Origin of the sequence: Novipirellula herctigrandis (assembly GCA_007859835.1) — a bacterium.
GTDB classification, from domain to species: Bacteria; Planctomycetota; Planctomycetia; order Pirellulales; family Pirellulaceae; genus Novipirellula_A; species Novipirellula_A herctigrandis.
This window is the reverse complement of the sequence record SJPJ01000001.1, coordinates 2,470,270-2,525,217: the sequence shown is the minus strand read 5'-3', so window position 1 is coordinate 2,525,217 and position 54,948 is coordinate 2,470,270. Positions and strand designations below refer to the sequence as shown.

66 protein-coding genes and 1 other RNA gene (2 of these 67 cut by a window edge) are annotated in these 54,948 nt (G+C 56.3%); 24 read left to right on the top strand and 43 right to left on the bottom strand.

Translation table 11 applies throughout. From position 1 onward, the window contains the following. Window positions 1–843 carry the 3' portion of a plasmid partitioning protein RepB C-terminal domain-containing protein gene (locus CA13_RS09410; RefSeq protein WP_146395798.1) on the top strand. The gene continues 57 nt to the left of window position 1, outside the view, so 843 of the gene's 900 nt are visible here — the last part of the coding sequence; the start codon falls outside the window, past its left edge; its stop codon occupies window positions 841–843. Between the two features lie 16 nt (window positions 844–859). On the opposite strand, the gene CA13_RS09405 is transcribed toward CA13_RS09410, so the two are convergent. The 8 genes from CA13_RS09405 to CA13_RS09370 form a co-directional block, all read right to left on the bottom strand. Then, window positions 860–1,105 (bottom strand): hypothetical protein, encoded by a 246-nt coding sequence (locus CA13_RS09405; RefSeq protein ID WP_146395796.1) that lies wholly within the window; start codon window positions 1,103–1,105, stop codon window positions 860–862. A gap of 147 nt (window positions 1,106–1,252) precedes the next feature. Then, window positions 1,253–1,705: a hypothetical protein gene (locus CA13_RS09400; RefSeq protein WP_146395794.1), complete on the bottom strand. Its 453-nt coding sequence runs from the start codon at window positions 1,703–1,705 to the stop codon at window positions 1,253–1,255. Next, window positions 1,702–2,511, bottom strand: coding sequence for a radical SAM protein (locus tag CA13_RS09395; RefSeq protein ID WP_146395792.1), 810 nt, complete (start codon window positions 2,509–2,511; stop codon window positions 1,702–1,704). Before CA13_RS09395 ends, CA13_RS09400 begins: the two co-directional genes overlap by 4 nt. Next, entirely contained in the window at window positions 2,483–3,502 is a 1,020-nt protein-coding gene (locus CA13_RS09390) for a hypothetical protein (RefSeq protein WP_419194121.1), read from the bottom strand. The genes CA13_RS09395 and CA13_RS09390 overlap by 29 nt, the downstream gene beginning before the upstream one ends. Next, entirely contained in the window at window positions 3,499–4,212 is a 714-nt protein-coding gene (locus CA13_RS09385; RefSeq protein ID WP_146395788.1) for a glycosyltransferase family 2 protein, read from the bottom strand. Before CA13_RS09385 ends, CA13_RS09390 begins: the two co-directional genes overlap by 4 nt. Then, complete coding sequence (locus CA13_RS09380; RefSeq protein WP_419194120.1) at window positions 4,205–4,960, bottom strand: glycosyltransferase family 2 protein; 756 nt, start codon at window positions 4,958–4,960, stop codon at window positions 4,205–4,207. Before CA13_RS09380 ends, CA13_RS09385 begins: the two co-directional genes overlap by 8 nt. 5 nt (window positions 4,961–4,965) lie before the next feature. Then, window positions 4,966–6,300: a glycosyltransferase family 25 protein gene (locus CA13_RS09375; protein WP_146395784.1), complete on the bottom strand. Its 1,335-nt coding sequence runs from the start codon at window positions 6,298–6,300 to the stop codon at window positions 4,966–4,968. Between the two features lie 13 nt (window positions 6,301–6,313). After that, window positions 6,314–6,886 (bottom strand): hypothetical protein, encoded by a 573-nt coding sequence (locus CA13_RS09370; protein WP_146395782.1) that lies wholly within the window; start codon window positions 6,884–6,886, stop codon window positions 6,314–6,316. Here CA13_RS09370 and CA13_RS09365 point away from each other — a divergent pair. The 5 genes from CA13_RS09365 (at window position 6,878) to CA13_RS09345 (ending at window position 9,624) form a co-directional block, all read left to right on the top strand. Further along, entirely contained in the window at window positions 6,878–7,171 is a 294-nt protein-coding gene (locus CA13_RS09365) for a hypothetical protein (RefSeq protein ID WP_146395780.1), read from the top strand. The two genes, CA13_RS09370 and CA13_RS09365, sit on opposite strands and share 9 nt — an antisense overlap. After that, window positions 7,172–7,477 (top strand): hypothetical protein, encoded by a 306-nt coding sequence (locus CA13_RS09360; RefSeq protein ID WP_146395778.1) that lies wholly within the window; start codon window positions 7,172–7,174, stop codon window positions 7,475–7,477. A 78-nt stretch (window positions 7,478–7,555) separates the two neighbouring features. After that, on the top strand, window positions 7,556–8,278 hold the full coding sequence (locus CA13_RS09355) for a hypothetical protein (RefSeq protein WP_146395776.1): 723 nt from the start codon (window positions 7,556–7,558) through the stop codon (window positions 8,276–8,278). A 27-nt stretch (window positions 8,279–8,305) separates the two neighbouring features. After that, window positions 8,306–8,830: a hypothetical protein gene (locus tag CA13_RS09350; protein ID WP_146395775.1), complete on the top strand. Its 525-nt coding sequence runs from the start codon at window positions 8,306–8,308 to the stop codon at window positions 8,828–8,830. Between the two features lie 263 nt (window positions 8,831–9,093). Continuing rightward, window positions 9,094–9,624, top strand: a complete 531-nt coding sequence (locus CA13_RS09345) for a hypothetical protein (protein ID WP_146395773.1) — start codon at window positions 9,094–9,096, stop codon at window positions 9,622–9,624. Between the two features lie 176 nt (window positions 9,625–9,800). On the opposite strand, the gene CA13_RS09340 is transcribed toward CA13_RS09345, so the two are convergent. Beyond that, window positions 9,801–10,592: a hypothetical protein gene (locus CA13_RS09340; RefSeq protein WP_146395771.1), complete on the bottom strand. Its 792-nt coding sequence runs from the start codon at window positions 10,590–10,592 to the stop codon at window positions 9,801–9,803. Continuing rightward, window positions 10,592–14,125 carry a phage tail tape measure protein gene (locus tag CA13_RS09335; protein WP_146395769.1) on the bottom strand — a complete coding sequence of 1,178 codons (3,534 nt, stop codon included), beginning with the start codon at window positions 14,123–14,125 and terminating at the stop codon, window positions 10,592–10,594. The genes CA13_RS09340 and CA13_RS09335 overlap by 1 nt, the downstream gene beginning before the upstream one ends. Before the next feature lie 41 nt (window positions 14,126–14,166). On the opposite strand from CA13_RS09335, the gene CA13_RS09330 reads away from it, so the two are divergent. Continuing rightward, window positions 14,167–14,367, top strand: a complete 201-nt coding sequence (locus CA13_RS09330) for a hypothetical protein (RefSeq protein WP_146395766.1) — start codon at window positions 14,167–14,169, stop codon at window positions 14,365–14,367. Here CA13_RS09330 and CA13_RS09325 read toward each other — a convergent pair. Further along, on the bottom strand, window positions 14,364–14,864 hold the full coding sequence (locus CA13_RS09325; protein WP_146395764.1) for a hypothetical protein: 501 nt from the start codon (window positions 14,862–14,864) through the stop codon (window positions 14,364–14,366). The two genes, CA13_RS09330 and CA13_RS09325, sit on opposite strands and share 4 nt — an antisense overlap. Before the next feature lie 111 nt (window positions 14,865–14,975). Between CA13_RS09325 and CA13_RS09320 the strand changes: the two genes are divergently transcribed. The 3 genes from CA13_RS09320 to CA13_RS09310 all read left to right on the top strand — a co-directional run bounded on the left by CA13_RS09320 (window position 14,976) and on the right by CA13_RS09310 (window position 16,183). Then, window positions 14,976–15,428, top strand: a complete 453-nt coding sequence (locus tag CA13_RS09320; protein WP_146395762.1) for a hypothetical protein — start codon at window positions 14,976–14,978, stop codon at window positions 15,426–15,428. An 88-nt stretch (window positions 15,429–15,516) separates the two neighbouring features. Then, on the top strand, window positions 15,517–15,870 hold the full coding sequence (locus tag CA13_RS09315) for a hypothetical protein (RefSeq protein WP_146395760.1): 354 nt from the start codon (window positions 15,517–15,519) through the stop codon (window positions 15,868–15,870). 55 nt (window positions 15,871–15,925) lie between these two features. Continuing rightward, on the top strand, window positions 15,926–16,183 hold the full coding sequence (locus CA13_RS09310) for a hypothetical protein (protein WP_146395758.1): 258 nt from the start codon (window positions 15,926–15,928) through the stop codon (window positions 16,181–16,183). Between the two features lie 33 nt (window positions 16,184–16,216). Here the strand turns inward: CA13_RS09310 and CA13_RS09305 are convergent, their stop codons facing one another. The 14 genes from CA13_RS09305 to CA13_RS09240 all read right to left on the bottom strand — a co-directional run bounded on the left by CA13_RS09305 (window position 16,217) and on the right by CA13_RS09240 (window position 26,966). After that, the gene (locus CA13_RS09305) at window positions 16,217–16,627 is read right to left on the bottom strand and encodes a hypothetical protein (protein ID WP_146395756.1); all 411 of its coding nucleotides are present in this window, start codon (window positions 16,625–16,627) and stop codon (window positions 16,217–16,219) included. A 27-nt stretch (window positions 16,628–16,654) separates the two neighbouring features. Then, the gene (locus tag CA13_RS09300; protein WP_146395754.1) at window positions 16,655–17,212 is read right to left on the bottom strand and encodes a hypothetical protein; all 558 of its coding nucleotides are present in this window, start codon (window positions 17,210–17,212) and stop codon (window positions 16,655–16,657) included. Further along, window positions 17,209–17,652, bottom strand: coding sequence for a hypothetical protein (locus CA13_RS09295; RefSeq protein ID WP_146395752.1), 444 nt, complete (start codon window positions 17,650–17,652; stop codon window positions 17,209–17,211). The genes CA13_RS09300 and CA13_RS09295 overlap by 4 nt, the downstream gene beginning before the upstream one ends. After that, window positions 17,649–18,020 (bottom strand): hypothetical protein, encoded by a 372-nt coding sequence (locus tag CA13_RS09290; protein WP_473087507.1) that lies wholly within the window; start codon window positions 18,018–18,020, stop codon window positions 17,649–17,651. Before CA13_RS09290 ends, CA13_RS09295 begins: the two co-directional genes overlap by 4 nt. A gap of 5 nt (window positions 18,021–18,025) precedes the next feature. Further along, the gene (locus tag CA13_RS09285; protein ID WP_146395748.1) at window positions 18,026–18,313 is read right to left on the bottom strand and encodes a hypothetical protein; all 288 of its coding nucleotides are present in this window, start codon (window positions 18,311–18,313) and stop codon (window positions 18,026–18,028) included. Next, window positions 18,310–19,305 carry a hypothetical protein gene (locus CA13_RS09280; protein ID WP_146395747.1) on the bottom strand — a complete coding sequence of 332 codons (996 nt, stop codon included), beginning with the start codon at window positions 19,303–19,305 and terminating at the stop codon, window positions 18,310–18,312. The genes CA13_RS09285 and CA13_RS09280 overlap by 4 nt, the downstream gene beginning before the upstream one ends. Beyond that, complete coding sequence (locus CA13_RS09275) at window positions 19,295–19,906, bottom strand: hypothetical protein (protein ID WP_146395746.1); 612 nt, start codon at window positions 19,904–19,906, stop codon at window positions 19,295–19,297. The genes CA13_RS09280 and CA13_RS09275 overlap by 11 nt, the downstream gene beginning before the upstream one ends. Window positions 19,907–19,930: 24 nt before the next feature. Beyond that, window positions 19,931–20,281, bottom strand: coding sequence for a DUF2190 family protein (locus tag CA13_RS09270; protein ID WP_146395745.1), 351 nt, complete (start codon window positions 20,279–20,281; stop codon window positions 19,931–19,933). A gap of 9 nt (window positions 20,282–20,290) precedes the next feature. Next, entirely contained in the window at window positions 20,291–20,620 is a 330-nt protein-coding gene (locus CA13_RS09265; RefSeq protein WP_146395744.1) for a DUF2190 family protein, read from the bottom strand. 53 nt (window positions 20,621–20,673) lie between these two features. Further along, a complete protein-coding gene (locus CA13_RS09260; RefSeq protein ID WP_146395743.1) occupies window positions 20,674–22,686 on the bottom strand; it encodes a phage major capsid protein in 2,013 nt (670 codons plus the stop codon). Next, complete coding sequence (locus CA13_RS09255) at window positions 22,658–24,151, bottom strand: phage portal protein (RefSeq protein ID WP_146395742.1); 1,494 nt, start codon at window positions 24,149–24,151, stop codon at window positions 22,658–22,660. Before CA13_RS09255 ends, CA13_RS09260 begins: the two co-directional genes overlap by 29 nt. 62 nt (window positions 24,152–24,213) lie before the next feature. Beyond that, window positions 24,214–24,411: a hypothetical protein gene (locus CA13_RS09250; protein ID WP_146395740.1), complete on the bottom strand. Its 198-nt coding sequence runs from the start codon at window positions 24,409–24,411 to the stop codon at window positions 24,214–24,216. A 91-nt stretch (window positions 24,412–24,502) separates the two neighbouring features. Beyond that, complete coding sequence (locus tag CA13_RS09245) at window positions 24,503–26,770, bottom strand: terminase gpA endonuclease subunit (protein ID WP_146395739.1); 2,268 nt, start codon at window positions 26,768–26,770, stop codon at window positions 24,503–24,505. Beyond that, on the bottom strand, window positions 26,760–26,966 hold the full coding sequence (locus tag CA13_RS09240; protein ID WP_146395737.1) for a hypothetical protein: 207 nt from the start codon (window positions 26,964–26,966) through the stop codon (window positions 26,760–26,762). Before CA13_RS09240 ends, CA13_RS09245 begins: the two co-directional genes overlap by 11 nt. Window positions 26,967–27,213: 247 nt before the next feature. On the opposite strand from CA13_RS09240, the gene CA13_RS09235 reads away from it, so the two are divergent. From CA13_RS09235 to CA13_RS09185, 11 genes are all read left to right on the top strand, one after another. Further along, window positions 27,214–28,071, top strand: a complete 858-nt coding sequence (locus CA13_RS09235) for an amidoligase family protein (RefSeq protein WP_419194119.1) — start codon at window positions 27,214–27,216, stop codon at window positions 28,069–28,071. A gap of 288 nt (window positions 28,072–28,359) precedes the next feature. Next, window positions 28,360–28,635 (top strand): hypothetical protein, encoded by a 276-nt coding sequence (locus tag CA13_RS09230; protein ID WP_146395733.1) that lies wholly within the window; start codon window positions 28,360–28,362, stop codon window positions 28,633–28,635. A gap of 132 nt (window positions 28,636–28,767) precedes the next feature. Beyond that, a complete protein-coding gene (locus tag CA13_RS09225) occupies window positions 28,768–28,977 on the top strand; it encodes a hypothetical protein (protein ID WP_146395731.1) in 210 nt (69 codons plus the stop codon). A 282-nt stretch (window positions 28,978–29,259) separates the two neighbouring features. Continuing rightward, window positions 29,260–29,511 carry a hypothetical protein gene (locus CA13_RS09220; RefSeq protein WP_146395730.1) on the top strand — a complete coding sequence of 84 codons (252 nt, stop codon included), beginning with the start codon at window positions 29,260–29,262 and terminating at the stop codon, window positions 29,509–29,511. A gap of 59 nt (window positions 29,512–29,570) precedes the next feature. Continuing rightward, an RNA gene (locus tag CA13_RS09215) (hammerhead ribozyme type II) lies at window positions 29,571–29,632 on the top strand. A gap of 29 nt (window positions 29,633–29,661) precedes the next feature. Next, window positions 29,662–30,156 carry a winged helix-turn-helix domain-containing protein gene (locus CA13_RS09210; RefSeq protein WP_419194118.1) on the top strand — a complete coding sequence of 165 codons (495 nt, stop codon included), beginning with the start codon at window positions 29,662–29,664 and terminating at the stop codon, window positions 30,154–30,156. 9 nt (window positions 30,157–30,165) lie between these two features. After that, complete coding sequence (locus tag CA13_RS09205) at window positions 30,166–30,399, top strand: hypothetical protein (protein WP_146395726.1); 234 nt, start codon at window positions 30,166–30,168, stop codon at window positions 30,397–30,399. A gap of 241 nt (window positions 30,400–30,640) precedes the next feature. Beyond that, window positions 30,641–30,826, top strand: a complete 186-nt coding sequence (locus CA13_RS09200; RefSeq protein WP_146395724.1) for a hypothetical protein — start codon at window positions 30,641–30,643, stop codon at window positions 30,824–30,826. Continuing rightward, the gene (locus tag CA13_RS09195; protein WP_146395723.1) at window positions 30,823–31,056 is read left to right on the top strand and encodes a hypothetical protein; all 234 of its coding nucleotides are present in this window, start codon (window positions 30,823–30,825) and stop codon (window positions 31,054–31,056) included. The genes CA13_RS09200 and CA13_RS09195 overlap by 4 nt, the downstream gene beginning before the upstream one ends. 11 nt (window positions 31,057–31,067) lie before the next feature. Further along, a complete protein-coding gene (locus tag CA13_RS09190; protein WP_146395721.1) occupies window positions 31,068–31,283 on the top strand; it encodes a DUF4314 domain-containing protein in 216 nt (71 codons plus the stop codon). Window positions 31,284–31,295: 12 nt separating this feature from the next. Then, window positions 31,296–31,616: a hypothetical protein gene (locus CA13_RS09185; RefSeq protein WP_146395719.1), complete on the top strand. Its 321-nt coding sequence runs from the start codon at window positions 31,296–31,298 to the stop codon at window positions 31,614–31,616. On the opposite strand, the gene CA13_RS09180 is transcribed toward CA13_RS09185, so the two are convergent. From CA13_RS09180 to CA13_RS09120, 13 genes are all read right to left on the bottom strand, one after another. Further along, window positions 31,617–32,927 carry a DNA modification methylase gene (locus CA13_RS09180; protein WP_146395718.1) on the bottom strand — a complete coding sequence of 437 codons (1,311 nt, stop codon included), beginning with the start codon at window positions 32,925–32,927 and terminating at the stop codon, window positions 31,617–31,619. It abuts the gene before it with no gap. A gap of 189 nt (window positions 32,928–33,116) precedes the next feature. After that, entirely contained in the window at window positions 33,117–33,458 is a 342-nt protein-coding gene (locus CA13_RS09175; RefSeq protein ID WP_146395716.1) for a hypothetical protein, read from the bottom strand. 179 nt (window positions 33,459–33,637) lie between these two features. Beyond that, window positions 33,638–35,905, bottom strand: coding sequence for a bifunctional DNA primase/polymerase (locus tag CA13_RS09170; protein ID WP_146395715.1), 2,268 nt, complete (start codon window positions 35,903–35,905; stop codon window positions 33,638–33,640). Further along, entirely contained in the window at window positions 35,905–37,566 is a 1,662-nt protein-coding gene (locus CA13_RS09165) for a DEAD/DEAH box helicase (RefSeq protein WP_146395713.1), read from the bottom strand. Before CA13_RS09165 ends, CA13_RS09170 begins: the two co-directional genes overlap by 1 nt. After that, on the bottom strand, window positions 37,566–38,084 hold the full coding sequence (locus CA13_RS09160) for a RusA family crossover junction endodeoxyribonuclease (RefSeq protein ID WP_146395712.1): 519 nt from the start codon (window positions 38,082–38,084) through the stop codon (window positions 37,566–37,568). The genes CA13_RS09165 and CA13_RS09160 overlap by 1 nt, the downstream gene beginning before the upstream one ends. A gap of 93 nt (window positions 38,085–38,177) precedes the next feature. After that, a complete protein-coding gene (locus tag CA13_RS09155) occupies window positions 38,178–38,651 on the bottom strand; it encodes a DUF669 domain-containing protein (protein WP_146395710.1) in 474 nt (157 codons plus the stop codon). Between the two features lie 56 nt (window positions 38,652–38,707). Further along, the gene (locus CA13_RS09150) at window positions 38,708–39,466 is read right to left on the bottom strand and encodes an ATP-binding protein (RefSeq protein ID WP_146395708.1); all 759 of its coding nucleotides are present in this window, start codon (window positions 39,464–39,466) and stop codon (window positions 38,708–38,710) included. A 42-nt stretch (window positions 39,467–39,508) separates the two neighbouring features. Next, complete coding sequence (locus CA13_RS09145) at window positions 39,509–39,742, bottom strand: hypothetical protein (protein ID WP_146395707.1); 234 nt, start codon at window positions 39,740–39,742, stop codon at window positions 39,509–39,511. A 95-nt stretch (window positions 39,743–39,837) separates the two neighbouring features. Then, complete coding sequence (locus CA13_RS09140; protein ID WP_146395705.1) at window positions 39,838–40,452, bottom strand: sigma factor; 615 nt, start codon at window positions 40,450–40,452, stop codon at window positions 39,838–39,840. 200 nt (window positions 40,453–40,652) lie between these two features. Continuing rightward, window positions 40,653–41,822, bottom strand: a complete 1,170-nt coding sequence (locus CA13_RS09135; protein ID WP_146395703.1) for a hypothetical protein — start codon at window positions 41,820–41,822, stop codon at window positions 40,653–40,655. Further along, window positions 41,785–42,999, bottom strand: coding sequence for a hypothetical protein (locus tag CA13_RS09130; protein WP_146395702.1), 1,215 nt, complete (start codon window positions 42,997–42,999; stop codon window positions 41,785–41,787). The genes CA13_RS09135 and CA13_RS09130 overlap by 38 nt, the downstream gene beginning before the upstream one ends. A 122-nt stretch (window positions 43,000–43,121) precedes the next feature. Then, a complete protein-coding gene (locus CA13_RS09125; protein WP_146395700.1) occupies window positions 43,122–43,877 on the bottom strand; it encodes an ImmA/IrrE family metallo-endopeptidase in 756 nt (251 codons plus the stop codon). 2 nt (window positions 43,878–43,879) lie between these two features. Next, window positions 43,880–44,284 (bottom strand): helix-turn-helix domain-containing protein, encoded by a 405-nt coding sequence (locus CA13_RS09120; RefSeq protein WP_419195100.1) that lies wholly within the window; start codon window positions 44,282–44,284, stop codon window positions 43,880–43,882. Window positions 44,285–44,645: 361 nt separating this feature from the next. On the opposite strand from CA13_RS09120, the gene CA13_RS09115 reads away from it, so the two are divergent. The 3 genes from CA13_RS09115 to CA13_RS34955 all read left to right on the top strand — a co-directional run bounded on the left by CA13_RS09115 (window position 44,646) and on the right by CA13_RS34955 (window position 51,404). Continuing rightward, a complete protein-coding gene (locus tag CA13_RS09115) occupies window positions 44,646–47,558 on the top strand; it encodes a DEAD/DEAH box helicase (protein WP_146395698.1) in 2,913 nt (970 codons plus the stop codon). A gap of 24 nt (window positions 47,559–47,582) precedes the next feature. Then, window positions 47,583–48,587 carry a hypothetical protein gene (locus tag CA13_RS09110; RefSeq protein ID WP_146395696.1) on the top strand — a complete coding sequence of 335 codons (1,005 nt, stop codon included), beginning with the start codon at window positions 47,583–47,585 and terminating at the stop codon, window positions 48,585–48,587. Between the two features lie 201 nt (window positions 48,588–48,788). Further along, window positions 48,789–51,404, top strand: a complete 2,616-nt coding sequence (locus CA13_RS34955) for a patatin-like phospholipase domain-containing protein (protein ID WP_419194117.1) — start codon at window positions 48,789–48,791, stop codon at window positions 51,402–51,404. 18 nt (window positions 51,405–51,422) lie between these two features. Here the strand turns inward: CA13_RS34955 and CA13_RS09100 are convergent, their stop codons facing one another. From CA13_RS09100 to CA13_RS09080, 5 genes are all read right to left on the bottom strand, one after another. Further along, on the bottom strand, window positions 51,423–51,827 hold the full coding sequence (locus tag CA13_RS09100; protein ID WP_419194116.1) for a hypothetical protein: 405 nt from the start codon (window positions 51,825–51,827) through the stop codon (window positions 51,423–51,425). Further along, window positions 51,824–53,404 carry a recombinase family protein gene (locus CA13_RS09095; RefSeq protein ID WP_146395695.1) on the bottom strand — a complete coding sequence of 527 codons (1,581 nt, stop codon included), beginning with the start codon at window positions 53,402–53,404 and terminating at the stop codon, window positions 51,824–51,826. Before CA13_RS09095 ends, CA13_RS09100 begins: the two co-directional genes overlap by 4 nt. Continuing rightward, window positions 53,401–53,892: a DUF2924 domain-containing protein gene (locus tag CA13_RS09090; protein WP_146395693.1), complete on the bottom strand. Its 492-nt coding sequence runs from the start codon at window positions 53,890–53,892 to the stop codon at window positions 53,401–53,403. The genes CA13_RS09095 and CA13_RS09090 overlap by 4 nt, the downstream gene beginning before the upstream one ends. Next, the gene (locus CA13_RS09085) at window positions 53,889–54,068 is read right to left on the bottom strand and encodes a hypothetical protein (protein WP_146395691.1); all 180 of its coding nucleotides are present in this window, start codon (window positions 54,066–54,068) and stop codon (window positions 53,889–53,891) included. Before CA13_RS09085 ends, CA13_RS09090 begins: the two co-directional genes overlap by 4 nt. 781 nt (window positions 54,069–54,849) lie before the next feature. Then, on the bottom strand, window positions 54,850–54,948 hold the end of the coding sequence (locus tag CA13_RS09080; RefSeq protein WP_146395690.1) for a recombinase family protein. Its footprint extends 1,203 nt past the window's final position; 99 of the gene's 1,302 nt are visible here — the last part of the coding sequence; the start codon falls outside the window, past its right edge; it ends in the stop codon at window positions 54,850–54,852.

The following is a 54,948-nucleotide window of genomic DNA, read 5'->3' as shown; positions in this document are numbered from 1 at the left end:
GATATTCTTCCAATGCGGAAGATTGCAAAGAACACCAAGAACACGGTGAAGTATCGACAGATCGTTGCGTCAATCAAACAGATTGGGCTAATCGAACCGCTGGTTGTTCATCGCGAGAAAGGAAACCGTGGACAGTTCATGCTCCTGGACGGAAACGTTCGATACGAAGTGCTGATGGAGCTAAAGATCGAATCCGTCAAATGCTTGGTCGCACTCGACGACGAAGCTTTCACCTACAACCACAAGGTAAACCGTCTCTCTGCAATCCAAGAACACTTTATGATCATGAAGGCAGTCAAGAGCGGGGTTTCGGAAAGCCAGATTGCCGACGTGCTTGACATCGACGTCGCGTTGATCCGAAAGAAAAGAGACCTCCTGGTTGGGATCTGTCCGGAGGCTGTCGAGCTGTTGAAGGGCAAGAAAGCAACGAGTGCAACCTTCGTTCAGATGCGTAAGGTCATTCCGATGCGACAAATCGAGATGGCCGAGTTGATGTGCGCTACGAGCAACTTTTCGGACAGCTACTCGAAATGCTTGATTGCCGCGACGCCTGCCGAACTGTTGGTTGACAAGGATAGCTCCCGCGAAGTCGATGGCCTTTCGTCGATCGACATGGCACGCATGGAACGAGAAATGGACGCATTGGCCAAGGACTTCAAGCAAATCGACGAAGTCCACGGAAAGAACGTTCTTAACCTCGTCATCGCGGTCGGCTACCTGAAGTCGCTTCTCGATAACGCTCGCGTGGTTCGATATCTGGCCAACGCTTATCCAGAGATTCTGACTGAGTTGCAAAAAGTTGCCGAGTCTCGAATGCTCGAAGGAGCTAAGGAGCCAGAGTGATCAAGACGAACACCGCTTACCGCCGCCGAGTACCTGCGCGCTTCAGGCCTTTGGCGACGAAGTCGAACGCATCGGCCGGTTTGTAGTCTTCGAGCACGTCGAAAAAGCATGCAAGCACTCGCTTGGTCTCAGCGACATTGATTTTCACACCTTGCGTGTCAGCTTTTCTGGCAACCTGATCGTAGATGTCATTGAGCGTTGATGCTTTCTTCTTGGCAGGCGTTTTCTTGACGGCTGCTTTTGTTGCTTTCTTCTTGGCCACTTCGCGTCTCCATGTTGAAACGAAACGTTTTGTTACGAAGTGCTAGTTGTACATTCCCTTCAACAAATGGAATACCGGCGATGCAAAACGACACAAGCCAGCGTGATGCTGGCTTGTGTGTAATAAGGTTTTGCGTGACTACGAATTTCAATCGTCGTACAAGCCTGGATAGCTCGGCCAATCATCTCCCCAATCGCCGGGATGGACGACGGGATAATCCGGCATGCCAGGATAGGCTTCGCCGGGGTGACCTGGCGGCAAGTTGTCAGGAGCCGAGTAGCCGGGCGGGACGTGATAGGGATGGTCCGGCGGCAGTCGCGGCCAAACGTGAATCGGCGGCGGTGACTCGATCACAACCGGTTCTTCGGGTGGAGGCGGCCAAGGGTAGTCGTCGGGCCACCACGGCGGACGTGGGCCGGGATCGGGCGTCCCAGGCGGATAGTCGTCGGGCCACACCGGCGGTGGCGGCAACGGCAGCGGTGTAAGGACGATTGGACCGTCGTCGTCTTCGGGATCGTAGGGCGGTTCGCTTCCGGGCGGATCGAACGGCGGCACGAAAGGATACGGCGGCATTTTGGGATAGTCGGAAGGATACGTCATTGCAGGGCACTCCGTTGCAAAGGATCGGGATGGGAGAATGCGGTGCGTTTGCTGGGGCACAAGCCGCACTGCAGAATGGATTTGGTTTCGAGGAAGGTTTGCAATTCAGCGTCAGTGGCTTCGTGCGAACACGCTTGGTAGTCGCGGAACAGTTGCCACTGCGGCAAGTCCTGCAAACGCAGTTTGGATTCGAGCTTGGCGTAGTAGGCCAGTGCGGGACATTTCCAAAGCCTGCCTTCATAGAGCTGCGTGCAAGTCTTCTGCATGCAGACTTTGAATGCGGCATCCGGCCGTGAGCTGAACGGCATTGGTTTTCCGTTGACCACCTTGTATTGCCGCATCCAGCCGCGATGTGACTGTCGTATTTTGATGCAGATGCCGGGAAACTGTTCTCGCCAGCGCCAAACGAGGTGTTTGACGTCGCGGAATCGTTTGACGTATTCGTCGTGCGTTCCGTGCTGGCTGACTTCGAGTCGGCATCTCGTTTCGACGAGTACTTTCGGCAGCTCGGGAAACCGATGCAGGAAGAATCCGTTGGATACCAGCATCAAGTCGCTGTCCCAATGTTGCCTAGCGAGCTTGATATGTTCGAGAATCGCAGAGTTCAGCAATGGCTCGCCACCGAGCAACGCGAACCGAGTCGGATTCAGGCGATGCGACCACTTCTGATAGTCGGCATCGGCTTGCTCGATCGTTGGCATCGCGCCCGGCAAACGATGGTCGCTGTAGTGGCTGCATTGCTGGCACGACAAATTGCAACCGTGTGCCAAGTGGTATTCAAGTGCCGGCAAGTTGAAGCGTTGCATCAGCGTCCTCCTTGACGCGAAGGCGGAAACGTCGGGCGTTAATACCAAGCTGCAGCAGAAAGCGAGTTAGCACCAAGTGCGACGAACCGGTCTCGGTATGACTGAGCATGCGTCGATCCAATCGGTCTGGATCGTCGGACCATTGACCAGTGACAATCAATTCTGGATAGATGGCCAGAAGATTTGCGGCGAGCTGTGGTGTAAAAATCGGGCCGATGTCGTATTCGGCCGGCGGGCCGTCGCACCATTGCTGAGTTAGTTCTTGCGCCGGAGCGTTACCAGGAAACGGCAACTCCAGTGGATCCCGCCGTTGCCAGCGACAGGCGTCAAGGTGAGCCTTCGACCGACCGACGAAATGATAGATATAGGATTGCATGACGGGATTGATTGCCCATGCGGGTGAGTAGATCATGCTGACGTTGAAATCGGGCGGCAAGAATTTGATGTAGCCAGGATGGTCGTTGTAGAGCTGGTTGATAATTAGCGATTCGTCGGTGGCTTGGTCGCTGGCACCCCAAGTTGGAATCAAATGTCGGATGATGCGAGCGAACATCGGTCCATACATGTCGGTGCCATACAGATAGAGTCCTCCGTTGGGATGCAGCCAAGTGAGTGCTGGCCGCACGCCGCATCGTCGAGCCCAAATCTCGTGAGCCCGCTGTTGCCAACCGCCATTGTCGATGCGATTGTTCGCAGCCTGACGCTCGGCCACCAATCCAAACTGGTTCGCTGTCAGCAAATCAAATGGCGAAGGGCAGTCCGATCGAATCAGCATGTCGTTGTCGAGTTGCAGCACGTGTGCCGGCCCGACTTTTCGATGCACGTGATCGCAGACAAACATCTTCTGCCAGAACGGATGCACAGGTTGCAGGTGCTCTCCAATCCAAAGCAGCTCCCCACCCCATCGTTTCGCGGCAGCCTCATAGCTTTCTCGCACGTTCGGTGATGCTCGACGTGGTGGCAAGTCGAGGACTGCAATGATTCGTTTCATTTCCATACAACTTTCTCCAATCCGTGTGTGTCCAATCCGGCTTTCAAGTACTCCGGTCGTCGGCGCTGATAGCCGGGCGGGTCGACGTGTTCGTGTTTGAACGAGTGATTCAGATCGACCGCGACGTTCATACCTGCGATCTTGGCTCGCCAGAAGAAATCCCAGTGTTCTTCGACCTTGAGAGATTCATCCCAGCGGATCGCTTGCAGGATGTCGCGATAAGCAACAAAGCAATTGCCGACATAATGACACCAGCGAACTGAACGATGCTGTCTGTAGCTGCCGAATGCGATCCGCAGAGTTCTCCCGTCGACTCGTATCATTCGCGGACGCTCCTCGTTGTTACTGAGTGTGGCGAGTAAATCGAGATCGTGATGCTTGTTGAGCGTCGCGATCAAATCGGGCAATCGCGTTTGATTCGTAACGAGATGATCGTCATCGGCGAAGATGACGATCGGTGTGTCGCCAGCATCGAGCAGCCGATTGCGACCAGCGGATAGTCCGACGTCGTACTCGGTTTCAATCAGTCGATCGACCATTGCAGCTTCGTCGGGGCACACGGCCGAGAATCGCAACTCTAGTTTTCCGTCATCGAGGACGTGGATCAGCGGACGGTTTTCGCCATAGTGATCGTGAATACTGCGAACGAGTGCGGCACAGCAATGCGGGCGATGAATCGTCTTGATGCAGAAAGTGGCTTGATTACGCACGGACGATTTGACCTCCTGGATAACGCAAAGAATGGAAACCGTGTTTGCGAAGCCCCATCGCTCGGAACTTCGATCTTCCCCGCAGGTCGCGGTAGCCAGTGCCGGCAACGTGGGCATGGACGACGGAACAATCGGTCGCGACCGCAATTTGCAATTTCGAGAGATGACTCGCTCGATAGAAGAACTCCCAATGCTCGTAAGTTTTCAGGGCTTCGTCCCAACGCAGCGTCGCGATCGTTTCCTTGCGAGCGAGAAACGCGTTGCCGACCATGTCGCACCACGCGACGGTGCCAATGCGTTTCTTTTCACCGCGATGCATCCAGATGCGTTTTCCGTTCATCAGTGGCGAAAGCATCGTGGGGCGACCGCCTCCGCCTTGGCGGACGGCGAGAATGTCGAGTTCGTGCGTGGCGAAGTACTCGCAAACCCGGTCGATGTGAAAGTCCTCGGTGACCACGTGATCGTCGTCGAGCAAAAAGATGTACTCGGTCTGCGTTGCGTCGATCGCGGCGTTGCGTCCGACTCCAACACCCACGTCGTGCCGATCTAGGTTTATGACCGTGCAATGCTTGGCGGTTTCCGGATACTTCTCGCTGAAACGTAGTTCCGGTCGTCCGTCATCGACGACGACGATCGTTGGGTTAGCAATGTGCTCACGCAGCGATTCGACCAGACGATGGCAGGACCAAGGTCGGTGTATCGTCTTGATGCAGAACGTAATGTCTGATGTTGAAATACTTTTCGCCATGATGCTCACCCAAACTTCCGGAGATCAGGATTGACGTGTTCGATCGCCGACTGGATTTCCTCCTGTGTCGGCGTGATGCCCAGGAACTCGACCAAGTTGCCGATCACTTCCTCGGGATACGTCAACAACTCGGCAAACTCGATCCGAAATACCGGCACGTCGGGATGTTCCGCGATGAAGTTGTCTCGGTGGTCGCGGAGACTGCGCTGCAGAACTTCGCACTCCTCGTCGTTTGCCGCGAACCATTGGCCACGATGTTTCTCGCTACGGTTCTGAAGCGAGCGAATCGACGCTTCGATGTCTCGTTCGACGGAGACGATTCGCAGCGAATCACCCAGCCCGGCGTGAAGATGATTCACGAACCGACACAGGTGCGGATACTTCGCCCCAGCGACCGTTCTGTCGCGGTTTGCTTCCGATTTGCGGCTGACGATCCACGACTTGAGCATTTGAGTAAGTTGTTCGTCGCTGACATTCGGGTCCGTTGCCGGGAATCGCATCACCTTTTCACAAAGCTGTGCCAGTCCGACTGCCTCGCCGCCTCCGGTCGCTTCGTAGCCACCGAGTTGATTGCCCATGTGTACGCCGAGATGGTGCATGACCATCGCGACGCACGACGTACCCGCGCGGTGCGGGCCGAGGACTGCAAAGAACGGTGCGTCCGAGTGGTCCGCGTTCTTGGCGTCATTGAAGAACCGTGTTTGACTCCACTTTCGACCGCAGATGTTGGACTTCGTCGGAAGTTGTCCGACGAGCCAACGATCGGGTGTGTAAACCGCGATGGATTCCTTTTGGACGTTATTGCCTTGAACGAGTGCCTGGTAGCGACGCTGGATCAATCGACCAAGGTGATGGTCGATGTGATGCTTGGAATGCCAATCGTTCCAAGTCAAATGTCGATAGAGAGTCTTCATTGCATCACGTCCGCGCACCATGAACGCATGCGTGCGATTCACGTTGTACGGACGATAGACGTGTTCGCTGACCTTATGAGGTGGGTTCTTGCCAGCGTACAAGTGTTGGCCACCGAGATACGCCATACCCCAGTCGGCCGGCAGTTCCGCGATGAATTGTTGCAGCCGTTCGCAGAAGTCGTCGCCGAATCCCGCGTCGTCTTCAAACACAACGTAGGAGTTGATGTGTTCGAGCAGGCACTTTTCGAGAATCAGCAAGTGTGAGCGGTAGCACCCCCACGCACCGTTGCCAGCACGCCACTGCGGGGGCGTCGCGACTCGACGGCCCTCAATCGCGGCGAATCGTTCGGGTTCGGGGAACGGCCACGGCTCGGGAAGCTGACGCATCCATTCTTGCAGCCGATCATCGCGCCGATCGAGGTTCATTAGGAAGCAGCGTTCAACGATCGAATTCGTCCTCCGGATCGTCTTGGTCTGGTTCGGGTGCCCCTTCGGGGAATTTTCGCTCGTACTTGCGGATGGCAGTGCTGACGAGACTGCGGGCGACTTTTGCTGTAAACCTTCCATGGGGGAGTCCTCTTGCTTGGGCTTCTTCGAGTAGCCAATCGACGATGGTGTCAATGTTTCGGCGGCAACCTTCGGCACCCCAGTCGTTCATCGTGTCGACACGGGTTTCGCAGTTGCACGTTTCGCTGGGCTTTGCAAACCAAGCGATCATCTTCTTGAGTTCGTTGCCGGGGCCGGGCCGGTAGCTGCTCATCTTCAGCGTTGCCGGCATCAGGGCGTTGTCCGGCATGTAGTTGCGAAGCAGTGCTTCCAACTCGGTAACGTCTTGTTTGCGGCGTTTCTTGTTGACCAATGCCATGCCGATCGTGACGACGTTAATCGCGCATGGGTTGTCGTTGGTCTGGCACGCGTTGCAGGCGACTGGCGTGGTTTGCACGCGACAACCGGCGAGTTGGCAGGCAACTTCGCATTGGTTGTCGGGCGTTAAATGAGGGCAATGCATCATGCTGTCATCCCCGCTACTGCTCCATCGAATGAACCGGACGAACTGGGTGGGTCACCGGGGTCTTCACAATCGCTGTCAACCAATTCCCAGCCACACGACCAAATCCAGGTGCTGTTGCACGGTTCACTTGATCCGCTGCTGTCTTCGGAAGGCTCCTCGGTTGAATCGCTTTCGCTCGGCCGATCGGAGCCGTCGCTGCTATCGGATGCACTTTCGCTAGGACGATCAGAACCGTCGCTGGGTGGATCTGATTCGGATGTCGAGTCGTTGCTTCCGGATGGTTGATTGCTGTCGCTGCCAGATGAATCGTCGACGCTCGGATCATCGCTAGTGCTGGGGCGATCGCTGCTGGATCCTTCCGATCCCGAGTCGTTTGTCGACCGAGATGCTGAATCGGAACCCGAACCACTTGATGAAATGGGCACGCTGGTGGAGTCATCGCTTCGCGAATCGCTACCAGAATCTGAAGTGCTTGTTGATCGTGAATCCGAAGCCGATCCGCTGCCGCTATCAGATGCGGAAGCACTTACGCTGCCTGATCCTGAACCGCTGCCTGAGTCCGCTCCGCTGCCTGATGTAGAAGCACTTTGACTTCCGCTGACAGAGGCACTGTCGGAATACGATGCTGAGGCACTCGCTGAGTAGCTTTGCGAGTCCGAACTGCGGTCGATGCTTGATTCGCTTTGGGAATCGCTTCCCGACTCACTGGCCGACGGCGATGTTGATTCAGAGTGCGACTGGGATTCCGATTCAGACTCACTCGATTCAGAGTCGCTTTCGCTGCTCGCTGACGAATTCCAACTGTACGAAGGCACGCTCTCCGAGCCTGACTCACTGCGTGATTCACTTGCCGACGTGCTTGATTCGGACTGGCTCGATTCCGATGTTGATGATTCGCTGGTGGACGACTCACTCGCGGATGCGGACGATTGCAAACTGCTGATGGATGGCGTACTGGTTGATTTGCTCGATTGCGAGGCAGATGAATCGCTCGACGAACCGGAGTCGCTTGATTGCGAATCGCTCGATGACGAATCACTCGCCGTTGAACTGGACCCTGACACGCTTGGCAGACTGATCGACGCACTGGAATCACTTGATTCGCTTGTCGATGAGTCGCTGGACTGGGAATCGGACGAACTATCTGATGAATCACTCGATGCGGACGACGATCCCTCGGAGCTTGATGAACCGCTGATGCTCGGAAGACTGGTCGATGTGCTCGAGTCACTCGAATCGCTGTTGGATGAATCGCTCGATTGCGAATCCGATGAACTGCCTGACGAACCGCTCGATGCCGACGAGGAACCGTCTGAACTGGACGAACTGCTCACGCTTGGCAGGCTCGTCGATGTACTCGAATCGCTGCTGACCGACGAATCGCTCGATTGACTACTGCTGTCGCTGCTTGATGAGGACTTGGAACTATCGCTTGAATCGCTGCTACTGGATGCGGACGAACTCAGGGAGGAATCGCTGCTGTCGGATGACGACGAGTTTGACGATGAATCGCTACTCGATGAGGACTTTGATGAAGAGGACGAACTGTCGGAACTGCTGCTTGATGACGAACCACTGCTCGACGAGGAGGACGGACTGCCGGACGACGATGAAGACGATCCGCTACTCGACGAACTAGATCCAGACGAACTGCTGCTGGATGACGACAGGGAACTGCTGGAACTCGCCGACATGCTCGACGAGCTTGAACTGCTCATGCTCGAACTACTCAACAAGCCACTGCTGCTCGATGAACTTCCCGATGACGAGGATGAAGATGATGATGAGGGCGACGACGAAGAACTGCTGGATGATGAATCGCTGCTAGAGCTACTGCTGGAGCTTGAACTCGACGAACTGCTGGAGCTTGATGAACTGCTCGAACTGCTGCTTCCGTCGCAGCAACGGCACCCGATCGTCAAGTATGCCGACGTGTCTTCATGAAAGTGGCAGACGATCTGTTGGCTCGCCAGCAACGCGTAGTCGCAAACGTTGTAAACCGAGACGGCAGGGCCAATCGGTTTCCATCCGCCATCAAACCGTAGCTCGCGAGCCGTTCCCCATGACTTTGCCTTGATACGTTTCGTCGGTTTACATAGAAGCGTTTGTTTCGGCGGGTCGATCACCCAAGATCGCTGACCATCGAACTGCACTTCCAAGTATTGTTTCGGTGAATCCGCGATCGGTCCGCGAATACGCTGCGCCGAGTGATTTCGAGCGGTGATTCGTACTGTGTCGCCAGCCGCATCCGTGACCGCTTCGATCTCGCCATTTTTGTCGAGTTGGTAGAGGTCGCAATCTGCACTGCCCGTCCGCATCCCTCGACGGCCGGCGATACCTCCAATCGGAACCTCAACAAGGTAAACCGGATCCGCAGGTCGGCCGACCCGAACGACTGCCCATTGGTCGTCGAGTTGGTTGAGGTCTCGTCGCCACAGGATCTGTGCCGAGCCATCTGGCTTCGATTGCAGAATGTCACCGGCCGATTCGCCAACATCCGCAAACTTGTGCCAAGTTTTGACGACGTTGACTCGCGCCGCCACTACGCCATCGAACACCACGCGGCCGACCTTGTCTTCCGCGATCGGTTCGATGGCGACCCCAACGCGACCTGTATGTTCGTCTTCCGTCGGACGCACACACTCAATCGTCGCGTCGCGAACGAAGCGGGCCAGTTCCATCGGGCCAACGGTCGGATCAGTCAGCGGCGACTCGAAGCCGACGATTCCGCCAATTAGGACCGTCGTTGCCGACAGGTTGTGAACGCGAACGGTTGCGGCGTTTCGCAAATGCGTCCGAGGACCACCTCCGCCTGGCAGTCGATTGCGATGCGAGGCTTCCGCAGCAACGAGCAGCCGGTTGTATTCAGCGGCGGTTATCGCGAATTGATCGCCTGGTTTCACGCGTCGGGTCATCAGTTGATCCCCAACACGTTGAAGTTTCCTCCGTGATAGACCTGTTCAACGTACGCTGCCTCAGGAACCTGCAGCACACGATCACCGACCACTTTCTCGCCGTGTTTGACCCACAAGTAGTCCCAACCCTGCTTGGAGATTCCGGTGATGTTTCCAACCGTCATCGCGAACTCGTTCGGTCGAGCGGCGAAGTGGTAAGTCACGTCGACCCAGTTCTGTTCGTCTTCGCCCCCTTCCCCGCCGAGAAACAACGCTTCGCCAGGGGAGAAGATTGACCAAGGTGTCGAGTTCACTCGCCCGGTCATCGCCACCATGGCGAGCAGATATCCCGTCGAAACGAACTCAAACTTCTTGCGAACGGAGAATTCAAACGCAGGGACAGTGATGTCAACGCCGGCGACGCCAGAATCGCTGACGCCGATCGCACCGTGATAAACGGGGGCTGCGATCCCAGGCGCGGAGTAGATGCCACGAGTTTGCAGCGATTGATTCAGATGGGTTGTCGCTCCGGTCGTACTGAACGAAACCGGATCGAGCTTGGTCTTGTTGATCGTGACGCTGACCAAAGCGTGCTTCTGGTTGATGAACTCCGAGTCGATTTGCAGATACTTGATCAGTTCTTTGTGATTCGCTTTGTAGTACTGATACAAAGCACTCGCAGCGGCGGCCGGATCGACAGCCCCGCCGTTCGTTGCGACGTAGGAAGTGAAATCGGAGTGCGATTTCCCGCGGGACGCCTTTTCGGAAAGCGCCGAAACCTCGAAGTTGTATCCACCGGTGGAGAGTGACATCAGCTAAATACCAACCCTCCCGACTGTGAACGTTCAACAAGGCGTCGAGTGTTCTCAGCGGTTTGGATGATTGCCCGCTTCATGTCCTCGCTGAATTCGCCGCCAGACATCGCGGGCAGTTGCAATTGCGACGTGCTGTTTGCGATTGCAGAGTCAAACGCCGCGAGTGAACGGCCGACGGAAGCGAATGCTTCGGTAATCGCAGCGATGTCGAGTGTGGGCGAGGTTTCGAGGTCTGACGGACTGTTTGAATCCAACGTCTCGGGCTGACCGTTAGCTTCTCGCAAGTCGACCTTCACATCGCTTACCTGATCGACTGGCGTCTCGACCGATTGCGAATCGGTTTGCACCAAGACACTCGGCGGAGTTTGCGACGGCAGATTGATATTGTTGGGTTGTTGGCTGATCGCGACCGAAGGCGCATTGACCTCCGGAACGGCGATCTGGGGCGCGGTGACATCGGGAGTGCCCAACGCTGGCACGTTGACGTCGGGTGTCTGAACATCGGGCGAAGCGACAGCCGGATCACTCGCATTCACGACGACATTCAGCGCGGGCACCACGGGTGCCTCCCCCGCGATCAATTCGACGTTTGGTGCATTGACAGATTTGTCGGCGACGTCGTTGCCTGGATCGCCGATCGGCTTTGGTTCGTCACCTTGCTCGGGTTCCAACTTCAACTGCGGCGCGACGATGACTTCAACGAGATCATTCTCTGCCGCAATCGGATCGAGCTTCTTGAGTGGCTCAGGGGCCTGTTGCGGAATCGTCGACGCAACACCGCCAAGTCCCAGACCTCTCGCATCAAAATTGCCAGCAACTTCGGTGCGGTCGGTTTCCGGACCGTTTGCGAACTGGTCCATCGCCGCCTGAGCATCTGGATTCAGGTCGAGACGGAGGTCTTTCGCATTGGGTGGTTGCAGCTCGGGATCGTCGATGCCGGGCAGATCGACGCCGGGAATTTCGACTGCGCCGGGCTCAGGCATCTTGGGCGGAGCGACCGGAGGTTCCGAGGGAGCACCGTCGTCTGGCTTTGATTCAGTGTCGGAAGGGGCCGTTGAGTTGTTGGCTCGTTCCACCGCAGCATCGAACTCGGCCTGTGCGGTTGCGATTTGCTCGTCGCTTTCTTTGCTGCGATCTTCAGTCGTGGGTCGACCTGCTTCGCGTGCGGCTTTCGCTTCAGCTCGCATTTGATCGAGCGTGCGTTGCACCCCGACCGTTGTGTCGTCGATGATTTGTTGGCGATTGGACTGAGCCGCATCGTTCTCGCGGAACTGTTGTTCCTTAGAATGGTCGACGATCGCGTTCATCGCATTGGTCTCTTCGTCGATCGCTCGCATGTCAGCGTCGATATCCTGACCCTCACGAGCCTTGCGACGGGCTTCGAGTTGTGCGGCGATGCCTTTCTGTATCTCAACCCGGTTGGTCTCGACCTGCTCCTTTCGTTTCGATCGCCGGCGCTGACGCTCGATGATCGCTTGCTGGCGTTGTTGCTCTTCCGCAGCATCGGCCGCTCGAGTGTCAGCGTCAATTTTCGCCATTTCGACATCGACGTTGATGTCGTCGTCGAAGAGGCCTTTGAGTTTGATCCACGCTTTCTTGAGGAATCCGACTGTCGAATTCCACATCGACTTCACTTGACCGACGAACACGGTCCATGTGTCAGCAAGGTAATCAACGGTTTCGACCCACGCGTTCTCAACGCCAGCCAATGCATTGATGAGCACTCCGCCAATCTGCACCGATACGTCGCCCGCGATGTCAACGAGTTCGTGGAGTTTGAGAAATCCCTTCTTGAGGAACCCGATCGTGTTGTTCCAGCCTTTTTGAACGGCCGAGGTGAGGATCGTCCAACCATCAGCCATGAAACCGAGCGTGCTGTTCCACACGCCGGCGAGCCCGGACAAGGCACCAATCAAAACATCCCCGATCGCATAGGCGGAATCAGCCCACACGTCAGAGATATATTGAGTGAAGTCGGCCCAGAGGCCTTTGATGTAGGTCGTCCCTTTGACCCACTGGAGTTTCAAGTACGTCCACAACACATCGGTCGCGGCAGTGATTTCACCAGCGGCGAGTGCATTGGCGATCGCACCAAATGCGGCGAGAGTATCCGCTTTGAGTGTTTCAAAGACGCCCTTCAGGTATTCGACTGCCTGGCCGGCGATCCCGGTCGAATAGAGAAAGTAGCCACCGAGCGCGGCGACGGCTGCAACAACGAGGCCCAGCGGCGTGAAGAGAAGTCCGACGGCAGAGACGATCACGCCTATCGACGCACCAATGAATGAAAAGATCGACGCGAGTCCGCCGACTGCGAACGATGCTACAGCAGCGAACGAACCAAGAGCGAACAATGCTGCGCCGATCGTGAAGATGGCTACGGCGCTCGCAGCAGCAATCTTGACGATCTTTTGGTTCTTGTTGATCCACTCGATCACCCCCGACGCCGCCCGACTGAAGGCTTGCACCATCATCGTGACGCTGCCTTCGAGTGATTCACCGATGGCGATCGCGACTCCCTCGATGGATGATTTCAGGATTCGGAACGCTCCGCCGAGTCCGCCTTCCATTTCTTCAGCCGTCTTGCCGGCGATCCCGCCTGCCTTTTGCAATTCGGAATACAACTCGCGGGTATCGGCAACGCTCTTGCCGATCGAACTGGCCGCGGTGATGCCGAGCAGTCCGAAAACTTCGTTCAGCTTTTCGGCTTTCTCTGCCGTGCCCATCTTTGCGGTCGCTGCAGCGACTTCGCCAAGAATGTCGACAAGCGATCGAGCGTTGCCCTTTGCGTCCTTGGTCGTGACACCGAACGTGGTTTTGAACTTCTCGGATTCGGCGGCACTGATCGTCAACAGGCGACGCATCGCATTACCGGCTGACGATCCCTGAATGCCCATGTTTCCGAGTGTGCCGAGGATCGCGAGCGTCTCTTCGAGACTCATGTTCGCGTCAGCAGCGACGGGGCCGGCGTAGCTGAGTGCCTCGCTGAGAGACTCCACCGTATTGAACGACTTGTTCGCCGCGGCTGTCAGTCCGTCAGCAACTCGAGTCGCTTCGCCGGCTTCCATACCAAACTGGCGGATTGTCGCTGCCATGATTCCCGAGGCTTGCGTGGCATCGGTGCCTGTTGCGCGGGCCATGTTCATCACGGCGGCCGTCATCTTTTCGATCTGCTCGGGTTTGAAGCCGGCGCGACCGAGTTCGGTCATCAGAGACGCGACTTCACTGGCCGAGTAACTTGTAGTTGCTCCGAGTTTCTTCGCAGTCGCTCGGAGCGACTCGAGTTGCGAGCCCGTCGATTGCGTGATCGCGGCGACGCCGCGCATGGCGTCGTCGAAGTTGGAGAAGATGGCGACGCTGCCGGCCAGTGGTGCTGCAGCGGCCGCGCCGAGTCCCATCAGTTTGGTGCCAAGCAACCGCGTCGACGCACCGAACGATTCCAATCGCTTCTGAGCCGATCGCAGACCCTTTACGAACGCTGCATCCTTGGTCAGCAGTTCGACGTAGGCGAATCCGGCTCGGACTTGGGACATGGAGAATCGTTCTCACGGGGTTGGAATCGTGTGCCAAGCAGATGGGCGACTTGTTCAACAGTGGCTTTCACCGGAACGGACCGCGTGACCGTGTAGGGATTGAAGTCGTCAGGCTTGAACGGTTTCCGGCGACGCTTGCGATCACGGTTGATTTCGGCGGTCAGTGCCATCACGCTGCTGGCGATGTGCCAATCGTGCTGGCGTTTCGCTTCCGCCATTTGGACGAGTTGACGGAGTGTTAGTGGTCCGGGGTCGACTCCGATGATGCCGGCGAGTCGGATGATGAGTCGCTCAATGTCGGCACCGCGAGTTTGCGTTCTAGGTCCTCCACAATCCGGTCCACCAGATTCGGATCGTCCAGCCGTTTCTCGATCGCCGCCAAGCCGCGCGTCTCGATCATCTTCTGTTTGTCGGCCGCCTTCCGCAGAAGACGGCGGCGGGACTCCGGGAAGTACGCGACCAACGCATCGACCAATGCCTTGCATGCTTCGTCAATCGAGTCGCCGGCCAGCCCCTCGGCAAACGACTCGTCGTCAACGTCCTGCTGGTCGGCTTGCGGCTTGCAAATCGCGAACAACACATCGCCCAGCAACAATGGGTCGCTCGACAACCGAGTGACCAAATCGCCGTCGATCGCGTCCAGCAATCGCACGTCGGTGAGTGCCTTCACGCGGCGAAGCGTGGTGTTGTCGATGTCAACGATCCAAACGCGACCCCGACGATCAATGAATTTCTGCATGGGAATTTTATCCTCGAATGGTGACGAGATACAATTTGTCCTGGGCCACTGCGGCTATCACCGTTTTCTCGCAGAATCGCTTGTTTCTGCTCGATATTGGATTGAAGTGACTTGATATACATCAACGGACTGCTCGTTCCGAAACTTCTGATTGAACTGATCGCTCAGGGACGCTGGCGGCATCCTGGTGACGACGTGCTACGAAAAGTTGTTCCACCCCTCTATGAACCGACTTACGATCCGGTGGACTTTCTTTCTTTGGATCGCATGGAACAGGACTCTCGTGCAAACGCTTTCGACCAACAGATGATGGAAACTTTTAAAGAGCGAGCTGGTTCCGTTGAAGATGCGCCAGACTTGCCATGGATTGACATTGAGAAACGCATCTTTATCGCTGTGTGCGCCGTCCCTGGGGCCGATGTTGGAATTGCACTGGACTATCGACCGTCTTTGGATTCGCCGCGAGTCGTCGCTCTTTGCTATTCTGGAGACCCAGGCGGTGAGTTTTACTGGACTCTGGTTTGCAATTCGTTTGGCACATTCGCCCAGGATTGCGGACTCTAGAATTTCGATGCATTAATGGTTCAGGCATCAACCACGTTTCGGGGCTGGAGAAAAGGATCGTTCTATTGATCGTTCATCTAGGAAAAGCATGACTACATCGCCAATTCAGTGCTTTCAAATCGGCTCAGAAATGAGCGTCGAGATTTTTGTTTTCGTTGTGCTAGGCACCTACTCCGGCACCGTTGAGAATTCCGGAGCGTCCATTAATCATGGTCTTGGTCACAAAGCGTTAGATGGAGATCTATGCGTAGAAGACAATGACGGGACGATGATCTCGTATCGCATCCCAGACATGTCGGGGACTCTTGGTACTTTCGTACTCGGTGAAAAATCGTTCCGATTAGATGACGGCAAGTGCTTCGTCTTAACCCCTGACTATGAAGCAGAACAGCTGCCATTTCATACGAGAGAAGAGGCGTTGGCTTACCTTTTGAACCGCTAGCCGCAGACTCTCAAACCAAACTTGTTCGGCGTACTATCAAATCCAAAGTTGCAACATGACTGAGCGGTTCGACGTAACTGAATATGCATTTTGCAAGTTCCTTGCGCGGGTTCGCACTGGACGGTTCGATGCCGATGATTGGCAGACATTCGCAGAAACGGAGTATGTGGGCTATCCCCACATCGAATCGGCGAGGAAACGTCTAGTTCAGACTGCAGGATGGATGGGCCAATCGAAAGAGTGTTTGGTTCCGCCTGGGTTGCCTGAGGCAGCACAAGAAATTTTGGTGTCGTTGGATCCAAACTATGGGTAAAACTGACAATTTGGGTCAGGGAGTTTCCTCTGGTTAAGCCCCGCTTCCCACATTCATGCCACCGCCGGACGACGACTGGGTTGGTTTGAGCGTGACGTCGGCCGAGACGACTTCTTCGAGGTTTTGATTGACATTGAAGTTCATGACTTCGCACGTCAGCGTCAGCGAACCACCAGCATCTGAAATGCCAACGTCCGTCGGCGTTCCGCTGCTCCAAAGTCCCTGCAGCATCCCGAACGAGGTGTCGCCGTTCTTATTGAGCACCGTGAACTCGATTGAGGCATCTTTCAGAGTTCCGACTGTGGCTCGCCATCCGTTGTTGTCACGAGTCGATGCGTCGGCTTCGGCCTTTTCGAGATTGACCGTCAAGTCCTTGACGTTCTTGATCTCGGCCCCGTCGATGGTCAGGACGGCATCGAGACCGAGTTTCACTTCTGCTGACATGTTTCGATTCCATCCTGGGTCGAGAGACTATTTCACCGAGTCGCGCCAGAACTTTGGCAGGCGAGCTTGGTTGGCGATGAGGGCTGGTTTCATGAACGGGCGAGCGGGATAGCGTCGCGGCTTGCTGGCTCCACGTCGTTCGTTTTCTTCTTCGATCAGTCGTGTGGCTCGGTTGGCTTGAGCGACGGTCAGCAACTTGATGCGGGCAAATTTGCCCGGCTGTTTCGCACGGATCGGCCCGTGCTCGCCAACGCGGAACCTATGTCGTTTCAGTTTGCGTCGCTTGGTAACAACGCCACCGAATTCGTGCAGGTTCCACAACCGGCCAGCAATTTCGTTCACTGGACCGATGACGGTTTGTTCGCGTTCGCGGTCCACTTCATAGCGGAGCACGCGACGCAGCATTCCGGTCGGCGAACTGGGCGCAGATCCGGGGTTGGATGGTTTCTTGCGTTTGCGGATGGATCGTTTTGCGGTCGTCCGGATGGTGCCGGCAGCATGATTCATGCTTTTGAAAGTCGCTTGGTTGACCTTCTTTTTCAGTTGGCCCGGCGTGAAATGCACGCGAGCCCGAATGTGCATCATTTCGCTAGCTCAAACGTCAACGAAAGCAGGCTCGTGAATTGATTGAACTGGGTCCAATGCTCCGAGGAGTACAGGACGGAGTTTTCGACTTTGATACAGCGGGCTGCCACGAACGAATTGAGTCGTTTGAGCCGGAAGTAGTCGGCCAGTTCTTCGACAAAGAACACCAGCGGGTCGATCTCTTTCGCATCGCCCTTGCTGAACTTCTTCTGGACCGCGACGTCGATTGTCGCGTGATACTTGTTCGACGCACGATCGAGCGGCAGGTATTCAACCTCGCGAGGTACCACGGTGACTCGCAGTTCCTTCATGTCTTCGAGATCGAAGTTGGGGACGTAGAGTCGCTGCGCGGAGAGATTCGTCTTGCTGAAGTCGCCTGCGTTGATTTCCGCGACGATGCTTTCGGCAATTTGAATGACGGTTGCAGGCGTTGCTGTCATGTGATCGTGTCAACCAGTTTGGTGTGGATGCGGAGTTTGACGCGGAAAGGGTCGCTGTAACGCCATGGAGGCTCATTCCCGATCGACATCAGCTCGTAAACGAAGGTCGTGTCGCCGTCCGTTTCGAGAATGCGATCGCCGCGGCGGGGCCAGGTGCCGATATCCGATGTCAGTAGATCTTTGGTATTGATCAGGAAGTCACGGACTTGGGCACGCGTGATGACACCTTCGCCGTCATCCTGTTCGTATTCCGACTTACCGATTGTGGCCGGCAGTTCAACCGAGAGTTCATCACGCTGGTAGATGACCGCCCGCGAGGCGAACTGGGTCAGCTTGGCGGAAAGCCACGACTGACCTCGTTGCAACATGTCGCTCACGATTTGCGTGGCTTCGGTGCTGATGTCGTTTTCGACTGAAACAGGGCGGTCGCCTTCTCGCCAAGCTCTTCACGCCAGGCTTCGTCGGCTCGCCGTTGATATTCGTCAGCGATCGCTTCCGCTTCTTCGCTGAGTTGTTGTTGCCGAAAGTTCGCCGGCCGCGTAAACGACTGCACGAAGTTCGGGTTGGATGAGTCACGGTCTCGCTTCTTCGCCGGCAGAATGGCGACGGCAACCAGGACCAGGACGACGACAGTTGCAATTCCAAGAATCATAAGTTTCACAGGCCTCGTTTAATGAGAATGAATCCGAGCAACAGAACCGCAACGAAGATCAACGCGAGGGTGGCCATCTCACCAGCCCCCGCCCAAATCAACGCGTTGCGCCCACCAGAGTCTCGGTCGAAGAGTCGATCGCGATCTCCGTCATGATCCCGATCGAAAGGCCGCCATCTATTGTCGGCTGGTTCAATCGGGCAATAACCATCGGGGCAATCCTCGGACGAGAGCTGCAGCGTTGGTGAGATCGCAGCGTCCCAGGAATACCCTCGCGTCTTTAGTGCACCAGTCTTCTGGGCTTGGCGTGTTTGTTGATAGAGCTCGTAGCCGTGTCGCAGGTCGTCGTAGAGTTCACGAGCAGTTGATGGCAACATGGTGTGACCCGCCGCGTGGACATGCCCGCCGGTTGAGTCCTGGAAAAGCACGACAGGGAATTGGTCTGCCGGCACGATGTCTGCGTATCGTGTTCGGTAAAGCGCGTTTGATTCGGTGTAAACTTGAAATGCGCACTTTGCTTTCAACTTCACCAGATTTGGGTCCGTATTGAACCAATCAAGCAAACGTTGGCTAATGGCGTCGCTGCCGACAAACAATGCAATTTGATAACGCTTCTTTGCTTGTTCGGCTGGCGTTGCCGGTCGCGTGCTGCTCGTCGACGCGGGAGTGACGATTATCGGTGCTGGAATTGTTGGGCCTGTAGGCACGATACGATACGGCTGCACCGTTGGAATCGCATTCGGTGGACACGGCGGACAGTAGCCAGACTGTTGTTTCAGTTCGCCTTGTGCTTCCAAATTGACGTGCGAGGGTTGCGGTAGTTGTTGGATTCGCGTTCCAACCTCGTTGATGGGTCTTGCCGCCGGCAATCGCCAAGATTCGTTCGTGTCGGCTGCGGGAGTTCGGTGCAAGGCCGTGAACACTGCTCCGAGCATCACTGCATGTAGTACAGCGACCACAATTAGACCGACGCTAAGCCGGATCCGGATTTCATCTTTCATCAATGACCTCATAACTTCGATAGGGCAAGGAACTGGCCGGGTCTTCCATCACCGTCAGGGCGAACCCGCCGTAGCCAGCCCAGAGACGCACGAATTGTTCGCGTGGCGTGAGTTCAAACCGGCCGGGATAGTTGTTGTCGAGAATCGCTGCGTATTGCCGACCGTCGCGATTCACCCAGCCGACAAAAGTGCAACAATGGGCCGGCTTCCACCACAGGATTGCACCGCGCCGAGTCGCCGTCGCCCAATCCAGAAATCGCGGGTCGGCTTTGGTCGTATAGCTGTAGTCGATGTCAGCCGCGTCGAGTCGGTTTCGCAAACGAGAGTCCCACTCGCCATCGCTGTAGGTCGCACGCCAACGTTCGCCGAGTTCAAACTCGTTGAGCCAACGCAGGTGATTCACAAGCGAGGCATGAACACAGCTGCCTTGATTGAGACGTCCCGTCCAATTTCGTTGATGTAACGGGGTGGGAAGATTGGCGATCGGTTGTTCGGGCGGTGGTGCCGGCAGCGAGCGGACTTGAACGTCGCCCTCCGGCAAACAGCCCGTGCAAATCAGTAGCAAGCATGCGACGCCAAGCGTGCGCAGTTTCGCTTTCATGCGAGGACCTTGTGTTAGGTGTGATTACTGAGTCAGTTTGACTTTGACGGTCAGCGAACTCGGTGGCGCGTCCTCCACCGCGATGCCGATCAACGAGTGCTGGTACTGGTTCTTGATGACGTGGTGACTGATCTTGGACCAGTAAAGAATGGTGCCAGCAGGAATGTTGGTCGTTGGGTCTTTGACAACGTCGAAGACGCCGGCGACGGTGATGCTGCCGCGAGACTTGGGACAGATGCCGAACTTGGCAACGCCAACCAGCTTGCCGAGAACAACGACGCTGCCGGCGGTGATTTCATAGTCGGTGACGATCGGAATGGTCACACCCTCGTGGACGTGGACCGCACCGACGGCCGCGATAATGGGGTTGTTCACGGTGGGTCATCACTGGCTCAAGCGAACGCGAACGAAGTTGTCGGTCGGTTCGGCATCGGAGACAACTTTTCCGAGGTAGACCGAACCGTCGGGCACTTCGGTGACGATGCCGTCGACGGTCGCGTACACCATCTGGCCGGCGGTGTAGGTTTCCGCGTCCGCGGGGTCTTTGGGAATATCGAACACTCCCTCGACCGCGATCGAACCGAGCGCGTCGGCCTTCAAGTCGCGTTTGGTGATGCCGACCAGGTCGCCTTGGATGACGATCGAGCCGACAGGGACGTCGACGTCGGGTGTGAAGTCAACTTGTTTGCCATCGTGAATGAATTGAGCTTGCATAGGAGTTGTCAGGCTAGAGGCGGTAGGCTTGAGAATGAACGATCAGCGGGCAATCACTCGCCGGCGACTTTCACGGCGGCACGGTGGTCTTGCGAATTCACACCGAAGTCGATGTAAGACCGGAAGCCCATGCCGAGCGTGTTTGGTGGCATTTCTACGCGTTCGATGACTGGCGTGCGACGTCCGTTGAGGAACACGATCTCGAATGCCGGCAACACTTGCGGGTTGGCGAACAAGTACCACGCGGCGGCACTGGCACCGGGGTAGTAAGAGTCCGATAGGTGCGGCGTCGAAATGATTCGGTACTTGTTGCGGTGCGGGTTATCGACTGGGATCTTGGTGGGTGATCCCTGGGCGTCGATCATCAATTGCGACGATCCCATCAACAGTTCGGCTTCCGTTTCCAGCTCAACTGGCACGACCAGGAACTCGGGCCGGATGTTGATCGGCTTTTGGTCCTTGGGTTTGCCACCGGGGCCGGCTTTCTGTTTGCGGAAGGTGGTCTTGGCGACGGTCAGTGCATCGGGTCCGAACTTGGTATCGGCACCTTGCAGCAAGTTGGCGTTGGACGAGGAGAAGAAGCCAGCGTTCTTCAGCAAGAGCGTGAAGAACAGATCGTCGATCGACTCGGCACCACTGCGTCCCATTTGACGTGGGATGTCCATAAAGGCCGACAGGTCATCGTTAATGATATCGTGACGTGTAAGCGTCAAGATTTGACCATAGGTGTCGGCCTTGTTGCTGTATTTCTGTTCGGACAACTTGCCGTGCTTCAGTTCACCGTCGGGAGCAACTTGTTCAAACCCGCCCGTTCCGAGCAGACGGTAGCGTGAGACTTCCTTGAAGTCGGACACGGTGCCGACGCTACACAGATCAAATGCAGCGATCGGCGTGTTGGTGTAAGCCGCCAGCAGCGTCTTGTTCATCACGTTTTCGAGGATGCTCGGCAGACTCATCGTCGAGAAACCAGCACGGATCGTTGCCGTTCCGTCGCCGAACACACGTGGAACGTCGATGCCCTCCATGCGAGCACACTCGGCCACCAGTTCTTTCAAACCGATGTGTCGCATCGGATCAGCCTGGTTCAAAGTGCGTTCACCATAGCTGGCCAATAGCGTTTTTTCGTCGATGCCAACCGACAAACACGCCGCGGCTTCGAGCACTTCGCGGGTGAATCCAGGTTTGGACGTGCCGGATTCAGGAGCTTTTGGTCGTTCGCTTCGCAAGACAGTCAACTCCGTTTTCGTAATACTCCAACCGTGTTCAATCGCATCGGCTTCGATCGCGGCGTGTTTGTCGTCACACACCTCGCGAATGCCGGCGATGCGTCGTGATTCGGCCGCGGCCTGGGCACGCATCTCGGCAACCGGCGATGAACCCTGTTTGGATTTGGGCTTCGGCTTTAGACTCATGTTCAAACTTGCGTTGACGGGTTCCAGGCCTTCGGTGTCTTCGTCCACATCGCCAGGATCATCACCCTCGACGTGGTTGCCGGCAGCGACGCGGGCCTCGGTATCGTCGTCAGCACCTAATGCTACGAACGAGACCTCGCCCAACTTTGACTTGCGAGCGACGTAGACTGGCCCTTTGAACTCCCGACCGTTTGCGCTCGCTGTTTTGCCTTCAGGAATGAAGACAACCTTGTCGGCACTCGCTCCCAGTGACGCCTGCCATGGAAAGCCGTTTTCGCTGGTCGCGATCACTTCCTGCGCCGTCGCACCGACACCTGAGATCACGCCGGCAACCTCAAGCGACTTGTCGGTGATCGCGATGTCGTCGGTGTGTCCGACGATGCTGCCCCGATCGTGGTCTTTCAAAATCGGGCGAGATTTCCGAGTCACTCGCAGGCCGGCCAGATCAACAACGACCGGATACGGCCAGCCACCAAGCCGCATCGCACCACCGGTGTATGCAGTCATGGAGAATTTGCGCAGCGACGGCCTACCTTCTTCCGGTGTCTCGGCAGCAGCAAGCGTGATCGTTGCCGCATCATCACAAACGATTCGCAGCGAACAGGGGACGGATTCGGCGTCGGCTTCAAGCGGCGCGTGCTGTGTCTTCGGCATTGTCTTCCGTGACCTTGGTTGAGGGTTTGGTTTCAGTTTCGTCGCTGGCCGACAGACCAAGCTCACGCATTAGCGATACTTCTTTGGCACGCTGTTTGAGTTCCGTCTCCCAATCACGCCCCTGCCGCGCGAATTCGATGGCCAGAGTCGTCGTATGATTGGCGAGACGGATCTTTTGGGCGTTGGCTTCTTTGGCGGGATCCACATGCTCGTGACCATCCCAGAACCATTGATGCTCGAACGTTGAATCGAGCGTGCGAAGCGAGTTGGGCAGATAGCCCTCGATGAGAATGGCTTCGCGAAGCCAAGCACTCAACAAGCGATCCAGAACGACGCGAGCGAGTTGGGTTTGCTCAACTCGGATCGACTTGAAGTAGGTTTGATGATCGAGTCGCCCACTGGCGTAGTTGTAGCCGGATGAATTACCAGCGGCGACGTTGAATGGCATGTTCAAACAACGAGCGATCTCGTTGAGGATTTCCTTCTTGAACTCGGCGTACGTTGTCGAAGGTTGCTCCGACTTCATCTGAGCCATTTTCCAGCCGCCCGGCATCGTGAGCAGCATTCGCTTCTCAAGTTCGATTGGCTCGAACGGTTCGGCGGAGTCGGCTTCACCATTCGCCGGAGCGTCCGTGTACAGAATGCCGGCGAACTCAGCAGCAGTTTCGGCGGCAGCAAGCACCGCCAATGTGAATCGACGCAGTTGTGCGAATAGTGGCAGTGCCGGCGTGATGTCGGGAATGCCGCGAATTTGTCCTGGTCGATCGCAACGGAAGTAGTGCAACACAGCGGCGGCCGGGACCGTGTCAAACTCCTCGTCGATCGTGAACGTCACATCGCCAGGATGTTCGCGAAGCACGTCGTAAGTGATCGGGTTTCCGTCGGCATCAAACTGAATCCCGTCAATGTATCGTGATCGGTCAGCAACCAGCGTCGGCGAGGCAACTTGGTCGGCCTCGATCAATCGCAAATCGAGTTTCACTTTCGCGTCGATTCGCTCGTTGCTGGTTAGCAACCCGAATGATTCACCGTCCGATACACGAGCCAGTCGCATCGTTCGCAGTTTTTCGGCTAATCCAACCGCCTCGGCCCACGCAAAAAACTCCGCTTCAACGAAACGATTCGCGGCATCGTCCGGTGTCAGCATTTGCAAACGCGGCCCGGTGCCAACCACGTCATTCGCCAGCGTCAGCGTGATCCCGCGAGCGTAACTGTTGTTGGCGACCTCGTATCGCGACCGATTGCGAAGCGTACGTCGAACATCCGTGCTATTCGCAGCCGCAGCCGACAATCCATCGGCCCGCGACCAATGCTTCATATTGTCGAGCGTCGTATTCGCGGCGTCGTACTTCGCACGAAGCCGCGAAAAGAAGGGCTGCCGGAGTGAGCGTCCCGACGCGGATGAGGAGCGGAAAGCTCCACCTCGCCATGCTTGCTCAATGATCCCTGACAACATCTTCAACATCCGTGTTGTAATCCTATTGCCGTCCCCGGCAGCCCTATGCACTTCGCAAAACGAAAGAAAGATCAGCCAGCCGAAGGCGGCACAATCTTGTTAAAACGCAAACCGCGATTCGGCTTGCGAACCGCGTCCTTGCCAGCGAGATGCTTGTCCGCAGCGATCTGCTCCGTCAGCTTGTGCTGCTCAACGGAACCCGCATCACCCGAAGCCTTCGCAGGCCCCGATGCGTTGTCGTGAATCACATCTTTCAACTCTTCTGGCATGGTTAACGTTTGGTTTGAAATATTGCTTCATCCCTGGTTACCTATGCCGTAGCCGACGACACTTGTACGCGAATGTTCAGAAAGGCACGATTTAGTTCCGTTTTCGCTTTTGCAGTTCTTTGAAACTGACTCGCTCGCGTCGGGGAGTCGGTTCCCCATCGGTTCCAAATAGCAACGCACCCTGCATCGACGCGGCGACTGCGCAGCCGACGAGGCAGTCGAGCCAGTGGTTGTCGGGCTGTTCGGGGCGGGCTTTCCATTCGTCGACGGTTCGCCCGCGGCCCTCGGTTTTGATGAAGTACTCGGCGGTGATTTGCTCGGCGAACATGCGGTGGGTTTCGGGCTGGTTGCCGTAAACGGACAAGCAACCACGATCGCCCATTGCGACAGCGAGCCTCGCGTGCGTGAAGGACTTCCACCAATTCGTGTCGTAGATGATGTGGCGGATCGCTCGTTTCCCGTGGACGCTCGGGATTCGCCAGTTCAAACCCACGCGGTCGCCGGGGCGGCGTTTGTATTCGCTGAATGGATTCGAGGACGCACCGACGAAACGACCATGCGAAGGCAATAGGATCGAAGCATGCGGGCTTTGCCGGCAAAACTGATAAACCACGTTCGTGGAATGTCCCCAGTTGGCGTCGATCAAGCACCGCCCGATCTTCATGGCCGCGCCGTCGTCGCGTTTCCATTCACGGCCAAGCAAATCCTTGGTGAGTGATTCGAGGCCGGCATAGATACTGCCCTCGAGTCCCGTGCCGTCGGCGGCGGTTGCCAGCGTGTGGCGTGCATCGCGAAGCGTGTAGTACGCTCGGCTTTGATCGGGATACGCTCCGTAGTCGAGAACGTAGCCCGTGAATTCGTCTTCCCAAGCGGCAATGACATAGAACAAGAGCTTTTGCTGAACGTCAATGAACGCAGTGAGATGGTTCGCCGAAATGGGAACGCAGCGTCGTTCCAGACCGTTGATCTTGGCAGCGACTTGCTCGGCGGTGAGTTGATCGGCATCGACGCGTTCTTCCGGCAATGGTTCGTTTTGATATTCGGCGAAGAAGGCGGCTTCGTCTTGTAGTTTCAAATTCATCGCGTGCTGAATCGCCGACAGTTCATCGTAATTGAATCGCTCTTTCCACGCGACGTCGGCACCTTCGTCCATTGCCTGGCGATTCTCGCGATAGAACTCGGTTCCGGCAGCTCCACCGTCACCGGCACGCAAGCCCTCGGCGCGGATTTCGGCGTAGCGTTGCCATAGGGTCTCATTGGTCGGAAATGAGTTGACCATTCGCGTTCGCGCACCGTTCCATTCCGGGTGTTTGTCGCGATCGAGAATGTTGTCGGCCATGTCACCGGGACGAATGACGGTGCAAGGCATAATGCCAGAGATCTTTCTGCCTGGGCCGGCAAGTCCGAGCACCGCGCCGGCAAGGATCGCTTCGCGGTTTGCACACTGCGATAGCGAACGAGCAGACTCGTCCGTTTGCGGATCATCGAGCACGACCAGCGACGGCCGAACCGTGCGTCCATCCGGCCGCTTGAACTTCATTCCGCGGATGCGTCCGGTTAGGCCGGCAACTTTGATGATCGCACCGCTCGCTTTGCTGTCGGCGATCGTTGGCAACACGACCTCTTTGGCGGTCCAACCGATCTGTGTGCGTTTCCCTTGATAGAGCTGACCGTTAGCGCGGTTAGAGATTCCGTCCAATGCCTGGATCGGAAAACACACTTCCGGATAGTCGGCTAGCAACAATTCGTTGGCGTCGAGTTCCGTTTTGATCGAGTCGAGCATATCGCAGGCGTGCCCTTCATCGCTGCCGATCAAACACACGAAGTCGCGATAACCATTGAGCACTGCCCAGATGCACGCGACTTCGGCGAGCGAACTCTTGCCGCTACCGCGAGCCATCGCCAGTGAAAACAGTCCACCTCGAACGACCGCTTCTTCGATTCGCTCCATCACTTTCAAGTGATCCGGCGACCATTGCAGATGAAACGTCAACGAGAAATATGCTTCGCAGAAGTATCGGAAACTACCGGCTGCCTTCGCTTTGCGCTGCGGATTCTCAACTACAGGCAAGTCACCGATGTCTCGACCTGCCAATGCGATCGCTGCGTTACGGGCGCGGGCTTTGTCTTTGACCTTCCCGTAGGGATCCTCGTCGGCTGGCGGCTTCGGACGATGGCGCTCTTCGATTAGCCACGCAGTGAAGCGGAGAAGATCGACGTGCGTTCCGTCTCCAATACGATTACCGGCTCGCGTTCGATAGCGATAGAGCTGGCGTTCGTTAATCGCCTCACCGAGCTGCGTGCTATTGAGCGTCCGGCAGCACTCGCTGGGTTTCATTCGTCGCGGGTCAGTCGCCACGGTGCATCTCCTGTAAGAGCCAAGCGGTGTAGACGACCAAGTTGATCGTGCCGTCGACGTTTGTCGGTGCGCCGGCTTCTAGGTCGGCGGCGATTTGTTCCTCGGGAACGCGCTGGCGGTACGCGTTGCTCAACAACTTTGAAAGTTGCTCGACCGAAAGTTTCGTGGGGTCAACATTCTCTCGTTTGCCTTCCATGACTGGATCCGTGGGTTGGTTCGCAACACGCCGCACACGTCGGCGACTGTCGCGTTGGCTTGCATGTTTGGCATCGTCGGCCGCATCTTTTGGCTGGCGACGTTGGGCCGAAACTGGCCTCGTGTACGGGTGAAAAGAAACCTTGGAATTACTGAAACATTACTTCTGAACTTCGCTTGATGTGTCTCGAAACGCATGGCTCATGTGTGTCAACGAAAAGAATTACACGCCTTTTGGAGACACACGAATGAACGCCAACGACATCGCCTTCGGTATCGAAATCGAAACCCACATGCCCGGCACCGACCGCACGCCGATCGGCGGATACCACAACGGCTTGCCGGTCGCTTGGCTGCCCGCGGGTTGGAAAGCGGAACGCGACGGTAGCATCCGCACACCGGCCGGACGCAAACCATGCGAGTTCGTATCGCCGGTCCTTCGCGGCTACGAAGGACTCGCCAACGTAGAAACCGCGGTCGACGCGATCAAAGAACGCGGCGCGCGGGTCAACGAATCTTGCGGCCTGCACGTAACGGTTTCCTGGAACGGCGACGCCGCGGCATTGGCCCGACTGATTTCGCTGATCGCGAATCACGAACGAGCCATCTACGCTTCGACCGGCACCAAACGCCGCGAACGAACCCATTGGGCGAAACAAATCAAAACGTACGGAAACAAAGATGCCGCGAAGACTCGCTGCGAACGAGACCGCTACCACCTTTTGAATTTGACGCACCTGGCCGCCGGCCGAAACCGGATCGAGATTCGGGCCTTCGCCGGAACGCTCAACAAAACGAAGCTGATCGGCTACATCCAGATGATTTTGGGCTTGGTAGAACTCGCCCTCAATACAAAACGCTGCAGCGGATGGGACTACGCGAAGAAACCCGGCACCAAATCTTGCTGGGACCGACCGGACGCCGGCCACGGCGAAACGGAACTCAACCGGCTCTTCTACCGCCTTGGATGGACCAAGGGTTGGTACAAGGGCGAGCTTCGCAACAAACGCTTCGGCGAACTTTCGGTCGGCCAACAAAACTGCGATTGGAAACCGGTCAAAAAGAAGCTTCTTGAGTTGGCCCGCAAATACGACCAAGCGGTCTAGCCGCTGCCGGCCGTCCACTCGACGAACGCCGCGATGTACCTCGCGACGTTTCTTTCGTTTTATCGGGGCACGCGTACATCGTGTCGCGTCAACGGCGTATGTGACTAATAGCGGGCCACCGTTTCGCGTCGCGACACACGCCGCAATTTCGGGCCGCGTCGGCGAGATCGAGAAACATTCAAAAAGACTGCGAATTACAAGCTGGATTCGCTTGATGTGTTTTGAAACGCATGGCTCATGTGTGGTCATACGAAACGGTTTTTCACTCACCCCAACGGAGACACAAACATGACCATCGACCAACTGATCGGATTGCTGGAAGAGTACCGCGACGAACACGGTCCGGACGCCGAAGTGCGTTTGATGACGCAAGAGAACTGGCCCTTTGAAAACCGTATCGCTGGTGTAACCAGCGGCGCGGAAATAAACGAAGCGAGCGAAGACGATCCCAGCGAATATTTCGACGACCAAGACGTCGCCGAAGACGCGATCATCTACATCGTCGAGGGAGGTCAGATTTGCTACGGCAGCAAGCGGGCTTGGGAAACATGCCGCGATTGCTAATCGCGACCAGCGAAAACGAGTTCGGGAAACATTCAAAAACTTTCCCGAACTCCGCTTGCTGTGTCTGAAACCGCATGGCTCATGTGTGTCAACGCAAACGCATTTCCCCTTTCCAACAACGGAGACCCAACCATGGCAAAGAACACCGCCCGAGTCGAAGACGCCTACACCACCGCGCATATCCGAACTTTGACCTTGCTCGAAGACCTTCACCAAATTGTCGAAGACATGCCGGCCCCCGATGCCAACCATCCCATCAACTGGGGACACGTCGGTTCGCTGCAACACCTTTGTGAACGGCTCAAGGAATTGAAGGACTTCGTTGCTCCGGCCGGCGAATAGATTCCTGCCCGCAACCTTTCGGCCGCGCTCGCCAGCGCGGCCGTTTCTCGTTGAACCGACGACGACGTTGGCCCGTGTCGTGCGCTGTTGCCAACGCTCGGCGAACCATACCGTTTTTCCTCGCCGGCCCACATGCGCCAACGTCGGCAACGCTTGGAAACATCGAGAAAGACTGCGAATTACTTCCAGACTTCGCTTGCTGCGTGCCGAACCGGATGGCTCATGTGTGTTAACGCCAAACGGCAAAACGATTTCAAAACCTTTTTCACGAGAGACAAAACCATGGCCATGAACGAAACCCAAAAGACGAAAGTCGCCGCTCTTCGCACTGAGATGCAAAAGCTCGACGCCGACACGTACCAAGAAATCCGCCAGTCGTACTACAAGATCGCCGACGAGCTTCGCCCTTTGGTCGACGCCCTTGAGAAAGCCGACGCGGACCTGGGACCGGACGGCCCGCTCTTGGAAGAGCACTACATCTTTTGCGAGATGCTCGACCGGCTCAACAAGAGCCTGCTGGGCGCGGTTGTGTAACCCGCCCGCCGCAAGGCGACCGCCGCGGACGGAACCGCGGTACGACTCGCAAGGAGAGAAGCCGAAACGCAATCGGGCGTTGTCGCGGGTGGTTCCCCCGGCCTGACGATGGCAGCCAACCACGAACGAAACCCAAACGGAGAACGAACGATGAAGAATGCAGACGTAAAGATCGGTGGCGAGTATTTCGCGAAGGTCACCAACAAGAAGGTCACGGTCCGAATTGACGCGGAGAACCGCAGTGGCGGCTGGGACGCGACCAATCTTTCCACGGGAAAGAAGGTGCGGATCAAAACGGCCGGCAGGTTGCAAGGACCGGCCGGAAGCACCGCGGCGACCGACGCGCCGGCCACCGAAACGCGTTCCCGAAAACGAGTCCCGAAGAAAAAGGACGTGACTGCGACGCCGGCGGGCGAGAAGAAGCTTTCTTGCGTCAAAGCAGCGTTGAAGGTTCTGACCGACAGCGGCGAACCCATGAACGCGCAAGAGATGATCGCGGCCATGGTCGACGCCGGCCTGTGGGAAAGCCCTGGCGGCAAGACGCCCCACGCGACGCTGTACTCGGCGATCCTGCGCGACATGAAACGCGGTGATGAAAGCCGGTTCGTCAAAACGGATCGCGGCCGGTTCACGGCGAGAGCGTAGGGCGTAGCGATGAAGTTCATTTGCAACGTCCGCCAAGTCACCGACTTGGCCGAAGGAGAAACCGCACCGCCGGAACCCGACATGGGTTACGAACTGCGGTCGATCGCCGGCGACAACTTTGAAGCCGGCGTGGTGGAATATGTGGTCCGCCGCGGAGACGCGATCTACGCGAGGACGACGGCCGGCGAAGAGTTCGCGGTCACGGGCAAGAACGCCCACGTTTTGGTACCGCTCGGCTTCTAGGCCGAACGCCGCCGACAACGCCCGACGTTGGCAACGTGCGGGCGTTTCGTCGTGACGGCCGTAACCACGCGGCGCAACCGAGCGACGCGACACGCGGCAACGTCGCGGGTAATTGCGTTCAGGCGAGAAACATTCACAAGTTTTGGAATGTTTCGCGGACGTCGCTTGATGTGCCGGCAAACTCATGGCTCATGTGTGGTTGTACGAACGGTTTTTCAAACAACACGAACGGAGAAATGAAATGACGAATGTGCAACCGCAGCGGTGGCGATCGACTGTTGTCTTCGCCGATGGCCGGCGAATCGAAGTTGAAGAACGACTACCAGTGCAAACAATCGTCGCCGATGCGAAACGCGTCGACGCGGCCAAGGTCAAACTCGAAAACGGCACCGAAATCTATCTCAACGAGAAAGGAGACCAGCAATGAGCAAAGTTCAAACGCTTAACCCTCGGCCAATCCAACCCGCGCCGGCCTACGAAAATGCTCACCAGATAGCACGCGACCTGCTGCAACACATCGAGTTGCAACTCGACCGAATGATTCGGCCGGACAACAATGCACTGCGATGGGCACACGTGCGAGCGTTGAACTTGGTCAACGCTCAACTTTCTGAAGTCGCCGCACTGGTCGACGAAACCAACAACGCTCGCACCTAGGAAACGAAACCATGAAAACGAATCTTAAGGCGGGCGATCGCGTGCGGTTGCTTTCGATGACCGACGATCCCGACCCGATTCCCGCCGGCACCATCGGAACGGTGGCCGGCGTTTATCCGCATAGCGATTGGACGCAAGTCGATGTCGATTGGGCGGGCGGCCGGTCGCTGATGCTTTCCATTCCACCGGACGTCGTCGAACGACTGCCGACCGACACAACGAACTGAGGAGAAACCACCATGTCCACACGAGCGACGATCGCCGTCCGCCGCGCCGACCGAACGTACGCAGCGGTCTACCTTCACTACGACGGTTACCCCGAACACACCGGAGAAATTCTGATGCAAAGCTACCAAACTCAAACCGCCGCCGAGGAACTCGTCTCGAGTGGCGACTTGCGTTGTCTGAATCGCGAGACAGGCGAGGCCGAACGCTTCTCAGACGGCGATCCGCCGGCCAAGTTGCCGACCAACGGCTCACTGATTGACTTTGCGAGGAATTGCGGCGCTCGATTCGTCTATGTCTTTGACGACGGAGCTTGGTCCTGCAAGGAACTCTAGTCACCGCATGTTCTCCTCGCGTTTGCCAACGGGGATTGGCGACTCGCCGGTCCGTTCGAGGATTGCTTTCTTACCGGTGAAGCGTTGGTAACGATCAACGATCACATCGCAGTACGGCGGGTCGAGTTCCATCAAGAACGCCTTGCGGCCGGTCTGCTCGGCACCAATCAGCGTCGAGCCACTCCCGCCGAACAGGTCGAGCACGTTCTCGCCCTTGCGGGATGAATACTGCATTGCCAACACCGCGAGTTCAGCCGGCTTGCCGGTGAGGTGTTCGAGTTTCTGTGGGGCAATTTTCTTGACGTGCCACAGGTCAGTCGCATTGTTTGGCCCGAAGTACTTGTGGCCTGCACCTTCTTTCCATCCGTAGAACGCCCACTCATGTGCCCCCATGAAATCTTTGCGGGTCATCACGGGGTGTTGCTTGTCCCAAATGATGGCCTGCGAAAAATACAAACCGGCCGCGGCCAGGACCGGTGGGTAGTTTGCGATGTTGGAGAAGCCACCCCAAATGTAAAAGCAACGGCCGGGTTCGAGCACGCGAGTGATGTTGCCAAACCACGCTTTCAGCAATCGGTCGAACTCTTCGTCCGAAACGAAGTCGTTGGCGAGCGGCCGATCCTTGGCCCTCATCTTCTTCGGGCCTTCTTTCGTCTTGCTTTTGCCAGCCTCAAACGAACTGTTGCCGGCCGCGATCGCATTCTTGCTGCGTGGTTCAACTTTCACGTTGTACGGTGGATCGGTATTGCAGAGGTGGATCTTCGCGCCGGCGAGCAGCCGATCGAGGTCCTCGACACTGGTTGAGTCCCCACACAGCAAGCGGTGATCGCCGAGAATCCAAAGATCACCGCGTTGCGTGATCGCTTCGTCTGGCGGTTCGGGAATGTCGTCCGGATCCGTCAAACCCTGTGTGACGCCGGGATCGAGCAGCTTGGCGAGTTCATCGGCGTCGAAGCCTAGCAACTCAACATCGAAACCTGATTCTTGTAATCCGCCGATTTCCAATGGCAGCAGGTCGTAGTCCCACTGCGCGTTCTCGCCAGTGCGATTGTCCGCAATGCGGTATGCCTTGACCGCCTCGGGTTCCATATCCTTCGCGACGTGAACAGGCACTTCCGTGAGTCCCATCTTCGTCGCCGCCTTGAAACGCGTATGTCCGACGATGATGACGCCGGCGGTATCGACCACGATTGGCTGGCGAAAGCCGAACTCGTTGATCGAGAGAATGACGGCATCGACTGCGTCGTCATTAATGCGAGGGTTGTTTTCGTAAGGCTTGATTCGATCAAGCGACCACATTTCGACCTGCATGCTTGCCCTTCCAAGGCGAGAGAATGAAGCGGGAAGGGTTCGGTCGGTCGTTGGTTTGCTGGTTGGTTGGTTTGGGATCCGATGCGTTCGGACGGACGTGAAATCTTGTTCGGACAATCGAAACTAACTGTGCCTAATAAGGCTGCTGTTCCCGTAGCCCTGACCAGAGAACGGATCGGCCGGGAGTACCTACGCGTTGCCGGTGAGACCGCACACGTCGCCGACCCTCGAATCCCCGTGCGATGCCGCGTCGAAGGCGGCGTTGGCTTCGATGTTGCGGCGGACGGCCGACGCGTTGCGTCGTGGAGTGAACTCGCCGCACCAATCGTTCTCGAAGACAGTTGGGAAGATGGCAAAATTAGGATAGAAGCGATCGTGTGAGTCACGTGGAACGATTGGCGGACGCTTGCGGCATTCACCGCTGCCGGTGTTTCGCTCCGTCGTGGTTTTGTCTTGGCGATAGAACTGACAGTTCAAGCATTGCGGCATGGCGAACGACTTCTTGAGCGAGGGGAAATAGAGAAACGTCATGAATGAATCCGTCAGACAGCCCCCTCATGCGTGCAAACGTATATCGCGGGCGAGTGGGACTGACACACTGACGTATTAAGAGAGAGAGTGTTTTTATTCGTATATCGTTGGGTTTTCATCAACCGAAACCGTCAGCGAATCCGTCAGTTTGACCCTCTGACGTTTGCTGACAGATTCGCTCATTCCGGGGTCGAATCGGTTGCATTGGTCGTCAACACGTCAGAATCGTCGGCACCATCGCTGACGGATTGGCTGACGGATTTTTTGGGCAGATCGGGCACCGTGGTGAGGCGATATCCCGACGCCGGTTTGGTTCGCGTTTCGATCGTGACCGGTTCGATGTCTTCCTGCTGCATCAGCGTTTGTACGATTTGATCGAAATCGCTTGCCTTCAACGTCATCGAACGCATCATTTCACGACGAGCCATGGTGTAGTTGGGTCGGTCGGCGAGACGTTTCTTGAATTTCAAGCACTCGGCGTGAAACGGGTTCTCGGCGACGTGAACCGATGCGAGGTAGAGCTGCCGGCGGGTTTGGTGCAGCGAAAACTCGCTGGCCCAACGCACGGCATCAATCGTGATCATTGGTTGAAGATGGTTTTCGCTGACCGCGTAGATCAACGCCAGCTTCTTGGCGTGCTCGCACGTCCGACTCCATGCGGCACGAGCCACCTCGTCACCGGCGTCGTCGGCCTTGTCGTATTCCACTTCGGTTTGTTCACGTAATTCCGTAATCGCGGTTTCCGCTTCCGGCGTGAATACGACGCGGAGTGGTTTGGGATGGAACTTCATGAAGTTGCCACTTCCAGGCTCGAAGTCCGCCCACCACTTCGCGATCTCCAAAACCTCCTCGGGAACATCTCTTGCCGATCCGGGCGTTTGACCTTTGCCGCGCTTGCCAACGTCGATGATATTCAGCCGAGCAAAGAACCCGTTGGTCAACATTCGCTTCGATAACGACTCGTAGAAGTATTGAGGCGTCGCGGTGCCGAACAACGTCAGGTGCGGCTGATCGACATGCTGTGCCTCTTTCTGGTTTGCTTTCACGCGGATCGGATAGACATCGCCAGCGGACGTGTAGAGCGTCAGCAAAATGTTCGGAATTGACTCGCGGCTGTTTTCGCGGTCGAGATTGATCTGCCGCAGTACGCCGTCCATTTCGTCGTTTTGAAACAGCATGCGACCGCTGCGGACGAGGGCGTCTTGGATGCCTTCGCCCGACGCGAACTTGTCACCGATCGAATTCGCCTCGCCGATTTGAAATAAGACTTGCGAATTCACCTTTCGAGGAAATTCCTTGCCTGTTCCGCTGCCGGCGAGCGCGAGCAAGTAGAGGTTTGTGCGAAGATCGCCAGTCGTCGCGACTTTGCGACCGGCCAGGAACGATTGCAATGCCATCGCGCCGCAGAACGCGAGACCGATGTTCGGATACGGTGCGTTGGCGAGCGAAAAGTCCATGACGCGGCGAACGAATCCGGGAACTTCAAACAACCGCTCGGGCAACATTCCAGGATCCGCCATGCCTGTGAATTTGGACGGCGGCTTATCCTCTTCGGAAACGGCCACCTTTGGCATCGTCATGAAACCGGACAGATCGACGTCGCTTGCCGTTTCGATCGGACCGTCATCGCGGAGCCAACCAAACGGCCGGTCGTGAGATTTGATGGCGGCTTGGTTGATCTTGTGTTGGAGTTCGCGATCGGACCAGGGCGGCGAACATCGTGGGTTGTAGTCCGCAGCGAGAATCGCCAGGGCACGATCCGGTTCGATGCCAAAACCGTGAACCAGCGCTGTCGCGGCGGCGAACGTTTGCGAGTGACCGCTGCTGCCCGCAATCGCCGGCGGCATGGCATTCAAGTAGGCAACGGCTCGGGCCTCGACATCACCATCCGACGCAAACCGCGTCGATGAGGTCGGCTGCTTGATTGATACCGGCACACCACGCTTGACGATCACCGCGTCGGCGAGTGCTTTCACGCACGCAGCCAACATTGGTGCGGGGACGGTCGCTGGTTCGCTTTCGAGAACATCGTAGGTTTCGCCTTCGGGATGGATGCTGGGGCCGACGACAGTTTGAGTTCCGGTGGATCGCAGCTCGACAATCATCGAACCGTTATTTGGATCGGCGTGTTTCTCGGTCGTCGCTCCAACTGCCAAGTACCAACGATGCGATCGTTGGGCTGACGGCCGGCCGGTGATCGCCGGCGTTGGCGGAAGGTAGCTGTCGGCTAGTTCGATCGCTTCAGGACAATCGAGATCGACATCGACGAGCCACCCTGACGGTTCGCCAAGAATGATGCCGATATTACCCTGCTCGGGAAAGACCTCGGGTTTCAATCGCAGATTAGTCCAGTCACGTCGTGCCGGTGACTTCGATCGAGGGCGCAGCGGTACGCAAAACCATCCACGCTGGCGATGAATCGCAACCTGCTCCCGCAAATCGGCCATCAAAATGGTGCCTCTTCCAATGCCGCGTTTGGAATTTCACCAATCGTCTGTCTAATAATGCGATCGTATTTCTGGCCTGCGATTGAGCGGACTGTCAGCGTTTCGGTCGCTGCAAGCAAACCAGCGTCGGCGATGTCGAGGGCTTCTTCTGCACTGGTCGGACAAGGATCCAGGCACCGATCACGCCACCACGCTTCGGCTTTTCGACGTGCGTAGCCAGAGTGCTCGATGCAGATGAATTCGCTCTGCCAATGATCCAAGCCAATCATGTAGTCGACTCGCAGGCATCGTGGTGCGTCCTCGTCCGCGTCACGTTTGCGATGGATGCGATAGATGATGTCTTGGACGTCGCACTCGGTATCAGTGACTTCGCCAGACAGCACGCCGGCCTCGCTTGCCTCGGCGTCGTGGGCTTCGCGTTCCGGCGGCGGGAACGGATGACCGCACTCGGGACAATTCGCATAGCAACATGCGACTAACGCATGGCACTTCTCACACTCCTTTGCCGGCGGACCTTGGTCTGGTCGTTTGGCTTTGTCCTTTGGCTTGATCTGGTCGATCGGCCCATGTCGCTCGATGTTTCCGCCGAAATCGAGGACGAGGCAGTTCTCCTTATCGGGATGCAAGCGGAAACCGCGGCCGACGCATTGGTAGAGCAGTCCGGGTGACATGGTCGGACGCAGCATCACGACGCAATCGACTCGCGGTGCGTCGAAACCAGTGGTGAGCACGTTCACGTTGCAAAGGAAACGCAGTGGATCAGAGCCAAGCAGCGAGGTCGGATCATCGCCACGAAAGCGGGCCAACAATTCGTCTCGTTCGCTGGCTGGCGTCTCGCCAGTGACGAAACCGCATTCGATGGCGTGGTTCGCCAGCAACACTTCGACAACACGCCGCCCGTGCGCGACGGACGACGCAAAGATCAGCACTGTCCGGCGGTCGGCCGTCAGTTCCACGATCTCGCCACACGCGGCGGACACGAGGGCGTCGTCGTTGACCAAAGACTCGACTTCTTCGCTGACGAACTCGCCGGCGCGGAGATGAAGGCCACCAAAATCGGCTCGATTCACGCCGGCCTTGGAAATGAGCGAACTCAAGTAACCGTCGCGGATCAATTCCTTGATGCCAATCTCGTAACAGACTTGATTCAAGAAGTGCTCAGGCGAGCAGATCATACCGGAGTCGAGTCGGAATGGCGTCGCGGTCAAGCCGATGACACGAACATGCGGATTGATGACTTTGCAATCGGCCAGGAATTGCCGGTACATGCCGTCGCCCTTCTTTGAAATCAGATGGGCTTCGTCGACAATGATCAAATCGAACGGATCGAGGTCACATGCTCGCTTGTAGACGCTCTGGATCCCGGCAACGAGTACCGGCGTGTTCGTGTCGCGTTTCTTGAGTCCAGCCGAATACAGCCCGACCTTGATGTCAGGATACAGCCGACGGACCTTGTCAGCATTCTGTTCGAGTAACTCTTTGACGTGAGCCAAGATCAGTACGCGACCGTTCCATTGCTGAACAGCGTCGGACGCAATCTTCGCCAGCACGAGACTCTTACCCGCACCCGTCGGCAAGACCGCGACGGGATTGTCGTCGCGGTTTCGCAAGTGATCGTAGACCGCATCGACAGCGGCTTGTTGGTAGGAACGCAATTTCATCACATCAACTCCCCGTTGTGCCGTTTGCTACCTCGCTCAATAGGCAGCGACGATGGCAGCAAGTCGTTGATGCACGTGCAGTTTTCGCAGATGCGATTGCCTGGTCCCGTTGAAACAAAGGCCTCGTCGCAGCGCAAGCATGAACGAAAGCCGGCTTTCCCCATCGGTGCTGGGATGCGTTGAATGACAACTTCGGCGTTGCCCGCTTTCGGTGCCGGTTCTCGCTTCTCGATCGTCAACCGCACGATCTGGCTATCGTCCTCGTACGCACCGCCCCACTGCATCGAGTCCAACATCGCCTTCAAACAGTTATCGACATCACGCCGGCGTCGATCAGGCGGATAAACGACGATGTCGACGATCAAGTCGCCAGTGAGCGTTTCGACGTTCTTGCGATTCAGCAGCGAACTGACGGCCGCTCGATACTTTCTGCCCTCCTTGCTGATCAACACGCGGTTGCCAACGTGTCGCCAGTAATGATTGACTGAAGGCGGATACGGCAACGTGAGTCTGATCATGGTGGCTTATTTCGATGTTCAACGAGCGAATAAAAACACCCAGCCAACAATCCATTGCTGACTGGGTGCCGTTCCTTGGAAGCTGTCGGGCGGTTAACGCTTCCAAGGTGGGGACGTGGCCTGGTCGTCCGTGCCGCTGACTTGCGACGCGGCAATCGGCTGAGCAACAGCGTCCTTCTTCGAGTAGCCCTTCACTTCGTTTTGCAATTCGCCGGTGTCGTTGCGGCGTTTGACTCGCACGTGAATCACGCATGGCAGGTTGTGTAAGTCCGCCGAGTCGGTTGGCACCAAGACGCCAACCGACCGGCAGATCGCAGACAACTCCCGCCGGGCGATTTCCACCGCGGTCGCGTTGGGGTTGTCGAGGTTGAGACGCACCCAGAGAAGACGGTTTGCGTACTCGCCCTCCACGATCTGAAACGTCAACTGCAGATAATTGCCCGTGCCAGACTTCGTGGGTTTCATTTCGCTGTCGGTGATGACCGCGATGTACTTGCCAGTGGGGATCGGTTCGAGTTCGTCGGCTGGTTCGACAGTGTTGGCATCAAAGCCGTTGAGATTTGCCATGGTTCGTTGGTAGTCCTTCGTCTGGAGTCTTTAGAAAGGGAAATTGGTTGTGTCGGTCAGTTGGCCGACATCGCTGCCACGAACGCCGACCACGTGAGCGGCAATTCTTCGGCGATGCCATAACGGTTCTTGGCCACGCAACTGGGCGAACCGTAAGCACGCACAACGCGTTCGCCGCCGTCCTTGCCGATTGCGTGAGCAATGGTGCGTTTGCGGTTGAAGCCACCGTCTTCGCTTTGCGTTCGCATCTTGCGAGTCGCGAACAGCACGGCGTCGCACCATTCCTTGACGAGAGCCGCGGCGTGCTTGTGCAGTCGCGGCGAATAGCGGTCGTAAGGCGAGGACTCGGGATCCTCGAACCGTTCGACCTTGGAATGGGCGATGAGAACGATCACCATGCCACGAGAACGCAGCACATTGAGCAGGTCTAATACTTCATGCCACAGAGAGAGGGCGTGCATGTAGCCGCGAGCGTACCCGCCGTCGACCTTTTCGATCGACTCGACGGCGTACTGCTGACAAAGTTTGTCCCAGACGAGTCGCTCCAGCCAATCGAGCGAGTCGATCACGACGGATTCGTAATCGTGTTTCTCGTTGACGAGCGTTTTCAGGGCTGCGATGACGTCATCAAGCTTCGTCGCCAGCGGGAAACGATCGCATTCGATTTCGTCGAGACCGTCTTCGGTTTGAATGAAGATCGGCTTGGGGGCTTCGCTGCCGAACGTTGACTTTCCGATGCCTTCGACACCGTAAAGCAAGACGCGAGGCGGCTTCGATTGCCGGCCAGATTGAATGGTTTCGAGTAGGTTGGTCATAGGCTGGATAGTTCCTTGAGTGAATGGTTGGGATGGTTGGAATTACAGAGTTGGGATCGCTTCGACATCGAAGTTGCCGTCGCGATCACTGGTCACGAGGTAGTGCTTGAAATCAATCTGGGCGACGAAACGTTGGTTGGTGCCCAATTGCTTGCGGAGCGACTTGCACGCTCCGGTAAAATCTCGCGACGCTTGGTTGAAGCGGTCGGCCGATCGCAGGTAACGGCCGACCGCCAATGAAAGGGCCACGCGGCGTTCGATGTCCAATTCACTCATTCGCTAACCCGGTGGGTGGGAGGTTTGATGTTCCGACGACCCGTTGGCCGCCCCTGGTTACCTATGCCGTGATTTGGTCGCCTTGCACGCCAAACTTAGAAATTGGTCACGCCGTACTTCTTCAAGTGCTCGGCGATCTCCACGCGCATCGCGTTGAACCGCCGACGCGGCAGACCAAACTTCTCCATCGTGCTGCTCATGGAATGACATCGCAGGTGCTCGCAGACCTGCCGCAATTCCGTGGGCATCTTCTGCATCGCAACCTCCAACGCATCCGCTTCGTCGATCGCGTCGAAGGGATCGCTGTGAGACGATTGCATTCGCCGGCCCTGGTCCTCGTCACAAATCTCGCCGCCCAGCGTCGCGAAGGTTTCATCCACGGTGTCGACGGGCGTTTCAAATGATTGCATTTGCACGCCGTCGCCGAAGGGATGCCGTTTGTGGCGTTTCTTTGATCGCAACAATTCACGCACGCCCGAGTTGATGACTCGATTGATGAACGTGTTCAACTTCGATCGAGCGGGGTCGTAGCTGTCGGCCTTTTGGATCAAGTACATCAGCAACTCTTGGCCAATGTCCTCCGCGTCGCAGTCGCTGAATTCTGGTCGCCGATGGAGTTGCTCGGCCTTGATCCTCGCCGTCTTCATTGCGAAATCGTTGAGAATCTCTTCGCCGAGCCGTTTGCCGTCCGCTTGAGTATTCGCACTCATGGTTGTCTCCGGCTGGAGGCATCCCGTGATGCGAGCGATTCGCACGGACCGCAATGAAGCTGCGTCGCGACAAGTTATGTCACGAAAAGAACGCAGACGGCCGGCGAGGTTCGTTCGTCACGTCCTCACAGCGAAGACGTGCCGCCACAACTCATGTCGCGATGCCACAAACCGTGTGGCAACTCGCCGACCGAAGAAAATCACACGAGCCAGTCCATCGGTTCGTGCTGTCGATAGACCATCGTTCCACCCAACTCCATCGACGCATCGAGGTACCGGCCCAGCGAAGCGTGATGCATGGTGATCTTTTCGATTGCCCGCGTCACTGCCATCGACACGGACTTGCGAACCTTCTCAGCGTCCGACTTCACTCGCCCGCGACCGTCCTTGCCAAATGCCGCCGACAATTCCGTTGTCAACGCATCTTGTTCGAGCTGAATTCGCTCCATCGTCGCCCGATCGTGATTCGCCTCCGCCAAGCGCATGTCATCCAGCAGCATCAAGTACCGGCCGCGGTAGTCTTCCCGTGCCTGCTCGTCGATCACTTCACCGCTGGAGCCAGAGAGTTGCAGTGGATCAATCCCCAATCGCGATGCCAACAACGTCACCGCAGGAATCACTCGATTCGGCTGCGCCAACAAGCGAGCGAGATAGCCCATGCCGACCGAATCTTTCAAATGGGCAACCTTGCCTTCGTGACGCAGTTCCCAAAACTCGCCCTTGCAAAGGAACACGTTACCGTCAGTCCCATCCTCCCAACGGACCATCGAACGCACACGGTCGGCCTGAAAAACCGGCTTCGGTCCAGCAAACGAAAACGCATCCGACAATTTCACGACGCCAGCAAATTGATCCCAGTTCCGCTGAACTGAATCCGCAACAACGACGATCGCTCGCGATGGAACGATGCACTCGGCAATGCGATCGACATCGGATTCCCTGGCCAAAACGATCTCCAGACGCGCGCCGGCGACGATCAATTCGCCGATCAGCCACGCTCCATCAATTACGATTGCCCGGCATTTGCTGTCCGATTTGATCGCAGTTGCAAGTTCGTCCCCGACTTGCAGATCGTTGACGAACCACTGCCGAAGCCGATCCCGCTGGATCTCTTCCACACCATCAATCACACACGACGTCATGAAACGGGCACGCGGTCCGCGACCGATTCGCACTACCTCATGCACCCCACACCCGCATCCATTGATGGCTTGCACATGCGTCGCTGGCCCCATTGGCACTAAGAATCCGGCGTCAACAAGGCCCGTAGGATCGGTCTCGCCGAAAGCCCGCAAGTTGTCCGGCGTTACACGATTGGCATGACAGGGCAGATTAAGCAGCGGGAACAGCCACTTCGCTATCGACTGCACGGTCGATCTCCCATTGTTTGAGATACTTTTCGCCAATTTCACGTTGTTCGTCTGGCAAATTCTTCAAGCTGCACCGGTTCGGGCAGGAGATTGAAAACTGCATCTTTGGAGGCAAGTCGGGATCGCTACGATCGAAATTGAATCGCAGCGTCACGCCATACAAATGCATGATCGAACGCGGCACGTTCTCCGTGTTCACCCATTGGTCAATCATCGACTGGAAGTCGCGTGGCCCGAGCTGTTGATCGGGTTTCAAGACCATCCGTCGCTGCGATCCGCCCTTGGCACGAATGTTTGCCGAGACAACTTCAACACTCACGATGCCGTCCGCCGGATCGGTGGGGAACGAGAACTTTGGATCGAGCAAGACACCCAACGCGTACGGGTGAAGGTCTGTATCTTCCGGCGGCAACTCGATGCCCAGAATCACACGGGTAAAGATCTGCTGCAGCGGTTCGTAGACCTGTTTTCCTCCATGCACGAACATGTCCAGAGTCGTGAGATCCGCACTCAACACAAACAAAACCTGAAACGCATGCGTTTCACAAACCCGAGCAAACCGGCCTGAGTCGACGACTTTTAAGAACGTGTTGGTGTAGTCGTCCAAATACGCGAAGAAGTAGTGACTACCATCGGCACGCACCAAGTATTCGATCACGCATTGCCGGCCGCGCCCCTGGCCCGCTTGATAGAACGCAGCGACCCCGTTCTGCAACACGACCACGTTGTCGGGATCCACATTCAGCGTGCCTGCGGGGACGTTGATCCGCCGAATCCAATAGCGACCGCCCGACACCTCATCCGCCTTCGCGAACTGGGAAGCGATTGACCACACCGCATCGGCCTGCAAGCACGTCCGCATCGCAATGTCGAATCGGCTCACGTCCCCGGCCAAGTCATCCAGCAGTGACGTATTCCCCTGGCGATTCGCTTCCTCCATGATCGCTCGCACGCCATGATCGTTCGCCATGGAGAACACATCGTGCAAAATCAACTCAATCGCCCGCCGCGGCTCGATGGGCATCGACTGCCACGCCGCAAAGATCGGTTCGATCTGTGTTTCTTTCAATTCGCTCCACGGCACATCGACCGTTTGCGATTGTCCTTCCAGCAAGTCTTCCAACAATTCGTTGGAAACCTGCCGCAGGACGTACCGCGGATCAAAACTCTTCGGCATTTGGATAGCTCCCCAGATTAGTACAGCGTGCAGTACGCACTAAACACTCGAAACAAAAAGAAACGCCTTCGGAGGAAGGCGGTACAACGTACTCGACGCAAACTTCGATCGAAGCGAAGCGACTATGGAACGGGCCGCGGCGTTCCCTCGGTGACGAACAGACCGAGATACTCCAATTGAATACGCATCGCCTCGTCCGATACGGCGAATTGGTCAGCAAGCGATTCGCAGAACACCTCACGCATCAAACGGATCGGATCCGGCTCGACCTCGACCCCGTCGGCGTCAATCAGGAAGCGAATCGGCTCGACCGGCGGTACAAGCTCTCGAAGTTGGCGATCACAAATCGGCTCATCGCCGCCCGTCAATCCACGCCACGCCGGCCTCAGCAACCATTCCGGCATCAGCAAGCAACCGGCGAACTCATCGGCTTGTCGTTCGATCAACGGACGAGCGTGATCCTTGCGACAAATCACGTCCGGCATTTCACCGTCACCATACAGCACCGCATGCCCGTCTTCATCCAAGAACAAGAACCGGTGCAACTGCCAGTGTGCGATTTCATGGGCGAGTGTGAAGTGATAGCGACCGAGAAGATCAGGAAAGCGATCTGGATTCAGTGCGTCGTCGATAAGTATGTGTTGCCGTGAGAACCAAATCGCACCGTGAACGCGACCGCCAAGCTGGCTCTGGAGATCCGAGAACCCGAACGTCAGCGGCAACACGGACGTCGCGACATCTTCGATTTCGATGGGAGGTTTCGTGATCGGCCCGAATCGCATTGCGTACTCCGCCAGCACCGCGTCGGCCTCGGCAGCGATCTGGCGAGACGACAGCGGCGGCACTTCGATTCCCTGTGCCAACAAATCAACGACCATCGTCACTTCCCCCGCTTTTTCATTTTGCGAATTTGTTCTTTGATGGCTTCAAATTGTTTGGGTGAAAGCCCAGTCGCCAACCGCATCAGCTCGGGCATATCCTTGGGGTGTTGCCGGACCATGACATCCACGTCATCTGGCACGCGATCGGCCAAGCGAATCCATTCGTCGGAATCCTCGCCCAGCAGCTCGGCGATCTTCGTGACACGATCCGCCGTCGGCGGCGCGAAGTGATCCTGTTCGACCTGCGACAGATAAGTTGCCGACACGCCGATCATCTCCGCGAACTTGCGCAGCGTGATCTTCTTCGCCATTCGTTTCTCACGCAGCACCGCGCCAAACGACTTCGCACCACGAGCCTTTTTCATCGCGCAGGCCTCCCCGCCGAATCGTCGCCCGAAATCCACTGCATCCAAAGCATGGCAATCTCCATCAACCACTTTCTCCCTCGGAAACCGGCCAAAACACGATCCGCCGGCACTCGATGTGTAGCGTGAACTAAACACTGCAATCATAATATCCCGTGTCCCCAAACCCAGACAATCCCCCGATTCAGATTCTTGCTAGCAAACCCGTCAGTCCGGATTATTGAAGCCGACGCTCGTGACACGTTTGGTCACTGTCGAGCAAACCACATCCGTTTTGGAAGCATTTCCAAAGTCCAAAACCATAAGGACTTAGGCAACTTTTCCACAGTCGCATACAATGCAAGCAAATCACCGTCCGCTGTGGTGAACTCAACAATTTAGGATCTTGGACTCGAACGGAATGCCGAGTTATTTTCAGAAAAATGCACGGAAGGTTGATCTTCTGCCTGCCGATTACGACGGGTTTCGGAATTCCCAACTTGGTGCGTCCGCCGCCCTGATTTCGCACGCAACCAATGCGAATGACGAAGCAGTCATAGTGCTGCCAACCGGCACAGGTAAAACTGCGGTTTTGCAGGTGACTCCCTACCTTTGGCAAGCTCGACGCACGCTCGTGATCACTCCATCTAAGCTCGTGCGAGAGCAGATCGCAGACGGATTTCGCAAACTTGGCCTGTTGAAATCGCTTGGGATTCTGCCAAGCAGTCTCGGATGCCCAAGTGTCCATGTCGTGGACGGGCACCTGCGAACGCTGGCTGACTGGAATGCCCTTAAAAAGTCTGACGTTGTAGTCACGACTCCGATGAGTGCATCGCCGTCGATCGAAGAGATTGCTCAGCCGCCTGAACAACTCTTTGACTTGGTGCTAGTTGATGAAGCCCATCACACACCAGCCACCTCCTACGCAGCATTGATGAACGCTTTTCCTAACGCGAGGAAGGCGCTATTCACAGCGACGCCATTTCGGCGGGACCGCAAACGACTGCCAGGCCGCATCGTCTACAACTACAGCCTGAAGCAAGCCATTGACGACGGCACCTACGGCGAGGTGCAGTTCGTGCCGTGCAATCCTAGGGAAGGCCAGAGCGCTGACATCGCCATCGCAAAGAGCATTGAAGACGCTTTTCTATCCGATCGAAAAGCCGGCCTCGACCATCGTGTCATGGTCCGCACGGATAGCAAGGCTCGAGGAAAAGAACTCGCCAAGCTCTATTCCGACAAGACTAAGCTGCGGTTGCAATTGGTCACAGGCGATCATTCTTTATCGCACGTTCAACGTGTCATCAAGCACCTCAACGGCGGCGACCTCGACGGCATCGTCTGCGTTGATATGTTCGCGGAAGGCGTCGATTTCCCCCGTCTCAAACTTGCTGCGCTACACTCGCCACACAAGTCACTCGCCGTCACACTTCAGTTCATCGGCCGCTTCGCACGCACCAACGCCGATGGCATTGGAACAGCAAAGTTTTTCGCTGTTCCGCAGGAGATTAACGATGAAGTGCAATTGCTCTACCAGTTCGGTGCCAGTTGGGAAGAGCTTGTCGCCAACCTCTCGGATGCTCGGATCGAACAAGAACAGGCGATTCGCGAAGGCTTGGCTTCGTTTGAAGATGATCAACGAAAGTCGCTTGAGGAAGTTGACCTGACCGTTGATGCGATTCGTCCGTACTTTCATACGAAGATCCTGAAAGTGAAGGAGCCGCCTGATTTCGATTCAGCTCCGATGGTGCCACGCGATTGCGAACTCCTTCTTGACTCGACATCGCAAGTCTTGAACTCACGCATTGTTGTCTATCAGCGGCAGACGAAGCCCAAGTGGCTGGAAGTCGAAGCGTTGGTCGACCGTAAGAATTTGTTCTACCTCGTTCACTACCATCAGAAGTCCGGACTGCTATTCATCAATTCGGTTGAGCATTCCAACGAGGTGTATGACCGCATCATTGAGAGCATGTACGACGAAGACGTTGTCGCCCTTCCATTGGATCACGACATGGCGAGCCGCGCATGGCGGATGATTCAATATCCGAAGTTTTACAATGTCGGACTTCGCAACGGAGCACCGGGTTCGCAAGACGAGAGCTATCGGACCATGACCGGTTCGTCAGCGGATCGAAATGTCAATCAAACCGATATTTCGTCGCGGTTTCGCGGACACTTGTTCGGCGGCGGTGAATCACGCGAAAACGGTTCACAGAAAGAGACGCTCGGGGTGACGGCATCCTCGAAAGCATGGAGCAATCGGTATGCATTGATTCCGGAATTCATCCAGTGGTGTGAACGGTTGGCAAAGGAAATCGAAGATGCACGCCCGGTTGTTACTGGGTCGCGGATTGATCAGCTCACTACCGGGAAAACGATCACGGAACTGCCAAAACCAGTCGTTGCTGCAACGTGGCCGATGGACGTCTTCACGAACATGCGAACGATACGAATTGGCAACGATCCTGCCGAACGCGACCTGACCGAGTTTGATCTGGAGGTCACTTCGGACCCCACCGGAGAGCATGCGTACGAATTGAACCTTGTCGAGGATGCGAACATCATCGCGACGTTCGGGTTCGATCTTAATCACTCCGCAGCTTGCACCCAGATTTTGGGACCAGTTTGTCGGATGGAAAGCTCCATGGGTGAAGGCACATTGGCTCGATACTTCCAGGTTGAGAATCCAGCCGTGTTCTTGGCTGATTTCTCGCAGGTGGTGGGCAATCGCTTCTTCAAACGCCAGAGCACGATCCGGCTCGATCGAAACCTGATTCAAGTCCAAAGCAGGTTTGAGACGGACGTCGACATCGCGACGGAGTTTGGTCCGACGACGGGAAATCGGCTTTCCGTTCACGACTTTACAGAACAAGAATTCAAGGCGATGAAAGCCGACGTGTTGATTTACGATCACAGGTCGGGCGAAGTTGCTGACTATGTCGCGATCAGCGAAGCCGATGATGTGGTGACTTGTCGTTTGGCTCATTGTAAGGCGTCAGGTTCGCCTAAGGCAGGTTGCCGAGTCGACGACGCATACGAGATTGCCGGCCAAATCGTGAAGTGCCTGCACTACGGACGCCACCCCGCGATGCTTTCTCAAAAATTGGTTTCGCGCACGTCAGGGAACTCGAAATTCATCACCGGATCGACACCCAAGCTCGAACGCATCATGCGCGCCGCCGAACGAAAGAGATTTGACTTCCGCATTTGCCTTGTACAACCAGGCATCAGCGCCAGCAAGATGAACGACCAAGTCAGCGACGTTTTCGCGGCGGCAAGCGACTACGTCCAAGCCCACACTGGCGCACCGCCCATGTTCTGGTTTTCACCATAGATTATCACCCAAGTACGTCAGCACATGAGCAATACAGAACAACCTAAAAGGGGTGAATTCCCGTTCCAGGAAGTAGGCCCAGGCAAGACCAATGGATTCCTGGCTTGGGTTCGAGATCACTCCAGCTATTTGACCGCTGGCGGCATCGCTGATCAGTTGGCGAGCATGGGAAGCTATGCGTGGGGAACGCTCAAGAATTTCTTGTGCCTCTCACCAGTATTATTGCTCGCGTCTCTTGCGTATGGATGGTCTCACTTCGCGAATTTGGCGCGTCCCTATTGCTTGATCTTCACGGTAGCAACCGTTGTTTCGGCGTTCGCGATTTTCATCGATCGCGAACAATGTCAACCTTCGTGGTGGATCTTTGGCAAGCCCAACAAAGCCCGTCTGGCGAGGTGCGGCGGATGGCTGATACTTGGACTTTTGATCGGGCTAGTATCAATGACGGTTCCCTTGTCCGTTGAGTTACTGCGAGAGCACGTTCACGGTTTCGATTGGACTTGGACTAAGGCAATCACCTTCTCAACCGGCGGCTTCGGTGCAATTGTGGCGGCGCAGCGGGCCGTTCCATTGTCGTCCGGGGTCCAGAAACAGCTTGCGGCTGTTGTCTTTGGTCTGCTCGGCGTTGGCTTTCTATTTTCCACACTAGTCGGGCTGACCTACTTCTTCGTCTACGGCAATGTGCTGGGGCCGTTGCCGGCAATGACGTTTTGGTTCTCACGGACACCAGAATCAACCATTTTAGTTTTCACCTTGGCTGTGTTGGGGGTCTTCGTTGCCATCAAACTTGTGCGTGCCTGGCAAGGATTGGGATCGTCAAGTTTGGTCGTCTTCTTGCTTTTCTGCGTTTTGCCATTCGTGCTCTTCTACGTCATCAGCAGCGACAACGGTTTCGGTCCACGAATCCATGGCGTGACGACGAGCATAGGCAAACTATCCCGTCCGCTTGCGTTGATCGTCGATAAGACATTCGATGATTCGCAGTTGACGCCCAGGCATGCAAAACGAATTGCTCATTTGAAGAACTAGCTTCAAGGCCTCAACGGTTACGTTGAAACACAGCCGCCCGAACAGTTGGAGGTCGATGAACGAAATTCGTATCATCCGAAAAAGTCGGACGGAGAGAAGTACGCAGGGGATGCTACGCAACAAATTGGTTCAGACGATGAGGAAAATGCCGCGGACGCACATCTGTACGAACTAACTGAGTTTACGAAAACTTACTTCTCAATGGCGCATCATTTCGTCGTAGATGGTTACTCGTTTGTGGATATGGATCCACTGGAGATGGCAAAATTCCGCCAAACGATGGCACAACTGGATCGTATCGGACTGGTGCGTTTGGCCCAATTCCGCAGCGATGGCGGCGTCTCCAAGAAACCCGATGAATTGTCGAAGTCTACGCAGGAAGATTGCTTGGCGGCGGTCGTTCGAGCGATCGTTCAGAATCAAGCGTTGATCTTGAAGGGCGACAACGCCGCGAGCCTCAAAGATGCTGTCGCTGATACGCGTGCCAAGAAAGCACTAGAAGGTCTTCAACAAGTTCACGTCACCGCGCTACACCAGACCGAGTTTGCGAAACTTACCGGCGCTGTGGTTCCCAAACTTGGAATTGCAGAACGCAAAACATCGTCAGCGAAAGGCAGCTTAACTCTGATCCCGGAGTCAGCAGAACTCGAGGAATTTGCGGAGCCAATCAAAGAGGGATTGTTGGCTCGTTATCTAAGCGACGAATCGAATAAACTTCCCCAGGATGATGCCATTCCAGTAGTTAATGGCTTAGCGGAAGACATTGTCGCAGACTCCGTTGGCTTCGAGCGGGTGCGACGGTCACGCATTACGGGTGACGTGTCCGCGATGCTGGATGATGTTGCTGCAGAACTTAGAAAGGAGTCGAAGGACGAATCACCGACTGCTGATCCTGCGTCCAAAGTGCCTGGCTATCTTCGCAGATTGTTGGTGCAAGTCGTAATCAATGGCAAGAAATCTGAGCGAGAGCGGGCACTCGGAAATTTAGCCGACCTTTCCGTTCCTGTGGTCGACCCCAACGCAATCGAAGCAGTACAAAAACAGCAATATTCGACGCGTGTCGCATCAGCTTTCGACGTCTCCGAATTGATCAATATCGCGATGATGAAGTTCATCCCAAGTGACACAGACAGGCCGGCGTTGCTGCCCGCCGATCAGCTCGTGATGAACATTGCCGCTGGCAAAGAGGGGGATTTGTACGAATTCGAGAACATTCGGCGCGATCTAGCCGCGCAATCGGCCTCGCTCAAGGCAAGTATCTATCTGTTCCTCGCCGGCGTCCTCGGTGTCTTTGCATTTTTTACGGATGTCAATTCAACGTCGATCAACGGATTCTACCGCGATCACTTGGCTCAAGCGTTTCTGCTCCGTGACGACGAAGGAACGATTCGCAACGACAGCGATGTCTTACTTACGGACCTCAGCCCACCTGGTTCTCGCGCGCCGTACTTGTTGATCAACACAGGGATGAACATGCAGGCGAGCGGTCACCTAAATCTGCGGGATCGACGCAGTGAATTTTTCGTCTTCTCCAAATTGTTCGGCGGTAGCAAGCAAACCGGCTACATCACGACCAAGGCGATTCAAGCGGCCTACCCGCAAATTACGCTAGCGACGGCAATGGCAATATCTGCTGCGGCTGCGGCTCCCAACATGGGACGCAACACCAACGGATTGCTAACGATGCTGATGGGACTGTTGAACATCCGGCTCGGCTACTGGGTACCAAATCCGAGGCTGTTGCAAAAAGACACTCTAAGTTTTGACGATATTGTCTGGATGGAGCTGCGAACTCAGGTCTTCCCACGACGTCACGCGGTCTACGCTCAAGGCGATCTACGATTGGCGCTACCAGAAAATCAGAGCGACCTGCTGACGGCGAAATTGGTTGGCCTTGGGTTTTCCGGTGGTGGAATTCGCTCGGCGTCCATCAATCTCGGGATCGCACAAGTCCTACATCGCGAAGGCATCTTCGCCCATGTGGATTACCTTTCCACCGTGTCTGGTGGTGGTTACACCGGATCCGCGATCGCCACACTGATGCGTCATTTCCCGGCCGATGAGACATTGCTAACGGAGGGTCTTATCGCGATCAAAGAAAACGCAGAACAGGAAATCGACAAACAGACGGTGATCCAAGCCAACGAGAAGCCCGTCGGACGGCACCGCTTGCCGGTATTGAACTTCGGTCGTGAATTGGTCAGTTGCTTGCACGACAAAAGCGACTGGGTAAACGTGTCCGATGGTGGTCACATCGAGAACCTCGCCGCAATTGAACTGCTTCGACGACGCTGCAAGATCGTCATCGTGGGCGACAGTGAGGCCGACCCTCATCACAGCTTCAACGGGCTAGCCACGCTGGTGAGGCTATCGAAGCTCGAGTTGGATACTATCATTGACATCAACGTTGACAAGATTCGTCTCGTCAAACCAGAAGAAAAAGGTCAGCCCAAGGTTTGCAAGTCGCACTTCGCCATCGGCCGAATCATCTACCCCGGTGACGGTGATGAGAAATCTCGGACCGGTTTCCTCCTTTATCTCAAATCATCGTTTATTGGGAATGAAGAAGTCCTGATTCGCGAGTACCGCGATCGCAACGAAGAGTTTCCCCACCAATCCACCGCCGATCAATTTTTCGACATCGGACAGTTTGAGGCCTACCGGCATCTTGGGCAAGCTATTGCTAAAGACGCAATCAAAGAGCTGTCCGGCGATGAATCATCCGATAAGGATCAGCCGACTACTATTGCCGTAGACCTGCGTGACTTTGACGCTTTTGAATCGGCGCTTAGCCGCTCGGCACCAAGCAATGACTGATGTTGGCCCCGAGCGTGACTATACCGCTGCAATTTCGATCCAAATCTCTCGCTGGCGGTCGAAGTCGATTTCGCTGCAGACCGGTCGCAGTATCTTTTCGTGAATGTGGCTGCGGCCGGTGGTTTCTAGCGGGAGGTTGAGCAGAGCTTCCTGGATGTCAGGGGCGAGCAGCGAGAGGGCTCGGATCTGGGACATGCGGGGCTGGGTGACGTCGTAAAGAATTGCCAGCTCGGTTGCGTCTTTGGCTTCGCCGCTGCGGATCATTTCGTCGAACTGAATCGCCAGCGCCATCAGCCTCGACACGCGCGGGATCTTGCCACGGCGTTGCGGCTTGGCTTCGGCTTCGTCATCCCCGATGGGTTTGATAGTGCGACGACTACGCGCCTTCAGCGTGACGGCGACTTTGCGTTTGATGGTGGTCATCTAGTTGCCTTGTTGGAGTCGGGTTCGGGGTTCATCGTTTGCGTCAGCGACTTGATACCGGACGGATGCAGCGTGATCGCGATGGTGCTGTCTTCGGCATCGAACTGGACTCGTTCGACCAGCAAATTCAACACCTGGATTTGTTCCGTCGTCGTCAACGCTTTCCATACGTTGTCGAAGTCAGCGAAAGCGGCGTTGATGTCGAGTTCGCTGAAGTGTTGTTCGCGAAGCGATTCAGCATCGCTGCGCACCGTCGCGAGCGTTCGTTCGACTTGGGCGATCTGTTCGTGAAGTGTCGCCAATCGATCGGTCGCGACACTGGTCGTGGATGAATCGGTGGCCATCCGCTCGATCTCCTCTTGGCAACGCGTCAGACGTGCGATCAACGATCGTTCCTGCGCGGCCAAGCCTTCCAACTCCGACTCGCTTTGTGCTTGCGATTGCTGCAATACGTCTCGGCGCAGCTCTGCGTCCGAAGCGATGCATCGAATGTGGTCGACTACCGCTTCCTCCATCTCCGCAGCCGGCAGTGTCGGAAAATTGCAATTCTTGTAACCACGTTTGATCGCTGTTTGACAGGTGTAGTATCGGTACACTCGCGAATCTCGACGAGCCACGTTGTGGACCATCGCCTTCTGGCACTGCGGACAGACCAACAAACCACGCAGCAGCGCGTCATATTTGTTCGCGATACGCTTCCCCTTGCCGCGATTGTTGCTTCGCAACAACGTTTGCACCGCATCGAAGACCTTCCTATCAACGATGGCCTGATGCTCACCCTTGAACGTTTCTTCCTTGTGTTTGATTCGGCCGTTGTAGAGCGGATTGGTCAGCAGCGAGTGGACCGATGATTTGTCAAACAAGTAACCGCCGCGTGCTTTTCCGCTACGTGTTCGCCATGATTTATTGAACCATCGCAGTCGCTCCAGTTCCTCGACGACCGGCAACAGCGACTGCATTTCCAAATACATCGCAAAGATTCGTCGTACGTGAACGGCTTCGTCGGGGTTGATGACCAACTTCGGACTCGGCCCAGTGCGGTCGACGTCGTAGCCTAAAACGGGAATGCCGCCGGCCCATTTGCCACGCCGCCGCTGGCCCGCAATCTTGTCCCGAATCCGCTCGCCAATGATCTCTCGCTCGAATTGGGCAAAAGAAAGCAGGATGTTCAACGTCAATCGCCCCATCGAATGGGTCGTGTTGAAGTGCTGAGTCACGCTGACGAACGAGACATTCTGTTCGTCGAACGTGCCCATGATTCGCGAGAAGTCGAGCAGCGATCGGCTGAGCCGGTCAACTTTGTAGACGACAACGCAGTCAATCTCGCCGGCCTCGATGTCGGCCAACAAGCGAGCCATCGCCGGCCGTTTGAGATTGCTTCCCGAGTACCCGCCATCGTCGTAGCGATTGGGCAGCGCCACCCAGCCTTCTTGTGATTGGCTGGCGATGTAGTTCTCGGCCGCATCTCGCTGCGAATCGAGCGAGTTGAATTCCTGTTGCAAGCCTTCTTCATGCGATTTGCGTGTGTAAATGGCACAGCGAATCGTCGCCGGTTTGTTGTTGGTTGCTTCACTCATTCTGGTTTCCTCCCCAAGCGAAAGAACACGAACCCGTTGTAGCTGCATCCGGACACCTCTTTCGCGATCGCCGTGAGCGACCGAAACCGCTTGCCCTCGAATTCAAACCCATCTGTCAGCACCAAGACGCGGACCATCCGCCCTTTGTGCAAACGTTCGACATAGTTGCCAGGAGGCGGCAGGCGCGGATCCCAATCTGTGTAACCGTCCTCCTGCGGCGGCACGCGGCGCAGGGTCTTCAACGCTTCCGGCCTTGGCGCGGTTACGCGGACGTCTGCGTTCATCGCCAACTGCCTGGCCCGCTGTCGCGCTTCGACGCTCAGTCCGCCTTCGTCATTGACCTGCAATCGCCATGCGATCCGCCGCAGCAGGTATCGCCGATGCCGACTTCGACACTCCTCATCGAACACGTCCTCGTACTTCGCGATCAGTTGGTCAATCGTCAAGTCGTGGAGTGCCGCGATCTCCAATCGTGTTTCTGGTTTCATCGCGTTGCCTCCGGCTTTGTATTGCCTTGCTGCTCACTTGACGCCTTGTTGTCGATGGTCGCAGGATGGGCTTGTTCGCCATCGGCCGTGGTTTCGCCAGCTGCATCCATCGCTCGAACTCGGGCGACGCCGCGGGCGAGGATGGCGGCAACTTGTTCGTCGTTTGTTTTGCTCATTCAGTTCTCCACCGAATCGTTGTCTGTTCTTCGATCGTCTTTCGGACCATCCGAGAGACCGTTTGGAACAGAGAGCGGTGAGTCGGGACAGAACTCAAGCCGAGTGGGTAAAGAGTTCGCAGAACTTTTCGAAACAGGCGACGGATTGCGTAAACGCCACCGCAAAACGCCCCGCGCCAGCACGGCGGCCAGTTGTCGCCGCCGCTCGCCCGGCGAGAGTGCCGAGTCATTCAAAGAAGGAGAAATAGAGTCACCGTTTGGAAACGAGCATCGAAGTTACCGAGCCAGACCAAACGGCCCAGCCAGGTAACCTATGCCGCGATTTCCGTCTCCTGTGCGCCGAAGAATGGAAGTCATCCAAAACGCCAACCACACCCCCACCAATGAACCACGCTGCGCAGCAAACCAAAACAATTCTCAAAGAATTTCGCAGGTAATTACGCCCCATTGCATGACCCAAGAAGCCATTCTACGATCGCGTTTGATTACCGCTTGATCCCCACAACTTTTTAGTGTTCGCATGTTCAGTGCGACCGCCGAGTACAGAGATTGGCCGGCGTTGATCATCACGATCGACGCCGGCCTTTTTTCGTTATTTACGCCCCGTTTTGGCGATTCAAATCATCCCGTCCCGGGTCTTGGCGTCTCTGGCCGTCTCACCGTTAGAGAGTCTCCGATTCGAGTGGTGAACGCCTTTGGCCGCCACTCCGACCAAAAGTCTCGACACTCTCTTGTCTCTAGGACCTTCGGCTTATATGAATCCCACCGCCGTAGAGACTCTCTAAATCTGGCTTCCGTCGGTCGGCTCGGCGCCGCCCGCAGCAAATGATTCAACGTCGATTTCTTTCATCTCGATCGTGATCTCACCGGGCTCGTGATC

Coding starts and splice junctions, on each gene's coding strand:
- CA13_RS09255 (WP_146395742.1), bottom strand. CDS start 24,151: ATGTTGAAGATGTTGTCAGGGATCATTGAGCAAGCATGGCGAGGTGGA.
- CA13_RS09275 (WP_146395746.1), bottom strand. CDS start 19,906: ATGAAAGCGAAACTGCGCACGCTTGGCGTCGCATGCTTGCTACTGATT.
- CA13_RS09240 (WP_146395737.1), bottom strand. CDS start 26,966: ATGGAAGGCAAACGAGAGAATGTTGACCCCACGAAACTTTCGGTCGAG.
- CA13_RS09145 (WP_146395707.1), bottom strand. CDS start 39,742: ATGAGTGAATTGGACATCGAACGCCGCGTGGCCCTTTCATTGGCGGTC.
- CA13_RS09200 (WP_146395724.1), top strand. CDS start 30,641: ATGACGAATGTGCAACCGCAGCGGTGGCGATCGACTGTTGTCTTCGCC.
- CA13_RS09325 (WP_146395764.1), bottom strand. CDS start 14,864: ATGCAGAAATTCATTGATCGTCGGGGTCGCGTTTGGATCGTTGACATC.
- CA13_RS09170 (WP_146395715.1), bottom strand. CDS start 35,905: ATGGCCGATTTGCGGGAGCAGGTTGCGATTCATCGCCAGCGTGGATGG.
- CA13_RS09150 (WP_146395708.1), bottom strand. CDS start 39,466: ATGACCAACCTACTCGAAACCATTCAATCTGGCCGGCAATCGAAGCCG.
- CA13_RS09115 (WP_146395698.1), top strand. CDS start 44,646: ATGCCGAGTTATTTTCAGAAAAATGCACGGAAGGTTGATCTTCTGCCT.
- CA13_RS09085 (WP_146395691.1), bottom strand. CDS start 54,068: ATGAGCAAAACAAACGACGAACAAGTTGCCGCCATCCTCGCCCGCGGC.
- CA13_RS09205 (WP_146395726.1), top strand. CDS start 30,166: ATGAAGTTCATTTGCAACGTCCGCCAAGTCACCGACTTGGCCGAAGGA.
- CA13_RS09355 (WP_146395776.1), top strand. CDS start 7,556: ATGCTTGATTCGCTTTGGGAATCGCTTCCCGACTCACTGGCCGACGGC.
- CA13_RS09155 (WP_146395710.1), bottom strand. CDS start 38,651: ATGGCAAATCTCAACGGCTTTGATGCCAACACTGTCGAACCAGCCGAC.
- CA13_RS09225 (WP_146395731.1), top strand. CDS start 28,768: ATGGCAAAGAACACCGCCCGAGTCGAAGACGCCTACACCACCGCGCAT.
- CA13_RS09300 (WP_146395754.1), bottom strand. CDS start 17,212: ATGATGCACATTCGGGCTCGCGTGCATTTCACGCCGGGCCAACTGAAA.
- CA13_RS34955 (WP_419194117.1), top strand. CDS start 48,789: ATGGCGCATCATTTCGTCGTAGATGGTTACTCGTTTGTGGATATGGAT.
- CA13_RS09340 (WP_146395771.1), bottom strand. CDS start 10,592: ATGTCACTCTCCACCGGTGGATACAACTTCGAGGTTTCGGCGCTTTCC.
- CA13_RS09290 (WP_473087507.1), bottom strand. CDS start 18,020: ATGTTGCAACGAGGTCAGTCGTGGCTTTCCGCCAAGCTGACCCAGTTC.
- CA13_RS09390 (WP_419194121.1), bottom strand. CDS start 3,502: ATGAAACGAATCATTGCAGTCCTCGACTTGCCACCACGTCGAGCATCA.
- CA13_RS09375 (WP_146395784.1), bottom strand. CDS start 6,300: ATGAACCTCGATCGGCGCGATGATCGGCTGCAAGAATGGATGCGTCAG.
- CA13_RS09185 (WP_146395719.1), top strand. CDS start 31,296: ATGTCCACACGAGCGACGATCGCCGTCCGCCGCGCCGACCGAACGTAC.
- CA13_RS09310 (WP_146395758.1), top strand. CDS start 15,926: ATGACTGAGCGGTTCGACGTAACTGAATATGCATTTTGCAAGTTCCTT.
- CA13_RS09230 (WP_146395733.1), top strand. CDS start 28,360: ATGACCATCGACCAACTGATCGGATTGCTGGAAGAGTACCGCGACGAA.
- CA13_RS09165 (WP_146395713.1), bottom strand. CDS start 37,566: ATGAAATTGCGTTCCTACCAACAAGCCGCTGTCGATGCGGTCTACGAT.
- CA13_RS09095 (WP_146395695.1), bottom strand. CDS start 53,404: ATGAGTGAAGCAACCAACAACAAACCGGCGACGATTCGCTGTGCCATT.
- CA13_RS09110 (WP_146395696.1), top strand. CDS start 47,583: ATGAGCAATACAGAACAACCTAAAAGGGGTGAATTCCCGTTCCAGGAA.
- CA13_RS09315 (WP_146395760.1), top strand. CDS start 15,517: ATGACTACATCGCCAATTCAGTGCTTTCAAATCGGCTCAGAAATGAGC.
- CA13_RS09305 (WP_146395756.1), bottom strand. CDS start 16,627: ATGTCAGCAGAAGTGAAACTCGGTCTCGATGCCGTCCTGACCATCGAC.
- CA13_RS09235 (WP_419194119.1), top strand. CDS start 27,214: ATGAACGCCAACGACATCGCCTTCGGTATCGAAATCGAAACCCACATG.
- CA13_RS09175 (WP_146395716.1), bottom strand. CDS start 33,458: ATGACGTTTCTCTATTTCCCCTCGCTCAAGAAGTCGTTCGCCATGCCG.
- CA13_RS09100 (WP_419194116.1), bottom strand. CDS start 51,827: ATGACCACCATCAAACGCAAAGTCGCCGTCACGCTGAAGGCGCGTAGT.
- CA13_RS09090 (WP_146395693.1), bottom strand. CDS start 53,892: ATGAAACCAGAAACACGATTGGAGATCGCGGCACTCCACGACTTGACG.
- CA13_RS09195 (WP_146395723.1), top strand. CDS start 30,823: ATGAGCAAAGTTCAAACGCTTAACCCTCGGCCAATCCAACCCGCGCCG.
- CA13_RS09220 (WP_146395730.1), top strand. CDS start 29,260: ATGGCCATGAACGAAACCCAAAAGACGAAAGTCGCCGCTCTTCGCACT.
- CA13_RS09160 (WP_146395712.1), bottom strand. CDS start 38,084: ATGATCAGACTCACGTTGCCGTATCCGCCTTCAGTCAATCATTACTGG.
- CA13_RS09400 (WP_146395794.1), bottom strand. CDS start 1,705: ATGACGTATCCTTCCGACTATCCCAAAATGCCGCCGTATCCTTTCGTG.
- CA13_RS09250 (WP_146395740.1), bottom strand. CDS start 24,411: ATGCCAGAAGAGTTGAAAGATGTGATTCACGACAACGCATCGGGGCCT.
- CA13_RS09335 (WP_146395769.1), bottom strand. CDS start 14,125: ATGTCCCAAGTCCGAGCCGGATTCGCCTACGTCGAACTGCTGACCAAG.
- CA13_RS09210 (WP_419194118.1), top strand. CDS start 29,662: ATGAAGAATGCAGACGTAAAGATCGGTGGCGAGTATTTCGCGAAGGTC.
- CA13_RS09260 (WP_146395743.1), bottom strand. CDS start 22,686: ATGCCGAAGACACAGCACGCGCCGCTTGAAGCCGACGCCGAATCCGTC.
- CA13_RS09295 (WP_146395752.1), bottom strand. CDS start 17,652: ATGACAGCAACGCCTGCAACCGTCATTCAAATTGCCGAAAGCATCGTC.
- CA13_RS09125 (WP_146395700.1), bottom strand. CDS start 43,877: ATGGTCGTTGATTTGTTGGCACAGGGAATCGAAGTGCCGCCGCTGTCG.
- CA13_RS09265 (WP_146395744.1), bottom strand. CDS start 20,620: ATGCAAGCTCAATTCATTCACGATGGCAAACAAGTTGACTTCACACCC.
- CA13_RS09180 (WP_146395718.1), bottom strand. CDS start 32,927: ATGCAGGTCGAAATGTGGTCGCTTGATCGAATCAAGCCTTACGAAAAC.
- CA13_RS09370 (WP_146395782.1), bottom strand. CDS start 6,886: ATGATGCATTGCCCTCATTTAACGCCCGACAACCAATGCGAAGTTGCC.
- CA13_RS09365 (WP_146395780.1), top strand. CDS start 6,878: ATGCATCATGCTGTCATCCCCGCTACTGCTCCATCGAATGAACCGGAC.
- CA13_RS09330 (WP_146395766.1), top strand. CDS start 14,167: ATGGGCGACTTGTTCAACAGTGGCTTTCACCGGAACGGACCGCGTGAC.
- CA13_RS09190 (WP_146395721.1), top strand. CDS start 31,068: ATGAAAACGAATCTTAAGGCGGGCGATCGCGTGCGGTTGCTTTCGATG.
- CA13_RS09380 (WP_419194120.1), bottom strand. CDS start 4,960: ATGGCGAAAAGTATTTCAACATCAGACATTACGTTCTGCATCAAGACG.
- CA13_RS09280 (WP_146395747.1), bottom strand. CDS start 19,305: ATGAAAGATGAAATCCGGATCCGGCTTAGCGTCGGTCTAATTGTGGTC.
- CA13_RS09130 (WP_146395702.1), bottom strand. CDS start 42,999: ATGCCGAAGAGTTTTGATCCGCGGTACGTCCTGCGGCAGGTTTCCAAC.
- CA13_RS09395 (WP_146395792.1), bottom strand. CDS start 2,511: ATGCAACGCTTCAACTTGCCGGCACTTGAATACCACTTGGCACACGGT.
- CA13_RS09140 (WP_146395705.1), bottom strand. CDS start 40,452: ATGAGTGCGAATACTCAAGCGGACGGCAAACGGCTCGGCGAAGAGATT.